Below are 55237 nucleotides of genomic sequence, written 5' to 3' on the forward strand. Positions count from 1 at the left end.
AGCCTTTGCCGGGCAAATTGGCCTCACCGGCGAAGCCGGCGGTATTGAACGGCATTTCCCAACCCAGCAACCGTACCTCGACGCCTTCACGGGCCTTGGCCATGAGCAGTTCGCCAATGCTCGGCGCCATGCCGTCGCGGATGAAATACATCGACGGCTGGAAGCCCCAGCAGATGATGTCGATGCTCTTTTGGGCCTGGGCTATGGCCTGGTGCACGGCGGTGAAGGTTTCCTCGCCATTGACCAGCGCTTGATAGCTGGCGATCACCGGATGGTATTCAGTGAGCTGGACATACCACGGCAGGGAGCAAACGGCTTCGTTGGTGTACTTTAAACAAATGGGCACCACGATCTCTGGCAAATTCATGGGTGGGTTTCTTCCTTGGCTGGGTGAGGGCCATCCATCAGGACGGCGTACAGTGCACGGTGATCCGTGTGCGTAGAAGGCGCGGTCAATTCGGCGTCGGTCTGTGTGCGGTGGTTATGCAAACCACGGTTGGCCAGGTGCGCCTGTTCGGCATTGCGGTACTCGGTGGGTACCGGTAGTTGGTAGGTCATGCCGTTGGCCAATGTCAGTTGGTAGCCGCTGGTGACGACCTGATGGTTGATCTGCACTTCCCCGCTTGCATTGAGCACGCCTCGCTGAAGAGGCACGCCATCGGCCGAAAGTGTGTAAGGCATGCCTGCCGAACCTCGGCCTGACGCATTGGGCGCTTGTGGTATTTGCAGGCGCAGAGGCTGTTTGGATAAGCTCCGGGGGTAGTCCGGGTGTGCGGCCTTCATGCTGGCAGCGCCTTGCACATATTCGAAATTCGCCGACTTCACGACAAAATCCCCCCGCGTCCCCGACTCGATGAGGCCCTCATCCAGCGTGATGTAGCTGCCGCCTGCATTGAGGGTGATTTTCTTTTTCGCGACGATGCGGATTTCGTCCTCGGTGCTGCTGATGTCCAGCCCGTGACGGGCCATCAGTTCCAATCGGTCGTTCTGCGCCTGCACCATCACCGGCCCCTGGTTGACGATCAGCTTGAGGCCCAGCTTGCGCACGAACAGGCTCATCCCCTGGCCCACGCCGATGAACAGGCGCTTGACCACGCTGAGGTCGGCCTGGCCGCCGGCGTTGAGCATCAGGTTGTGTTGCGCGGCAAGTTGCAGGTGCTTGCCGCTGGTCAGCGCGATGCCTTGGGGAGCGCTGAGCAGCAGGACGGAGGTCTTGAGCTGTTCGAGGTCTTGCCTGAGCAACGCCAGTTGCGCTTGCACGTCGGCGGGTTCGGCCTGGCTCGCCTGCGCGTCGCTGGAAAGGCTGTCCAACTGATCGACGGCCTGCTGCAACCGGTCTGTCGCCGCGCTCATTTCCAGCACGTCGCCCTTGGCCTTGGCCTGCTCATCCGCACTGATAAACACCCCCTTGCCACCCCGGATCGCTCCCCAGCCATCGGTGCGCAACTCGAACCCTTCGCCACGCTTGTTCCGCTCGGCATCCACCAGGTGCCCCAGGTTCAGCTGGCTCTTGCCGCTGTGTTCGGTGCTGAGCTTGATGTGCTCCTGCCCGCGGGTGTCGTCCAGGCGCAGTTTGTTGTTGGTCGGGGTGCGCAGGACGTTGCGGCGTTCGTTGCGGGCGGTGACCGGGTCCGGGTGGCGGTCATCGTGCAGGGCGTGGGCGATGTAGGGGCGGTCGGGGTCGCCGTGTTCGAAGGCGATCGCCACTTCGGTGCCGGCCTGCAACGGGAAGTGCAGGCCGTGGGTGTCGCCGCCGTAGGGCCGAGCCAGGCGCAGCCAGGCGCTTTCGCGGCCGGCTTGCCAGGTGTCGCGGTCGAACAGGAAGCGCACTTTGTAGCGGCCTTCGAAGTCGAGGTCGGCGTACGGCGGGTTGATCACCGGGTGGCTGACGCGGGCGGGGATGGTGCCGCTCATGCGCGGCTTGGGCAGCAGCGCCGGGCGAAAGCACACGGTTTCCGAGTAGGGAATGGCCTGGAAGGTGGCGATGAAGCTGCGGTCGCGGGCCGCTTCGGTGCGCAGGCTGACGATCACCGCGCCGGGCTCGAAGGCCTTTGGCGCGCCGCCGTTGATTTCGAGCCGCTGCGCGGTGGCCAGGGTGGCGCTGCTGGTGGTGCCGCTGAGGCGGGTCTGGTCGTTGAGGTAGCGTTCGTGGCGCAGGCGGGCGTAGAAGAAACCGCTTTCGCTTTGCAGGTCTTCGTCCAGGGCATAGCGCTCGCCCAGCACCGTGTAGGGTTCGGCGTAGTGATAGGCCTCGCCGTAGGTGCCCTTGGCGCCTCGGGTGTGGTCGACTTCGCCGTCCAGGAAGGCATGGGCCTCGCGGTGATGGTAGGCGCGAAAGTTGATGTTCTTTTCCACCACCTGATGGGCGGTCTGCAGGTTCCAGACCGCGTCCTGCCCATCGGCGGTCAAGCCGGACGGCGGGCGACACGGCAACTTGACGCCGCGCTGGTAGTGCCGCTGGTCGTCGTGAAACTCCACCACGTCGATGTGCAGGCGATCGTCGCTGGTGACGCGGTACCAGATGCCGACCTCGGCCAGCAGGCGCTCGACAAAGGCCAGGTCGCTCTCGTCGTATTGCATGACCTGTTCACGCCGGGGGTACTGGCGCACCAGGTTGAAATAGAACTCCTCGCCCCGGAAATCATGGCGCGTGCGCAGGATGTGCTCGACGATCTCGGGCACCGACTGCTGCTGGTAGATCCTGAATTGCTTGCCCCGTGCGAGCCGCGCGAAACGCGGTCGCAGGGTGATTTCGTAGCGAGCTTCGTCGTTGGAGCCGGACAGGCGCCTGAAGCCTGAGATCACGCCATGAAACGAGCGCAACGGTTTGATCACCGGCGGTGTGAAGCCCCTGGGCGTCGGCGGTGGCGGCACGGGGTACAGGTTGAAATGTGCCCACCGGTTGAGCACGTCGGTGGCCGCCAGGTCGTGCTCGGTGCAGGTGAACTCGATGCGGTAGAGGTAGGGACGGCTCAGGTGCTCCTCGCCAGTGAAGGCCAGGACGTCGAGGTGGGCGTCGACGCCGGAGACTCGCAGGGTGTGGCGGCTGTGGTCGAAGAAGGTCGGGAGTGGATCGGACATGCTGAAGGTCGCCCCTGGGTAACCCACGCTCATGGCGTGTGGTTTGTATTGTCGAGGGGGACCAGAGTGGCGCAGGGCGAAGGGCAGATACCATAGGTAAACCGCCCGTTCTGAATATTCAGAATCATCCTATTAAGGGGCTTTCCTATTCCTTAGGAAGTTGCCTACATGGAGCCGTTTTTTGGCGGATATAAGCGGGGGGAGGGATGTACTGGCCGTGCTTGTTCGGCTTCAGACAGAGCTGGATCAGGTTCGCTAAAACGCCCTGCATGACCCGCACAACGTGATTTGTGCAGGATTGTGCAGGGCGTTTTGCTTGTTCCTGGGTTAATTTAATTGGCTGACGATGCGAGCATTCGCATCCACAAGGCCCGGTGCAGACGCTTGCTTGCGTGTGCACAAGAGAGCCCGATTAGCCTGAGCCAGTCTGCGATATAGAACCGATAACCCAACGGCAGATGGCTCGACCCTCATAACTCGATAACGATGCGGGCGTGCCCATGATTACCCTGAAACTCAATGGAAAAGATCACCCACTGGATGTGACCGAGGACATGCCCCTGCTGTGGGCGATTCGAGACGTGGCCGGCTACAACGGCACCAAGTTCGGTTGTGGCATGGGCCTGTGCGGCGCCTGCACCGTTCACATCGACGGTGCCCCGGCGCGCAGTTGCATCACGCCGATCGGCTCAGTGAAAGGCCAGAACATCAGCACCATCGACGCGCTTCACGTCGATCCGGTCGGGCAAGTGGTCCAGAAGGCCTGGCTCGACACCGCCGTTGCCCAGTGCGGTTACTGCCAGGGCGGGCAAATCATGTCCGCGACGGCGTTGCTCAAGACCAACCCCAATCCCAGCGACGAGCAGATCGAAGAAGCCATGGCTGGCAACATCTGCCGCTGCGGTACTTATAACCGGATCAAGACCGCGATCCGCCAGGCCTCCACTCACCTGAAGGAGGCCAAGGCATGAGCCGCTTGCCTGATGATTTCGTGCTGAGCAACCTCAGCCGCCGTGGTTTTCTCAAGGGCGCCAGCGCCACCGGCGTGCTGGTGCTGGCTGCCACCTGGGGCCTGCCGGATGCCTTTGCCGAAGAGAAGAGGTTCGGCGCCGAGGGCATGCCCCATGGCGCGGTCGATGATCCGAAGATTTATGTGAGCATTGCCGCCGACGGTAGCGTGACGGTGATCTGCAACCGTTCGGAAATGGGCCAGGGCGTACGCACCAGCCTGAGCATGGTGGTGGCCGACGAACTGGACGCCGACTGGTCGCTCGTCAAGGTCCAGCAGGCGCCGGCGGACGAAGCGCGTTTCGGCAACCAGGACACCGACGGCTCGCGCAGCATGCGTCACTGGTACGAGCCGATGCGCCGTTGCGGTGCCGCTGCCCGGACCATGCTGGAATTGGCGGCCGCCGCACAGTGGAAGGTGCCGGTGAGCGAATGCCGTGCGCAACTGCATAAAGTGGTGCACCAGCCTTCGGGCCGCGAGCTGGGTTATGGCGAATTGGCTGCCGCCGCCAGCACCTTGCCAGTCCCGGGACGCGACAGCCTGCGCCTCAAGCAGCCGTCGGAGTTCCGCTATATCGGCAAGGAAGCGAGCCGCGCCATCGATGGCGCAGACATCGTCAATGGACGTGCGGTTTTCGGCGCTGATGTGCATTTTGACGGCATGCTCTATGCCGTCATCGCGCGTCCGCCGGTCTATGGCGGCAAGGTCAAGTCGGTGGACAGCAGCGCAGCGCTGAAAGTACCGGGCGTGGTCAAGGTGCTGCAGATCGAAGGGCGTCCGTTGCCCTCTGAGTTCCAACCCCTGGGCGGCGTCGCCGTGGTGGCAAAAAACACTTGGGCGGCGATCAAGGGCCGCGAAGCGCTGAAAATCGAATGGGACGATGGCCCGAACGCCCGCTATGACTCCATCGCCTATCGCAAGGAATTGGAAGCGGCCGCTCTAAAACCCGGGAAAGTCCTGCGCAGCACCGGTGATCTCGAAGGTGCGCTGACCAAGGCGAGTTCGACGTTGGAAGCGTCGTATTACCTGCCGCACCTGTCCCAGTCCCCAATGGAACCGATGGTTGCCGTCGCCCGGTTCAAGGATGGCCAATGCGAAGCCTGGGCACCGAGCCAGGCACCACAGGTGACCCGTGAACGCGTGGCCGAGCGCCTGGGCATTCCTTTCGAGAAGGTCACGGTGAACATCACGTTGCTGGGCGGCGGTTTCGGACGCAAGTCCAAACCCGACTTCGTCGTCGAAGCGGCTGTGCTCGCCAAGGAATTCCCCGGCCAGGCAGTGCGGGTACAGTGGACCCGCGAGGACGATATCCATCACTCGTATTTCCACACCGTCTCGGCCGAATACCTGAAGGCCGGCCTGGACAAGGACGGCATGCCTGCCGCTTGGCTGCACCGCACCGTGGCCCCGACCATCACCGCTCTGTTCGCGCCGGGCATGACCCATGAAGCGCCGTTCGAGGTGGGGATGGGCGTGACGAACATGGCCTACGCCATCCCCAACATGCGCCTGGAAAACCCCGAGGCGGTGGCTCACACGCGGGTCGGCTGGTACCGCTCGGTGTCGAACATTCCCCACGGTTTCGCGATCCAGAGCTTCATCGACGAATTGGCCCACAAGGCCGGCCAGGACCCGCTGAAGTACCACCTCAAGTTGTTGGGTCCGGACCGCAAGATCGATCCAAACAGTCTCAACGACAGTTGGAACTACGGCGAATCCCCCGAGCGCTATCCCATCGATACGGCGCGGATCCGCACCGTGCTGGAAACGGCTGCGAAGGCCGCCGGTTGGGGGCGTGAGCTACCCAAGGGGCGAGGGTTGGGATTGGCGGTGCATTACAGCTTCGTCACTTACGTGGCGGCGGCACTCGAAGTCGAGGTCAAGGATGACGGCACGGTGATCGTGCACAAGGCTGATATTGCCGTGGACTGCGGCCCGCAGATCAACCCGGAGCGCATCCGCTCGCAATTCGAAGGCGCCTGCGTCATGGGCCTCGGCAATGCAATGGTTGGCGAGATCAGCTTCAAGGACGGCAAAGTGCAGCAGGACAATTTCCACATGTACGAAGTCGCACGCATGTCCCTGGCGCCCAAGCAAGTGACGGTGCATCTGGTCACTCCGCCGGGCGAGGTGCCGTTGGGCGGTGTCGGTGAGCCGGGCGTACCGCCGATTGCGCCGGCCTTGTGCAACGCGATCTTCGCCGCCACCGGCAAGCGTATCCGCGATTTGCCCGTGCGTTATCAGCTGCAAGGCTGGCAACAGGCCAAAGCCTGATGGACAGCGTCGACCTGAACGTATTGCGCAGCGTGCTGGAGTGGCGTCGCGCCGGGCAGCGGGTGGTGTTGTTCACTGTGGTCCAGACCTGGGGTACCGCGCCACGGCCTCCGGGGGCCATGTTGGCCCTGCGCGAGGACGGCGTGGTGATCGGTTCGGTGTCGGGCGGTTGTGTCGAGGATGACCTGATCGCCCGGCTGCACGACGGCCGTATTCCGGCGGATGGTCCGCCGGTGCAGTTGATCACCTACGGCGTTACCCGTGAAGAGGCGGCGCGCTTCGGCCTGCCCTGTGGCGGCACCCTGCGCCTGACCGAAGAGCGGGTGGGCGATCCTGGCTGGGTCGCCGAACTGCTTGAGCGCTGTGAAGCTCATGAAATCGTTGCCCGGGAGCTGACGGTGGCTAGTGGCAACGTGGCCCTGACGCCGGCCAGCAAGACCGATTCCCTGGTGTTCGATGGGCAGGTGCTGCGGGCCATTTATGGTCCACGTTGGCGGCTGCTGCTGATCGGCGCCGGGCAACTGTCGCGCTACGTGGCGGAAATGGCCCGCTTGCTGGATTTCGAAGTGTTGATCTGCGACCCGCGCAAGGAGTTTGTCTACGGTTGGGAGGAGCAGCATGGCCGCTTCGTTACCGGCATGCCCGACGAAGCGGTGTTGAGCATCCAGACCGACGAGCGCACGGCCATCGTGGCCTTGACCCATGACCCACGCCTGGACGACATGGCGCTGCTGACCGCCCTGGATTCCAGGGCTTTTTATGTCGGTGCCTTGGGCTCGCGGGTCAACAGCCAGAAGCGGCGAGATAACCTGGCTCAGCTAGGCTTGTCCGCAGAGGCGATTGGACGCTTGCATGGACCGATCGGCTTGCACATCGGCAGTCACACTCCTGCTGAAATCGCCTTGTCACTGCTGGCTGAAATCGTGGCCATCAAGAATGGCGTGGAGCTGCGGCAGAAAAAAACGTTGTAGGCCGCGGGCGAGGAGGGCATATGGGAGAGTCGATTGGTGTGATCATCCTGGCTGCGGGATCGGGCAGCCGTTTCCGTCAGGTCGCCGGTGCGGACAAGGATAAGTTGCTGGCCGATTGCACGGGGCGTGATGGCGCCGTCAGGTCGGTGATCGAGCATGTGCTGGTCAACCTGCCGGCTTCACTGGAAAAACGCGTGCTGGTGGCGAGCAAGGACCGGCCGCAAGCCATCCGCATGGCCCAGGCCTACGGGTGCGATTTCGTGGAGCTGGACTCGCCCGGGTTGGGCGACAGCATTGCTGCGGGCGTCCAGGCCTGCCCGGATCTTGATGGGTGGCTGATTATCTTGGGCGATATGCCTTTTATCCTGCCGTCGAGCATCGAGCAGGTAGCGGCGGGGATACGTGAGGATGGCATCAGCGTGCCGGTCCTTGCCGGCGAGTATGGGCATCCGGTCGGATTTGGTGGTGGGTTTGGGTCGAAACTGATGGCGCTGACCGGGGATCGTGGTGCCAAGGTGTTGTTTGCCGGGGCGCAGGTGGTTGAAGTACCGGTGGATGATCCTGGCGTGACGTGGGATGTCGATGTGCCGGAGGCTCTAACCTTCAAATAACAGACGACGCAGAACCACTGTGTAGGGGCGTGCTTGCTCGCGATAGCGATTGGACATTCAACATGGATGCAAACTGGCCCGACGCCTTCGCGAGCAAACTCGCTCCCACACTGGATTCCTAGCGGGTATGAACCCTGTGCCTGGCTCAGCCCTGTGGATAAGGCGTTAGGCATAAAAAAGCCCCACCTGGCGTTACCAGGCGGGGCTTTTTACTGGGCGGTGGAATCAGGCGTGAGGTTTAGGCTCGTGCTCTTTTTCCAGGGCTTCAGTGTGACGCGGTGCGACTTCTTCAGCGGTGTCCTGAGGTTCGTCGAACGCCGGGGCTGGTTCGGCTGGGGTTTCAGCGACCGGGGCAGGGGCTGCCTCGGTGACTTCTTCCACGACCGGAGCCGGTTCGGCAGCAGGCGCTTGAGCGGCGGCAGCGGCAGCTTGTTCGGCTTCCTTCTGCAGGCGCTCGGCTTCACGCTTGCGACGACGTACTTCACGCGGATCGTTTGGAGCGCGACCATTCGGGGTCAAGGCGCTGACAGGTGCAGGCTCTTCAACCGGGGCAGGTGCCTCGGCGACCACCGGGGCTTCGACCACCGGAGCAGGCTCGACCACTTCTGGCTCGACTGCTTTCACAGGCTCTGGCGTTGGCTCGGGCTCGACAACTGGGGCTGGTGCGGCTGGCTCAGCTGTCCAATTGAATGCAGTCTGCTCTTCGCGGACAGGCTCTGGTGCCTTTTCCTCAGCCGGAGCTTCGACAACCGGTTCGGCAGCAACCACTGGCGCTTCGACGACCGATGCAGGCTCGGCAGCGATTTCAGCGTCAGGTTGGGCTTCACGTGCCGGTGCCAGTTCCACTTCTGGCGAAGCGGTGGCTTCTACCGGCGCAGTGGATTCGACGACAGGCGCTTCAACCGGCGCGCTTTCCACCGCGGCGGTAGCGCGTTCGGCTTGTTCGTGAGCCTGGGCTTCGGCCGGGGCGCTGATCGCGCTGCTGGCAACGGCTGCGGTCACGGCCAGGCCGGCGGCGAGGTCGGCAGCGCTTGGCGCTTCGGCGTTTTCGGTGGACTCGGATTCTTCCGAGCCTTCGATCACGTTGCCGTTGGCATCGCGCTGACGCTCACGACGGTTGCTGCGACGACGCTGGCCACGGGAGCGGCGACGTGGACGATCGCCTTCGGCGGTGTCCTGGCCGTCTTCCTGCAGCTGCTCTTCGGTGTTCAGCACTTCTTCTTCGCTGGCAGCGGCAGCTGCCTGCTCGGCGCGTGGCTGGCGCTCTTCACGTGGCGGACGCGGTGCGCGCTCTTCGCGAGGCTGGCGGGCCGGACGCTCTTCAGCGGTGGCGGCAGCCACGGCCGGGGCGGCATCCAATGGCTCGCGCAGTTCACGAACACGTTCTTCACGCTCGCCACGCGGCTTGCGATCTTCACGTGGTGCGCGCGGCTGGCGCTCTTCACGCGGCGGACGCGGTGCGCGCTCTTCGCGAGCTACGGCTGGCACTTCCTCACGGGATTCGCGAGGCTGGCGTTCTTCACGCGGCTCGCGTGGTGCGCGTTCTTCACGCGGTGCACGTTCTTCGCGAGGCTTGCGTTCCTCGTCGCGACGACCATTGCGGTTGCGGGTCTGCTGGCGACCGTTGCGGCGTTCTTCGTTGCGGGCCGGACGCTCGGACGCGGCTGGCTTGGCGACGACGGTCGGGGCAGCCGGTTCTTCCTTGGTGGCGAACAGGCTGACCAGCGATTTCACCAGGCCCTTGAACAGGCTCGGTTCCGGGGCTGCGGCCGGGGCGGCAACCGGAGCGGCCACTTCGGTCGGGACCGGAGCGTTGGCGCGGGCCGGAGCGGTCTTGACCGCTGCTTCCTGGCGAACCAGTGTACGGGTGGCGGCGGCCGGCTGGACGTCTTCGACTTCAGCAGCGGCAGCAGCGATTTCGTAGCTGGACTGGTTGGTGTGGGCTTCAGGGCTGTCATCGCGCAGGCGCTGCACTTCGAAGTGCGGTGTCTCGAGATGATCGTTCGGCAGGATAACGATGCGGGCGCGGGTACGCAGTTCGATCTTGGTGATCGAGTTGCGTTTTTCGTTGAGCAGGAACGCGGCAACCGGAATCGGCACTTGGGCGCGAACTTCGGCGGTGCGGTCCTTCAGGGCTTCTTCTTCGATCAGGCGCAGGATAGCCAGGGACAGCGATTCAACGTCACGGATGATGCCGGTGCCGCTGCAACGTGGGCACACGATGCCGCTGCTTTCGCCCAGGGATGGGCGCAGGCGCTGACGGGACATTTCCAGCAGGCCGAAGCGCGAGATACGGCCAACCTGAACGCGGGCGCGGTCGGCTTCCAGGCATTCACGGACTTTCTCTTCCACGGCGCGCTGGTTCTTGGCCGGGGTCATGTCGATGAAGTCGATGACGATCAGGCCGCCGATGTCGCGCAGGCGCAACTGACGGGCGATTTCTTCGGCGGCTTCAAGGTTGGTCTGCAGGGCGGTTTCTTCGATGTCGCTGCCTTTGGTGGCGCGCGCCGAGTTGATGTCGATGGACACCAGGGCTTCGGTCGGATCGATGACGATGGAACCGCCGGACGGCAGCTCGACGACGCGCTGGAAGGCGGTCTCGATCTGGCTTTCGATCTGGAAGCGGTTGAACAGCGGAACGCTGTCTTCGTAGAGCTTGATCTTGCTGGCGTACTGCGGCATCACCTGGCGGATGAAGGTCAGGGCTTCGTCCTGGGCTTCGACGCTGTCGATCAGCACTTCGCCGATGTCCTGGCGCAGATAGTCGCGGATGGCGCGGATGATCACGTTGCTTTCCTGGTAGATCAGGAAAGGCGCGGAACGATCCAGCGAGGCTTCTTTGATGGCAGTCCACAGTTGCAGCAGGTAGTCGAGGTCCCACTGCATCTCTTCGCTGCTGCGGCCCAGGCCGGCAGTGCGCACGATCAGGCCCATGTCGGCAGGTGCGACCAGGCCGTTGAGGGCTTCACGCAGTTCGTTGCGCTCTTCGCCTTCGATGCGACGGGAAATGCCGCCAGCACGTGGGTTGTTCGGCATCAGGACCAGGTAACGGCCGGCGAGGCTGATGAAGGTGGTGAGGGCTGCGCCCTTGTTGCCACGTTCTTCTTTTTCGACCTGGACGATGACTTCCTGGCCTTCGCTCAGGACGTCCTTGATGTTGACGCGACCTTCAGGGGCTTTCTTGAAGTATTCGCGGGAGATTTCTTTGAGGGGCAGGAAGCCGTGGCGCTCGGAGCCGAAATCGACAAAGGCAGCCTCAAGGCTTGGTTCGATGCGAGTAATCCGGCCTTTATAGATGTTGGCCTTCTTCTGCTCGCGTGCACCGGATTCGATATCCAGGTCGTAGAGGCGCTGGCCGTCTACCAGTGCAACACGCAACTCTTCGGGTTGAGTTGCGTTAATCAGCATTCTTTTCATGTAGTACCGTCGGTTTCCGGGCTGCCGGAAACGGCGTTCGGCACACACGACTTCTCACGGTCGGTGTCAGGTGCGTCCTGGCGATGGCAGTGCCAGTCCAGTGTCTAGCGAGTTCGGCCCAATGATGGCGAAGTCGCGACGGACGCGTCCTGCTTGCTGGTACTCAAGCACTCAGTCAGGAGGAGGAATCAACCGGCGCCTGTGGACGAGATGAAGCGTCTAAATATAAGCCTAGTGCTACACAGTCCGACGGTTGTACATCTCCACCCTACACGTATCCCTGATAATTCGGGTGCTGCCGCGCGCAGAATCCGCAGCGGGTTGGCATTTACCGTGAGCTCCGAAAGGGGAGGTCACGCATCATGGCTAATTTAGGCGTTGTTTCCGAAGCTCTCGCTCGGGGTCGTTCCCGGGTGACTGCACTTTGTGAACTGGCCATGAATGTGGCGCGCAAGGCGAGTCAGAACTCTGCTTTGCGGCGTATTTCAGGCCTCATGTCACCTGCGCTCGTTACACCTGCAAACTCTACCGTTACGTAGCGAAAGCCCCGTAGGACGGCCTCTCGTCCTCGTGAATTGCGTTGGTCAGGGCCGGTTTTTGACCGCTGGTCCACTGTCCAGCCACTTTTGGCGGCGTTCGCGACTATAGCAGCAATGATTAAGTGCTTCAATTCCATAAAAAATTGTTATGATCGCCGCCATGACGACTACTGCCCCTTCGACCCCTGGCGTTCAACTGCTCGAGGTCTCGCCGGAATATGCCGGCCAACGAATCGATAATTTTCTTCTTGCCCGGCTCAAAGGCGTGCCCAAGACCTTGATTTATCGCATTTTACGCAAAGGCGAAGTGCGAGTGAACAAAGGTCGGATCAAGCCCGAATACAAGCTCCAGGCCGGTGATGTGGTGCGCGTGCCACCGGTTCGCGTGCCGGAACGTGATGAGCCGGTGCCCCTGGCCCAGGGCCTGTTACAACGCCTGGAAGCCGCCATTGTCTTCGAAGACAAAGCGCTGATCGTGGTCAACAAGCCTGCGGGTATTGCGGTCCATGGCGGCAGCGGCCTGAGTTTCGGTGTGATCGAAGCCTTTCGTCAGTTGCGCCCGGACGCCAAGGAACTGGAACTGGTTCATCGCCTCGACCGTGACACCTCCGGCCTGCTGATGATCGCCAAGAAACGCAGCATGTTGCGCCACCTGCACGAGCAATTGCGCGGCGATGGCGTCGACAAGCGCTACATGGCGCTGGTGCGTGGGCGTTGGGAGACCTCCGTCAAGCAGGTCCGGGCGCCGCTGCTCAAGAGTAACCTGCGTTCAGGCGAGCGCATGGTTGAGGTCAACGAAGAAGGCAAGGAGGCGTTGACCGTCTTCAAGGTGCTTCGGCGTTTCGGCGACTTTGCCACCATGATCGAGGCCAAGCCGGTCACCGGGCGTACCCACCAGATTCGCGTCCACACCCTGCATGCCGGGCACTGCATCGCTGGCGACAGCAAGTACGGCGACGACGATTTCACCAAGGAAATCCGTGACTTGGGTGGCAAACGCCTGTTTCTCCATGCCTATATGTTGACGGTGCCGTTGCCTGACGGCGGCGAGCTGAAATTGCAGGCTCCCGTGGATGACATGTGGGCCAAGACCGTGGAGCGGTTGAGTGCATCCTGATTACAAGCTGCTCATCTTCGATTGGGACGGCACTCTGGCGAACTCCATCGGTCGGATCGTGGAGGCGATGCACGTTGCATCGGACCGTACGGGTTTTCCCCAGCGCGACGACTTGGCGGTGAAGGGGATCATCGGGCTGGGCTTGCCGGAAGCTATCCGCAGCCTGTACCCGGAAATCGACGATGATGAACTGATCGTTTTTCGCCAGCATTACGCTGATCATTACATCGCGCTGGAAGCCGAGCCTTCCCCATTGTTCGACGGAGTGGTCGATACTCTCCAGGCCCTGCGGGGCGAGGGTTATCGGCTGGCGGTGGCGACCGGCAAGGCGCGGCGAGGATTGGATCGGGTGCTCAAGGCCCATGGCTGGGACGACTATTTCGATATAACCCGCGCCGCGGATGAAACCGCGAGCAAGCCCCATCCTCTGATGCTTGAGCAGATCCTGGCTCATTGCGACATGCAGCCAGGACAGGCGCTGATGGTGGGTGATTCGTCGTTCGACCTGCAAATGGCCCGTAACGCAGGCATGGGGTCGGTGGCCGTCAGTTACGGCGCGCAGACAATCGAGGCGCTGAAGGCCTTCGAGCCGTGCCTGGCGATTGACCATTTTCCTGAGTTGCACGCCTGGTTGAGCCGGCGTGCCGATTAAGTTTTGTTGGAGATGCATGCATGACGGACGAATGGAAAGCGCCGGCCAAGGCGAGCGCCGAGAGCGGTGACGAAAAAAGCTGGAAACTGCTGGAGAAAACGCTGCTGGCCAGTGTCCAGGAGCAGCGTCGTTCCCGTCGCTGGGGGATTTTCTTCAAGCTGCTGACGTTCATCTATCTTTTTGCCGCGTTGATGCTGTTCACGCCGCTGATGAGCATAGAGAAAGGTGCCGTGAGCGGTTCGGCCTACACTGCGCTGATCGACATCGAAGGCATGATCGCCGACAAGGAGCCTGCCAGCGCGGACAACATCGTCGGCAGCCTGCGGGCGGCGTTCGAGGATCCGAAGGTCAAGGGTGTGGTGCTGCGCATCAACAGCCCGGGCGGCAGTCCGGTGCAGTCGGGTTACGTCTATGACGAGATCGTCCGGTTGCGTGGATTGCACCCGGATAAAAAGGTTTATGCGGTGATCGCCGATCTCGGCGCTTCCGGTGCCTATTACATCGCCAGCGCGGCGGACCAGATCTACGCCGACAAGGCCAGCCTGGTCGGCTCCATTGGCGTGACGGCTGCCGGTTACGGTTTTGTCGGAACCATGGAAAAGCTGGGTGTTGAGCGTCGGGTCTACACCTCGGGCGAGCACAAATCGTTTCTTGATCCGTTCCAGCCGCAAAAGCCTGAGGAAACCGCGTTCTGGCAAGGCGTGCTGGACACAACCCACAAGCAATTCATCGCCAGTGTCAAGAAAGGGCGGGGCGAGCGCTTGAAGGATAAGGAGCATCCGGAGCTGTTTTCCGGGCTGGTCTGGTCTGGTGAGCAGGCGTTACCCCTGGGCTTGATCGATGGCCTGGGCAGTGCCAGCTCCGTGGCGCGGGATGTGATTGGTCAGAAGGACCTGGTGGATTTCACCATCGAAGAGTCACCGTTTGACCGGTTCTCGAAGAAGCTGGGGGCGAGCATTGCCGAGCACCTGGCGATGTGGATGGGCTTCCAGGGGCCGGCGTTGCGCTGATTTTTGAAAGGCTGCGCACCTGAAGGGTGATGCGGTCCCTGTGGCGAGGGAGCTTGCTCCCGCTGGGCTGCGCAGCGGCCCCCAAATTTCTGCGGTCGCTGCGCAACCGAGCGGGAGCAAGCTCCCTCGCCACGGAGGCGGTTCAGGGAACCTGCGCGCCCTCAGCCAGCAACATATCCACAAGGCGAATCAGTGGCAGGCCGATCAGGCTCGTCGCGTCAGGCCCTTCGGTGCTCTGGAACAGGCTTACGCCCAGGCCTTCGGCCTTGAAGCTGCCGGCGCAGTCGTACGGCTGCTCGGCACGCAGGTAACGCTCCACGCGAGCCCGCTCCAATACCCGCATATTCACAGTGAACGGTACGCAGTCGACCTGGCATTTGCCGGTCTGGCTATTGAGCAATGCCAGGCCGGTCAGGAAGGTCACTCTGGCGCCACTGGCGGCCATCAGTTGCTCGCGGGCGTTTTCGAAGGTGTGGGGCTTGCCCAGGATGCGTTCGCCGAGCACGGCGACCTGATCCGAGCCGATGATCAGGTGGCCTGGGTGGCTATCGGCCAGTGCCTGGGCCTTTTCCCGGGCCAGGCGCTTTACCAGCTCGACCGCGGGTTCGTCGGGGTGACGGCCTTCGTCGATGTCCGGCGAGCTGCAGGCGAATGGCAGCCCCAGGCGGGCAAGCAGTTCCCGGCGGTAAATCGAGCTTGAGGCTAGTAATAAAGGCAGCATGGCTATCTCCGATGGGCAGGGGAAGATTCTAGCCAGGCATGCAAGTGACGGACAGGGCTGAATTTCCTTTGACATGGCCCGGTGCATCCCTATAATGCTGCGCCTATGTTGAATGACCCGATTCCACCTCACGTTGACCCGCGCAAATTGGCTGACCGTGGCACCACCCTCCAAGGTGAACTGCTGCTGGCCGATTTGAAGAGACTCTGCGACCCGCTTTCCGACGATGTCGGTACGGTCCAGGCCAAATTCGTTTTTGAACGAGATGAACGTAAATCTGTGGTGATCCACAGCTTTATCGACACTGAAGTCAAAATGGTTTGCCAGCGTTGTCTTGAGCTGGTCACCCTGCCGATCCACAGCGAATGCAGTTACGCCGTGGTGAAGGAGGGTGCGAATACCCAGTCGTTGCCGAAAGGTTATGACGTGCTGGAACTGGGCGAAGATCCATTGGATCTGCAGTCACTGATCGAGGAGGAGCTTCTGCTCGCCTTGCCCATTGTGCCTGCTCATCATCCGGAAGAATGCCAGCAGCCGGCGGGAGCAGATGAGCCCGAACCGAGCGAGGACGAGGTAACGCGGTCCAACCCGTTCAGTGTATTGGCGCAGTTAAAGCGTGACCCAAACGTTTAGGAGTTAATCAATTATGGCTGTTCAGCAGAACAAAAAATCCCGCTCTGCCCGTGACATGCGCCGTTCGCACGACGCTCTCGAGGCTAGCACCCTGTCTGTAGAAAAAACCACTGGTGAAGTTCACCTGCGTCACCACGTATCGCCAGAAGGCGTATACCGTGGCCGTAAAGTGATCGACAAGGGCGCCGACGAGTAATCACTTGTCCGCTCAAGTCATCGCGATTGACGCAATGGGCGGGGACTTCGGTCCCCGCAGCATTGTCCAGGCCAGCCTTGCTTGTCTGAATGCCACGCCCTCGCTGCACCTGACCCTCGTCGGTCAACCCTCCCTTCTAGAAGAAATGCTCAGCGGCCAATCGGCTGCGGATCGCGCGCGCCTGTCGATCGTGCCAGCGTCCGAGGTTATCGCCATGGACGAAAAGCCGGCCCAGGCCCTGCGCGGCAAGCCCGAAGCATCGATGCGGGTGGCCCTTGAGTTGTTGCGCGATGGCAGGGTCCAGGCGTGTGTCAGTGCAGGCAACACCGGGGCGCTGATGGCGCTGTCGCGCTATGTGCTCAAGACCTTGCCAGGGATCGATCGTCCGGCGATGGTGGCGGCGATTCCGACCCAGCGCGGGTTCTGCCAGTTGCTTGACCTGGGCGCCAACGTCGATTGCAGCGCCGAACACCTGTTGCAATTCGCCGTGATGGGCTCGGTCGCAGCGCAAACCCTGGGCATTGCGCGACCCCGCGTAGCGCTGCTCAACATTGGCACCGAAGACATCAAGGGAAACCAGCAGGTCAAGCTGGCGGCGACGTTGTTGCAAAATGCCCGGGGCATCAATTACATCGGATTCGTCGAAGGCGATGGTTTGTACCGTGGTGAGGCCGATGTGGTGGTCTGTGATGGCTTCGTTGGCAATATCTTGCTCAAATCCAGCGAGGGCCTTGCGACTATGATTGGCCAGCGTATCGAGACGTTGTTCAAGCAGAGCCTGGCCTCACGGGTGGTGGGCGCCCTTGCGCTGCCGTTGATGCGTCGCCTGCAGGCGGACCTTGCGCCGGCTCGGCACAATGGCGCGAGTTTCCTCGGATTGCAGGGGATCGTGATCAAGAGTCATGGTTCGGCAGGGGTGCAGGGGTTTCAAAGCGCCATCAATCGGGCTGTTATCGAGATCCAGGAGAACCTGCCGGAACGCCTGCATGGGCGCCTCGAAGATTTGTTAACTTAGGCGTTTTCGTCCGACAATGCTTAAATGTGACCGGTCGGTTCAAGCCGCCATCCAACTGTCAGTTTCCTAGCGCCCCCAGGGGCGTCAATTTTTGACGACAAGATCATTAGGGGCTTTGTTTTCATGTCTGCTTCCCTCGCATTCGTCTTTCCTGGACAGGGCTCGCAGTCCCTCGGCATGTTGGCCGAGCTGGGCGCGCAATACCCGCTGATCCTCGAAACATTCAAAGAAGCATCCGACGCGCTCGGCTACGACTTGTGGGCATTGACCCAGCAAGGGCCGGAAGAGCAACTCAATCAAACCGATAAAACCCAGCCGGCCATCTTGACCGCCTCCGTTGCGCTGTGGCGCTTGTGGTTGGCTGAAGGCGGTGCACGCCCGGCGTTCGTTGCCGGTCATAGCCTGGGCGAATACAGCGCCCTGGTCGCAGCCGGCAGCCTGGGCCTGGGTGACGCGGTGAAGTTGGTGGAGCGTCGTGGTCAATTGATGCAAGAAGCCGTTCCGGCCGGGCAGGGCGGCATGGCCGCGATCCTCGGCCTGGATGACGCCGATGTGCTGGCCGCCTGCGCCGAAGCGGCACAAGGCGATGTAGTCAGCGCGGTGAACTTCAACTCCCCGGGCCAAGTGGTTATCGCCGGCGCCAAGGCCGCCGTCGAGCGCGCCATCGAGGGCTGCAAGGCCCGTGGCGCCAAGCGTGCCATGCCGTTGCCGGTCAGCGTGCCGTCGCACTGTGAGCTGATGCGTCCGGCTGCGGAGCGCTTTGCCGAATCCATCGCCGCCATCGACTGGCAGGCTCCGCAGATTCCCGTGGTGCAGAACGTCAGCGCCAACGTGGCAGCGGACCTGGATACCCTCAAGCGCGACCTGCTGGAGCAGCTCTACAAGCCGGTTCGTTGGGTTGAATCGGTGCAGGCACTGGCAGCCAAAGGCGCGACCGAGCTGGTCGAATGCGGTCCTGGCAAGGTGCTGACAGGGCTGAACAAGCGCTGCGCCGAAGGCGTGTCCACTTCCAATCTCAACACCCCAGACGCTTTCGCTGCCGCTCGCGCAGCGCAAGCCTGAACAGGAGAAGCTTGCATGAGTCTGCAAGGTAAAGTTGCACTGGTGACCGGTGCAAGCCGCGGCATCGGCCAGGCCATTGCCCTGGAATTGGGTCGCCAAGGCGCCATTGTCATCGGCACCGCGACTTCCGCTTCGGGCGCCGAGCGTATCGCCGCGACCTTGAAGGAAAACGGCATCCAGGGCACCGGTCTTGAACTCAACGTGACCAGCGACGAGTCCGTTTCGGCGGTGCTGGCGAGTATCCAGGAGCAGTTCGGTGCGCCGGCGATCCTGGTCAATAATGCCGGTATCACCCGCGATAACCTGATGATGCGCATGAAAGATGACGAGTGGTTCGACGTTGTCGACACTAACCTGAACAGCCTGTACCGGCTGTCCAAGGGCGTCCTGCGTGGCATGACCAAGGCTCGTTGGGGCCGAATTATCAGTATCGGCTCGGTTGTGGGTGCCATGGGCAACGCAGGCCAAGTAAACTATGCTGCGGCGAAAGCCGGTCTGGAAGGTTTCAGCCGTGCCCTGGCACGAGAAGTCGGTTCGCGCTCGATTACGGTGAACTCGGTTGCACCGGGTTTCATCGACACCGACATGACCCGTGAGCTGCCGGAAGCACAGCGTGAAGCCTTGTTGACCCAGATTCCGCTGGGTCGTCTGGGGCAAGCTCAAGAAATCGCGTCCGTGGTCGCTTTTCTTGCGTCGGACGGTGCGGCATACGTCACTGGGGCTACAATCCCGGTGAACGGCGGGATGTACATGAGTTAAATGTGACGGATTGCTTCAAAAAAATGTCATACGAGCTGTCTAAAATCCGTTATAAAGCTGCAATCTATTTATAGGCGGCGGGCCCCAGGGTTCGAGGAGTGAAGCTTTCGGTTGAAAAACCGAAAAGTCTTTCTATACACTTACCCACCGGCCAGCTGCCTGAATTTGTCCATTAGGAGTGAAAACAAGGTATGAGCACCATCGAAGAGCGCGTCAAGAAAATCGTTGCCGAGCAACTGGGCGTTAAAGAAGAAGAAGTTGTGAACACCGCTTCCTTCGTTGAAGACCTGGGTGCCGACTCCCTTGACACCGTTGAGCTGGTGATGGCTCTGGAAGAGGAATTCGAAACCGAGATTCCTGACGAAGAAGCTGAAAAGATCACTACTGTACAAGCTGCTATCGACTACGTTACCAGCCACCAGGCGTAATCGTTTTTAGTCGTCGCTAGCTGTCATGGAAAAACCGCACTGCCATCACGGCGTGCGGTTTTTTCTTTAGGCCTGATGCAAAGTCGTCATTTGAAAAAGGAGAGTGCTGTGTCGCGTAGACGCGTCGTAGTCACCGGTATGGGTATGTTGTCGCCACTGGGCACGGATGTGCCGAGCAGCTGGCAGGGCATTCTGGCTGGCCGTAGTGGCATTGGTCTGATCGAACACACCGACCTTTCTGCCTATTCCACCCGTTTTGGCGGCTCGGTAAAGGGCTTCAATGTCGAGGAATACCTGTCGGTCAAGGAAGCTCGCAAGCTTGACCTGTTCATCCAATACGGCTTGGCAGCTGGATTCCAGGCGGTGCGCAATGCCGGGCTGGAAGTCACCGACGCCAACCGTGAGCGCATCGGCGTGGCCATGGGGTCGGGTATTGGCGGCTTGACCAATATCGAAGAAACCAGCCGCACGCTGCATGATTCCGGACCGCGACGGATTTCTCCGTTCTTCGTGCCCGGCTCGATCATCAATATGATTTCCGGTTTCCTGTCCATCCACCTGGGTGCACAGGGGCCCAACTACGCTATCGCCACGGCGTGCACCACCGGCACCCACTGCATCGGCATGGCCGCGCGCAACATCATGTACGACGAAGCCGACGTGATGATTGCCGGTGGCGCCGAAATGGCGGCCTGCGGCCTTGGCATGGGCGGTTTCGGCGCGTCTCGTGCGCTGTCGACCCGCAACGATGAGCCCGCACGGGCCAGCCGGCCGTGGGACAAGGGCCGCGACGGTTTCGTCCTGTCCGACGGCGCCGGTGCGCTGGTGCTCGAAGAGCTGGAACACGCCAAGGCACGCGGCGCGACCATTTACGCTGAACTGATCGGCTTCGGCACCAGCGGCGACGCATACCACATGACGTCGCCACCGGCCGATGGCGCCGGTGCGGCACGTTGCATCGCCAACGCCTTGCGTGACGCGAAGCTCAACGGCGAGCAGGTGCAGTACATCAACGCCCACGGCACTTCGACTCCAGCGGGTGACCTGGCTGAAGCCCAGGCGATCAAGACAGTGTTCGGCGAGCACGCCTATAAACTGGCAGTCAGCTCCACCAAGTCCATGACTGGTCACCTGTTGGGTGCGGCAGGGGCGGTGGAAGCCATTTTCAGTGTACTGGCAATCAACAGTCAGACAGCGCCGCCGACCATCAACCTCGATGAGCCGGACGAAGGCTGCGACCTCGACTTCGTGCCGCACACGGCCCGCAGCATGGACATCGATGTCGTGTTGTCCAACTCCTTCGGCTTTGGCGGCACCAACGGCTCGCTGGTGTTCCGCCGGTTCGCCGGCTGATGGAAAGTTGGGTCGACGGTCAGCCGGCCGACGTCCTGTCGCTGAAAGATCGCGGCCTGGCTTATGGCGATGGGTTGTTCGAGACCATCGCCGTGCTCGCCGGCACTCCTGTGCTGCTGGAGCGTCACCTGCAGCGCCTGGAAGCGGGTTGTCGGCGGCTGGCGTTCATCGTCGATATGAGCGTATTGAGCGCTGAGCTGATTGCCTATGCCCAGAACCTGGGCAATGGCGTATTGAAGCTGATCGTGACCCGTGGCGACAGCCTGCGCGGTTACGCCGCCGATCCCCTGACCCCGGCCAGGCGCATCCTGCAAGGAAGCCCGCCGGCCGCTTATCCCGCCATTCATGCCGAACAAGGCGTCCGCCTGTTTCCCTGCACGGTGCGTTTGTCCGAGCAGCCCTTGCTCGCCGGTCTCAAGCACCTCAATCGCCTGGAGCAAGTGCTGGCTCGCGCCGAGTGGAGCGGCATCGAGTATGCCGAAGGATTAATGCAGGACACGTCCGGGCGGGTGATCGAAGGCGTATTCAGCAATCTGTTCCTGGTGCGCGACGGTGTTCTGTTCACAGCGGACCTGAGCCGTTGTGGCGTAGCCGGTGTGATGCGCGCCGAATTATTGTTTCAAGCCAAGTCCCATGGCATTGCCACTCAAATCACCGATATCAGCCTCGAACAGCTGCACCAGGCCGATGAGGTCTTTGTCTGCAACAGTGTGTATGGCGTGTGGCCGGTACTCGGATACGGTTCGGCACGCTGGTCGGTTGGCCCACTCACCCGTAAACTGCAGACCCTTGCCCGTGCGCTATTGGATGCTTGATTCGTGAGACGTAAATTCTTGCTGCTGCTGGAGACCGGACTGGTTCTGGCAGGGCTGTTGTTGGGCGCTTCTGCCTGGAAAATTCATTCGGCGCTGCAACAGCCGCTGAACATCACCCAGGAAGAGTTGCTGGACGTACCCAACGGGACCACCCCGACCGGAACCCTTAATCGTCTCGAAGCCGACGGGCTGATCCAGGATGCGTTCTGGCTGCGGGTCTACTGGCGCTTCAATCTTGCTGGCCAGCCGTTGCACTCCGGTGAGTATCGGATGGTGCCAGGCATGACCATGGAAGGCCTGATCGGTGTCTGGAAACGCGGCGAAGTGGTGCAGTACAGCGTGACGTTGGTGGAGGGCTGGAACTTCCGTCAGGTTCGCGCGGCGTTGGCCAAGGATGAAAAGCTCCAGCAGACGCTCACGGGTTTGAGCGACAGCCAGGTCATGGATCGTCTTGGTCATTCCGGGGTGTTTCCGGAGGGGCGCTTCTTCCCGGATACCTACCGTTTCGTGCGGGGTACGACGGATGCCGATCTGTTGAGAAAAGCCTACGATCGGCTGGACGATGTGCTTGCCAAGGAGTGGGCCCAACGTGCTGCCGACGTCCCGTATAACCAGCCGTATCAGGCGCTGATCATGGCTTCGCTGATCGAAAAGGAGACCGGTGTTCCTCGCGAGCGGGGCGAGATTGCCGGCGTGTTCGTACGGCGCCTGCGCCTGGGCATGCTGCTGCAGACCGATCCTACCGTCATCTATGGCCTGGGCGAGCGCTACACCGGCAAGCTCACCCGCGCCCATCTGAAAGAGCCTAATCCCTACAACACCTACCTGGTACCGGGCCTGCCGCCAACGCCCATCGCGATGGTCGGGCGCGAGGCGATTCACGCTGCATTGAACCCCGCCGACGGCAACAGCCTTTACTTTGTCGCGCGTGGCGACGGCAGCCATGTGTTTTCCGATGATCTGGAGACGCACAACAATGCAGTGCGCGAATACCAGCTCAAGCGCCGCGCCGACTACCGCTCCAGCCCGGCCCCGGCCAAGCCGGAGGATTCGGCACCGATTCCCGCCGCTTCCCCTGATACCGCGCCGGAAGCCGTGCCCCAGGTGCCACCCCAGGACCTGGCCCCCGAACCGGATGCCAGCGAGCCGCCGGACCCGCAATGACTTTGACTAAGGATCGCCCGTGACTGGTTTGTTTATCACGCTGGAAGGCCCGGAAGGCGCCGGCAAGAGCACCAACCGCGAATACCTGGCTGAACGCCTGCGGACCGCCGGCATCGAGGTGGTACTGACCCGCGAGCCGGGCGGTACGCCCCTGGCCGAGCGGATTCGCGAGGTGTTGCTGGCGCCTATCGAAGAAGTCATGAACCCTGACACTGAGCTATTGCTGGTGTTCGCCGCCAGGGCGCAGCACCTGGCCGAAGTGATTCGGCCGGCACTTGTCCGGGGAGCCGTGGTGCTTTGTGACCGCTTTACCGATTCGACATACGCTTACCAGGGCGGTGGCCGAGGCTTGTCCGTCGAGCGTATCGCTGCGCTGGAAACCTTTGTCCAGGGTGACCTGAGGCCGGACCTGACCCTGGTTTTCGACCTGCCAGTGGAAGTAGGTCTGGCTCGTGCCAGCGCGCGTGGCAGGCTTGATCGCTTCGAGCTGGAGGGAGCGACTTTCTTCAATGCCGTGCGCAACGCTTTCCTCGAGCGCGCCAAGGCTGATCCGACACGGTACCTGTTGATCGATGCCGCGCAGCCACTGACCCAGGTCCAGCAATCGCTGGATGCGGTGTTGCCGCGTTTGCTGGAGCTTGCCCGTGGCTGAAGCCTATCCTTGGCAGGACGCTCTCTGGCAGCAGCTGGCCGGCCGCACGCAGCACGCCCATGCGTACCTGCTGCACGGCCCGGCCGGTATCGGCAAGCGGGCCTTGGCCGAACGCCTGATGGCGAGCCTGCTATGCCTGGCCCCGACGCCGGCCAATGCCTGCGGTGAGTGCAAGTCTTGCCTGCTGCTCAAGGCTGGCAGTCATCCGGACAACTACATACTGGAGCCTGAAGAGGCCGACAAAGCGATCAAGGTTGATCAGGTCCGTGATTTGGTCAGCTTCGTGGTCCAGACCTCCCAGATGGGCGGGCGCAAGGTTGTACTGATCGAGCCGGTGGAGTCGATGAACATCAACGCCGCCAACGCCTTGCTCAAGAGCCTCGAAGAGCCTTCCGGCGATACCGTGCTGTTGCTGGTCAGTCACCAGCCGAGCCGTTTGCTGCCAACCATCAAGAGCCGTTGCGTGCAGCAGGGCTGCCCGTTGCCCAGCGAGGCGATGAGCTTGCAGTGGCTGGCCCAGGCCTTGCCTGACAGCACCGATGAAGAACGTGGCGAGCTGCTGACCCTGGCCGCCGGCTCGCCGTTGGCGGCCGTCAGCCTCCAGGCCCAAGGTGTGCGCGAGCAGCGCGCGCTAGTGGTGGACGGTGTGAAGAAGCTGCTCAAGCAGCAGCAATCGCCGACGCAATTGGCCGAAGGCTGGAACGCCATTCCCCTGTTGCTCCTGTTTGACTGGTTCTGCGATTGGTCGAGCTTGATCCTGCGTTACCAGCTCACCGAGGACGAAGCCGGCCTCGGCTTGGCCGACATGCGAAAAGTGATCCAGTACCTGGCGCAAAAAAGCAGCCAGGACAAAATCTTGAACATTCAGGACTGGATCCTTGCCCAACGTCAGAAGGTGCTGAGCAAGGCGAACCTCAATCGCGTGTTGTTGCTCGAGGCGTTGTTGGTGCAATGGGCGAGTTTGCCTGGTCGAAACTGATAGACACGACCTAGACTGAGCTCAATCGCAGCGGAGATCAGCATGAACGAACCTGTCAGTCCTGGGCCACGCAACGGCATCCTGTCCCTGACCATCAAGGACAAGTCGGTGCTCTACGCGGCCTACATGCCGTTTATCAAGAACGGCGGCCTGTTCATTCCCACCAACAAGAATTATCGCCTGGGCGATGAAGTGTTCATGCTGTTGAGCCTGATGGATGAACCGGAAAAGATCCCGGTCGCCGGCAAGGTGATCTGGATGACGCCCAAAGGCGCCCAAGGCAACCGGGCTGCCGGCGTTGGCGTGCAGTTCAACGAAGGTGATAACTCGGCCCGCAACCAGATCGAAACCCACTTGGCCGGAGCCCTCAAGTCCGACCGTCCCACCCATACGATGTAGCCTGGCCCTTTATGCTCGTAGATTCTCATTGCCACCTCGATCGCCTCGACCTTGCCGCCCATGGTGGCTCCCTTGACGCAGCTTTGGATGCCGCCCGCCAGCGGGGGGTAGGACATTTCCTCTGCATAGGCGTCAGTGCCGACAACGCCGCCGACGTCAAACGCCTGGCCGAACGCTATGAAGACGTTGATTGTTCGGTGGGCATCCACCCGCTGGATGTGCAACCCGATGCCACGCCCGCCCTGGATTGGCTGTTGCAGGAGCTTGACCACCCGCGCGTGGTCGCCATTGGCGAAACCGGCCTCGACTATCACTACGAGCCGGAGGCTGCCGAAGTCCAGCAAGCGTCGTTCCGCTTGCATCTGGAAGCGTCCAGGCAGACCGGCAAGCCAGTGATTATCCACACCCGTGGCGCCCGGGCCGACACCTTGGCATTGCTGCGAGACGCGGCGCTGCCCCACGCCGGCGTCCTGCATTGTTTTACCGAGGATTGGGACATGGCCAAGGCTGCCCTGGACATGGGCTATTACATTTCCCTGTCGGGCATCGTCACATTCCGCAACGCCGACGCCCTGCGTGACGTCGCGAGCAAGGTGCCGGCCGATCGTTTGTTGGTGGAAACCGACTCGCCTTACCTGGCGCCCATCCCCTATCGCGGCAAGCCAAACCTTCCACAGTATGTACGGGAGGTCGCGGAATACCTGGCGATGCTGCGCGGGGAGTCCTATGACCGGTTCGCGGAGCAGACGACGGAGAACTTCAAGCGGCTGTTCCCATTGGCTCGGGTCCGTTGCGCAAGGGCCTGAAACCGGGGCAAAAAAAACCCGGGTTCTGGGGGGGGAATCCGGGTTAAGACCATTAGGAGTAAAACAAAGGCACGCGGTCCGTTGGTACCTTTATCAGCGCGTCACTTGGGGGAGATGTCGCGCCGACAGTTCAAGTATTGATCACTATGGCAACGCGTCCAGTTTGACCTGGGTGGTTTTTAAACAGATTTGGAATAGTTTGGCTTCGGATAAGTTCTCACTGCCAGCAAACCCTGCCCGGGCGGCTCGCTGGCGTGAAGCGGAGAAGTCGGGGGCGCACGGTTTTCTGAAGAACTATGGCCCTGCGCGGATGATCCGTGCATTTTTGCGTAATTTAGGCATAATACCGGGCTTCGAATTTTGACCCTTCAGACCTTTTTCTTATGCATAAAGAACCCCGTAAGGTCCGCGAGTTTCGTCGCCGCGAGCAGGAAATCCTCGACACCGCGCTCAAGTTGTTCCTCGACCAGGGTGAAGACAGCGTCACCGTCGAGATGATTGCGGATGCCGTGGGTATCGGCAAAGGCACGATCTACAAACATTTCAAGTCCAAGGCCGAGATCTATCTGCGGCTGATGCTCGATTACGAGCGGGATCTGAACGAGTTGTTGCATTCGGCCGATGTCGACAAGGACAAGGAAGCACTGTCCCGGGCGTACTTCGAGTTCCGCATGCGCGACCCGCAGCGTTACCGCTTGTTCGACCGCCTCGAAGAAAAGGTGGTCAAGGGCAACCAGGTTCCGGAGATGGTCGAGGAGCTGCACAAGATCCGTGCCTCGAACTTCGATCGCCTGACCTTGTTGATCAAGGGCCGGATCAGCGAAGGCAAGCTCGAAGACGTTCCACCTTATTTCCACTATTGCGCCGCCTGGGCACTGGTTCACGGCGCTGTGGCACTGTACCACTCGCCGTTCTGGAGCAATGTGCTGGAAGACCAGGAAGGCTTTTTCCAGTTCCTGATGGACATCGGGGTGCGCATGGGCAACAAGCGCAAGCGCGATACCGATACCCCGAGCAGTTGAGGCATTCAGCTGCTTAATTGCGCCATGTCCGCTTACGTGGCGCAGTGCCCCAGGAATATACTCAGGCTTGGGTCTTGCGAAAACCTGATTTCTAGGTCAGTTTTTACGGGCTCGATTTTTCTTTCGCCGGAGTGATCCATGATCGTTGACCGTCAAGGCAGGCGTTTTCGCAATTTGCGGATCAGCCTGACCTCCGCCTGCAATTACGCTTGTACCTACTGCGTGCCTGATGGCAAGCGGCTGGTGGCTGCGCAGGATGAACTGTCGGCCGAGGCCATGGCACGTGGCGTGGCCTACCTGATCGAAGCGGCCGGAATAGAGCGGTTGCGCATCACCGGTGGTGAGCCGCTGGTCAGCCCCAAGCTCGAGCGTTTCATGACGGCGGTAGGGCAGATGGGCCTCGAGGACATCAGCCTGACCACCAATGGACAATTGCTGGCCAAGAAGCTGCCCTTGCTGGTAAACGCCGGTATCCGCCGCATCAACGTTTCCCTCGACACCCTGGACCCCGCCGCATTTCGCAGCATAGCCCGTGGAGGCGACCTGGCGACGGTGCTTGATGGCATGGAGCAGGCCCGGGCGGCGGGCATGAAGATCAAAGTCAACATGGTGCCGCTGCGCGGGCAGAACCTCGATCAGGTCATGCCGTTGCTCGAGTACTGCCTTGAGCGTGGCTACGAGTTGCGCTTCATCGAGTTGATGCGCATGGGTCACCTGGCCAAGGACTCCAATGCGTTTCTTCAGCAGTTCGTCAGCCTCCAGCAACTGCTGGGCCTGATTGGCGACCAATACGAATATCTGCAAGCCGATGCGCCCGTCGATGCCACGGCGGTGCGCTACGAAATTCCCGGGCTGGGGCACTTCGGCGTGATCGCCAACGAAAGCGTGCCGTTTTGCCGGACCTGTTCGCGACTGCGCTTGTCTTCCACCGGTTGGTTGCACGGCTGTCTGTCGTCGAGCAACCGGCATTACGTCGGCGATCTGTTGGACAAGCCCCGTCACCAGGCGCTGCCGGCGCTCCAGCGCCTGCTGGTCAAGGCGCTCGGGGACAAGCAAGAAGTGGCGTTCTCCGGTGGCGCAACGATCATGAAGATCATTGGCGGTTAAGCGGGCTTTGCACGTCGGAAATCCAATCAGCCCAAGGACTGGCGCAAAAGCTGCATCCCATGGCCATTCGCCGGTTTTCCGTCACCGGTTTTTGGAGGATAGGATGCGTAGCCTGTTTTTGCTGCTGACCGTTTTGACGCTTGGTGGCTGCATGAATGTTAGCGACATGGGGGAGGGCGTTCGTTATCACATGAGCGATGCCGGCCTGCTGGACCATAGCGACAGCCGCCGTGTGAACAACCTGCGCATTCAGCCGGATTCCTTCATCTACATTGCCCAGGGAGCTTTCGCTCCGCCAGGCAGCGCCTATCCGCGGCCCAATGTCGTGGCTGAAGAAGCCTTCAATGGTTTCATCGAATATTTCCCCATGGTTCGTCGCGCCCGGGTCCCGGAAGGCCTCGATCAGGCCATGGGCGAGGCGCGGGCCGCTGGTGCCCATTACCTGCTTTACACCCGTTTCGCCAAGGCAGACAACCGCATCGGCAATACCGATGAATGGCTGGATGAGGAGGCGGTGGATCGTCTTGGCGTCGACACCAGTGTGATTCAAATCATGTTGATCGAGACCAGCACCCAGTATTTGATTGATACTGCACGCATCAAGAGCCGTGGCGGTTTGCTGACGTTGCACGACAAGCAGCCACAGGATCTCATTGCCGCGCCGTTGCGTGAGTACGCCCGCAGCTTATTGGGAATGAGCAACGAATAAACAGAAGGAGGCACCATGAGCGGACCGCAAAAAGCCAATGACCTGCTGGGGCAGATCCCCAAGAGCAAAGGCCTGCCACCGGTCCACTTATGGAACCCTGACTTCTGCGGCGACATCGACATGCGCATCGCCCGGGATGGCACTTGGTATTACCTGGGGACTCCCATCGGGCGCAAGCCGATGGTCAAGCTGTTCTCCACCATCATTCGCCGCGACGGCAATGATTACTTCCTGATTACCCCTGTGGAAAAGGTCGGCATCAAGGTCGATGACGCGCCGTTTGTGGCCGTTACCCTGGAGGTCGAAGGGAAGGGCGAAGGGCAGTTGTTGCGCTTCACCACCAATGTCGATGAAACCACCGAGGCCGGCCCCGAACATCCAATGCGGGTAATGATCGATCCGCAGACCCAGGAGCCGGCGCCCTATGTTCATGTGCGCAGCAATCTGGAAGCACTGATCCATCGCAATGTGTTCTATCAACTGGTGGAACTGGCCGTCAGCCGCGAGATCGATGGGCAACGCTGGCTGGGCGTCTGGAGTGGCGGCGAGTTTTTCCCCATCGGCCTCGAACCCTGATCCTCTGGGCACCGAGGCGCCGCTTTTCGCGAGCCGGCTCGCTCCTAAAGCTCAGAAGCATAAATTCAAATTGACACCCAATCATATGATGATTAGCGTGGGCGCCTAACAAAAAAACGCCCACGGGGTATTCATGTCCAGCAGTTTTCACGCATCGACCGTCGATTGGCTCGGGGGCTGGATCGCCGCGGGCCAGGTCAAGCCTGGGCAAACCATCAAGGTCGAAGCAGACTTGGGCGAGCAACTGGGCGTCAGCCGCACGGTCATTCGCGAAGCCATCAAGACTTTGGTCGCCAAAGGCATGCTGGAAGTCGGGCCGAAGGTCGGTACACGGGTATTGCCGGTGCGGCGCTGGAACCTCTTTGATCCACAAGTCGTGGGCTGGCTGTCACGCAGCGGGTTGCCGGAGAATTTTGTCGACGATTTGCTGGATCTGCGCCGTACCATCGAGCCCATGGCGGTGCGCTGGGCCTGTGAACGGGCGACGGCGGACCAGGTGCAGGCGATCCGCCTGGCCTATCATGCGCTGGAGCGAGCGGTGGACAGTGGTGCGGATTACAACCGCGCCGACCAGTTCTTCCACGAATGCATTCTCGCGGCCAGCCATAATCAATTCATCGAACAAATGGTCCCGGCCCTCGGCGCGTTGTTGGCGGTTTCGTTCGAGGTGTCCGCCGCTGATCCTGACGAATTGCGTCGCACCTTGCCGATCCACAAGGACATTGCCGAAGCCATCGCGGCTCGGGACGCGACGCGAGGCGTCTGGGCTTGCATGACGCTGATCGATAACGCAGACCTGGCCATCAAACGTTTTTACCCCGATGTAATGGCCGGTCGAACAGACAATGCCGGGAAAGCCGGGAACAGGAGGTTTTGATGAAGTGGACGGCGGTGACGGAGCATCGGGCAAAACTCGGCGAGGGGCCGTTCTGGGATGAGCTGACCCAGGCGCTGTATTGGGTCGATATCGCCGGCAAGCAGGCGCTGCGGCTGATCGGCAAGAATGTGCAGATCTGGCAGATGCCTGAACACGTCTCCGCATTCATTCCGACCCAGAGCGGCGATGCCCTGGTGACGCTGAGCAGTGGCGTTTACCGGTTGGACCTGGATTCGCCAGGCCTGGAACCGCGTCTGAAGTTGCTGTGCATGGCCGACCCCCAGCCAGGCAATCGCGCCAACGAAGCTCGCTGCGATGCCTTGGGCCAACTCTGGCTGGGCACCATGCAGAACAACATCGGTGAGGATGGCGAAGACTTGCCCATCGAGCGACGCTCCGGCGGGCTGTTCCGTGTCGGCGGCGACGGTCGTGTGATGCCGTTGCTGCGTGGCCTGGGCATTCCTAATACTTTGTTGTGGAGCCCCGATGGCACGACGGTCTATTTTGGCGAAAGCCTGGACGGAACGCTGTATCGGCATTTTATCTACCCCGATGGAAAACTGGCGCCCGCTGAAGTCTGGTTCGGACCCCATTCCCGTGGCGGACCGGATGGTTCGGCGATGGATGCGCGGGGCTATATCTGGAACGCCCGGTGGGACGGCAGTTGCCTGTTGCGCCTGACCCCGGACGGGCAGGTCGATCGGGTGATCGAACTGCCGGTCAGTCGCCCGACCAGTTGTGTGTTCGGTGGCGAAGACCTGAAGACGCTGTACATCACCAGCGCGGCGAGCCCACTGGGCCATCCGCTGGACGGTGCGGTGTTGTCGATGCGCGTTGATGTACCGGGCATGGCTTGCACCCGATTTGCGGGGTGAGTCCCAAAATATGGGATGTAAATATATATATTGAGATTATTTGGCGGTCGGGTTTATAGTCGGCTCCATCAGCAATACGCACTCACACTTAAAAAAACAAAACAGGTGAAGTGATGCATCGTTTTTCTCCCGCACGCCCCAGCGGTGTTCGCAAATCAGTGTTGACTCGACAGCTTTTGGACCGGCCATCGGTAGATGGCCGGTTTTTGTCGTGTTTTCATACAGGAGGCGCGGTCCATGGCTGAAGCGCTTCGCTTGCCGCCCGTGCCTGAACCTGTGAAGGGCGAGCGGCTGAAAAACAAGGTCGTGCTGTTGACTGGCGCGGCCCAAGGCATCGGCGAGGCCATTGTCGCCGCGTTCGCTTCGCAACAGGCCCGGCTGGTGATAAGCGATATCCAGGCTGACAAGGTCGAAGCCGTCGCCGCTCATTGGCGCGGACAGGGCGCGGATGTGCAGGCGCTCAGAGCCGACGTTTCGAACCAGCAGGATTTGCACGCCATGGCCCGCCGGGCTGTCGAGCTACACGGTCGCATCGACGTGCTGGTTAATTGCGCCGGCGTCAATGTGTTCCGCGATCCGCTGGAAATGACCGAGGATGACTGGCGCCGTTGCTTCGCCATCGACCTGGATGGCGCCTGGTACGGTTGCAAGGCCGTGTTGCCGCAAATGATCGAGCAGGGCACGGGCAGCATTATCAACATCGCGTCGACCCATTCGTCCCACATCATTCCCGGTTGTTTCCCATATCCCGTCGCCAAGCATGGCCTGCTGGGCCTGACCCGCGCCTTGGGCATCGAGTACGCACCCAAGGGCGTGCGCGTGAATGCCATTGCGCCGGGCTACATCGAGACGCAACTGAACATCGATTACTGGAACGGTTTCGCCGATCCCCAGGCCGAACGCCAGCGCGCACTGGACCTGCATCCGCCGCGGCGCATCGGGCAGCCGATCGAAGTGGCGATGACGGCCGTGTTCCTGGCCAGCGATGAAGCACCGTTTATCAATGCCTCATGCATCACCATCGATGGTGGACGTTCGGTCATGTACCACGACTGAATATTCTTGGATTGCGGTAGGAAACTTCGCCTGTAATCCAATCATCATACGATATGACTATTTAAACCTATGCTGTGCAGTACCACGTTTTGACCGGCCAGCCTGCGCAATTCCACCAACGTGGAGCAGATCCCTGGACGTTTGGCTTTCAATAAAAAAAACAAGGAGTCAGCTATGAAACATCGTCGTGGGATCCGTTCCCTGTGTCGCGCCGCCCTGGCGGTGACCGCATTCAGCCTCAGCAGCCACTTGCTCGCGGCCGATGCGGTAAAAATCGGTTTTCTGGTCAAGCAGGCCGAGGAGCCCTGGTTCCAGACCGAGTGGGCGTTCGCCGAGAAGGCGGCCAAGGATAAAGGCTTCGAATTGATCAAGATCGCCGTGCCCGACGGCGAGAAGACCCTATCGGCCATCGACAGCCTGGCCGCCAACGGTGCCAAGGGCTTCGTGATTTGCCCGCCAGACGTGTCCCTTGGCCCGGCCATCATGGCCAAGGCCAAACTCAACGACCTCAAGGTGATTGCCGTCGACGACCGGTTCGTCGATGCCAAAGGCAAGTTCATGGAAGACGTGCCGTATCTGGGCATGGCGGCGTTCGAGGTTGGGCAGAAGCAAGGCGCCGCGATGGCAGCCGAAGCGAAAAAACGCGGCTGGGACTGGAAAGACACCTACGCGGTAGTCAATACCTTCAACGAGCTGGACACCGGCAAGAAGCGCACCGATGGTTCGGTCGATGCCCTGAAAAAAGCCGGGATGCCGGAAGACCATATCCTGTTTGCCGCGCTCAAGACCCTCGACGTTCCCGGCAGCATGGACTCCACCAACTCGGCGCTGGTGAAGCTGCCAAGTGGCGCGAAAAACCTGATCATTGGTGGCATGAACGACAACACCGTGCTGGGCGGCGTACGCGCCACCGAAGCCGCTGGCTTCAATGCCAAAAACGTAATCGGTATCGGCATCAACGGCACCGACGCCATCGGCGAGCTGAAGAAACCGAACAGCGGCTTCTTCGGTTCGATGCTGCCAAGCCCGCACATCGAAGGCTACAAGACTGCCGAAATGATGTACGAGTGGATCACCACCGGCAAGGAACCGCCGAAGTACACCGCCATGGACGAGGTGACGCTGATCACCCGGGAGAACTTCAAGCAAGAGCTGGAAAAGATCGGCCTGTGGAATTGATGGCCGGTTGATTCAAAAGCGGCCCCGTCGCATGAGCGGCGGGGTCGCTTGATCTCTGTGAGTTCGAGGTGGTTATGCAAGCGCAAACAGCGACACGGCAGCACAACACGGGCGGCAGCTTGCGGTTCAATGGGATTGGCAAGACCTTTCCCGGCGTGCAAGCGTTGGCCAACATCAGTTTCGTTGCTCTCCCTGGGCAGGTTCATGCCTTGATGGGCGAGAACGGCGCCGGCAAGTCCACGCTGCTGAAGATATTGGGCGGCGCCTACATTCCGAGCAGCGGTGACTTGCAGATCGGCGAGCAGACGATGGCTTTCAAAGGCACCGCCGACAGCATCGCCAGCGGTGTGGCGGTGATTCACCAGGAACTGCACCTGGTGCCGGAAATGACCGTCGCGGAAAACCTGTTCCTCGGCCATTTGCCGGCGCGGTTCGGCCTGGTCAATCGTGGCGTGCTGCGCCAGCAGGCGTTGACGCTGCTCAAAGGCCTGGCGGACGAAATCGACCCGCAGGAAAAAGTCGGTCGCCTGTCCCTTGGCCAACGCCAACTGGTGGAAATCGCCAAGGCCTTGTCCCGTGGCGCCCATGTCATTGCCTTCGACGAACCGACCAGCAGTCTGTCGGCCCGGGAAATCGATCGTTTGATGGCAATCATCGCCCGCCTGCGGGACGAGGGCAAAGTGGTGCTGTACGTCAGCCACCGCATGGAAGAGGTGTTCCGCATCTGTGATGCGGTGACCGTGTTCAAGGACGGCCGTTATGTCCGGACCTTCGAAAACATGAGCGAGCTGACCCACGATCAGTTGGTCACCTGCATGGTCGGTCGCGATATCCAGGACATCTATGACTACCGCGCTCGGGAGCGCGGCGATGTGGCGCTGCAAGTGAAGGGCCTGCTGGGGCCGGGCCTGCGCGAGCCGGTGAGTTTCCAGGTGCACAAGGGCGAGATCCTCGGCTTGTTCGGGCTCGTCGGCGCCGGTCGTACCGAGTTGCTGCGTTTGCTCAGTGGCCTGGAGCGTCAAAGCGAGGGCAGCCTGGTGCTGCATGGCAAGGAATTGAAACTGCGTTCTCCGCGGGATGCCATCGCCGCTGGCGTGCTGCTCTGCCCGGAAGATCGCAAGAAGGAAGGCATCATCCCGTTGGGCAGCGTGGGCGAAAACATCAACATCAGCGCTCGTCCGGCGCATTCCGCGCTTGGCTGCCTGTTGCGTGGCGACTGGGAGCGGGGCAATGCGGACAAGCAGATCAAGTCCTTGAAAGTGAAGACCCCAGCGGCCAGCCAGAAAATCATGTACCTGTCCGGTGGCAATCAGCAAAAAGCGATTCTAGGTCGCTGGCTGTCGATGCCGATGAAAGTCCTGCTGCTGGACGAACCGACCCGTGGCATCGACATCGGCGCCAAGGCCGAGATCTACCAGATCATCCACAACCTGGCGGCCGATGGCATCGCGGTGATTGTGGTGTCCAGCGACCTGATGGAAGTGATGGGCATTTCCGACCGGATCCTGGTGCTCTGTGAAGGGGCCATGCGCGGCGAGTTGCCACGTGACCAGGCCGACGAATCCAACCTGCTGCAACTGGCGCTGCCGCGCCAACGCGTTGCCGGCGCGGCGAACTGAGAGGTAAATCATGACCATTCAAAACAATGCACTGCCAACGGCACGCAAGCCCCTCGACCTGCGCCGTTTCCTCGATGACTGGGTCATGCTGCTGGCGGCCATCGGCATCTTCGTGCTCTGCACCCTGATGATCGACAACTTCCTGTCGCCGCTGAACATGCGCGGCCTGGGCCTGGCGATTTCCACCACCGGCATTGCGGCCTGCACCATGCTTTATTGCTTGGCTTCCGGGCACTTCGACTTGTCGGTGGGTTCGGTGATTGCCTGTGCCGGCGTGGTCGCGGCTGTGGTGATGCGCGATACCGACAGCATGCTTCTGGGCGTGAGCGCGGCGTTGGTGATGGGGCTGATCGTCGGCCTGATCAACGGCATCGTGATTGCAAAGCTGCGGGTCAATGCGCTGATCACCACCCTGGCGACGATGCAGATCGTCCGCGGCCTGGCCTACATCTTTGCCGATGGCAAAGCCGTGGGCGTGTCCCAGGAATCGTTCTTCGTCTTCGGCAACGGCCAGATGTTCGGAGTGCCGGTGCCGATCCTGATCACCATCGCCTGCTTCCTGTTTTTCGGCTGGCTGCTGAACTACACCACCTATGGGCGCAACACCATGGCCATCGGTGGCAATCAGGAAGCCGCACTGCTTGCGGGGGTCAATGTTGATCGCACCAAGATCATCATCTTCGCCGTGCATGGCGTGATCGGTGCGCTGGCAGGGGTAATCCTGGCTTCGCGCATGACCTCAGGCCAACCGATGATCGGCCAAGGCTTCGAGCTGACCGTGATTTCGGCCTGTGTACTGGGCGGTGTTTCGCTGAGCGGCGGCATCGGCATGATTCGCCATGTCATCGCCGGCGTGCTGATCCTGGCGATCATCGAAAACGCGATGAACCTGAAGAACATCGACACGTTCTACCAGTACGTCATCCGCGGCTCGATCCTGTTGCTGGCTGTGGTAATTGACCGGTTGAAGCAGCGCTAGACAGTAGGGATGGCGTCCTCCCTGACGCCAACCATCACCCAGCCTTGCGCAACGCCTCGACCAGTTCCTGCTTGCGCATCTTCGAACGTCCCGGGATGTTTTTCGCCCGGGCTTCCTTCATCAAGCTGTCCACCGTCTGGGCCTCGTGGGAGGCTTTGCTGGTGCGTGGATGGCCTTCGCGAGTCTTGGCGGCGCGGCGGGCTGATTCCTTGCGATCGGATTGCTTGGCCTCGGCGGGTTTTTTCTTGCCGGATCCGCCAGAGCGTTCGCCTCCTCCCGACTGCTTGTTCACCGTGGCCCAGGCACGAGCTTCAGCCTTGCCCTCAGGCACACCTTTTTGTTCGTAGCTTTCTTCGATGTGCTCGGCCTTGCGCTTTTGCTTGTCGGTGTATTTGTCTTTGCTTCCACGAGGCATGGGATGTCTCCTCCTCAGTGTCCGAATAGAACCTACTGGCTGGAGGCGCCACCTTCTGAACCCGAACCTCCGGTGGTCGTTTTCGAGCCCACGCCGGTATCGGCATTGTCGGGCGCGGTGGAGTCCGGTGTGTTCATCCCGCCTTGGCGGCCGGTGTCGTTGCCTTGGACCCGTGGGTCGGTGCCCGTGGCAGGCGGCTGGCCATTGTTCAGGCTACCGCCGCCCGTGCCATCGGTGTTCAATTTGGGCAAACCTTGTGTGGCGGGCGAGTTGGGTGCCTGAACCGGGTCGGTAGGCCCGGTGCCACTGGTCGTGGCCGCGAAAGCCGCCGACGATATCAATGCTGCGAAGGTGAATGCAGTCAGCCTTGAATTGATCATGGTGTCGCCTCCATTTTTTGGAATGCTTGCCAGATTTTTGGCCGCGCTGCTGCGAGGTTGGTGCCAAAGGGGCGACGAACGGCGCTGTGGAAGTTGTCTGCAGAAGATGTGACGAGCGCCGCCTGGCGGCTTAGTATGGCGCTTTCAATTGGCGACAAGGCCCGTACATGTCCATCGAGATCCGTCCTGCGCAACCCAGCGATGCGCCGCAAATCCTTGCTTTCATCACTGAGCTTGCCGATTACGAAAAGGCCCGCCACGAAGTTATCGCCAGTGTTGCCGACATCGAGCGGAGCCTGTTCAGCGAAGGCGCCACCGCCCACGGCTTGATCTGCCTGCGCGATGGCGTACCGATTGGTTTTGCGGTGTTTTTCTTCAGCTATTCAACTTGGCTGGGCAGCAATTGCCTGTACCTTGAAGACTTGTACATCACGCCGGAACAACGCGGTGGCGGGGCGGGCAAGACACTCTTGCGCCACTTGGCAAAGATCGCCTGCGACAACGATTGCGGTCGCTTCGAGTGGAGCGTGCTGGACTGGAACACCCCGGCCATCGAGTTCTACAAATCCCTCGGCGCGCAACCGCAGGAAGAGTGGGTGCGCTATCGGATGGATGGCAAGGTGCTGCGGGATTTTGCCAACGGCAATTGATCATGCGTATGAGTCGGACGCGTACTCGATAAATCCGGGGCGCTGTTCGAGTCGTTTGCAATAAGCGGCTACCGCTGGATAGTCAGGGCGCTCCATGGGCGTCTGGCGCCAGCGGTGCGCGGACAGGCCGATGAGCACGTCGGCTAAGGAAAAGTCCGCGCCAGCCACGTACGCGCCAGTGTGGTTCAGCTGTTGTTCCAGCAACCCCATTTTTTCGTTCCAGCCTTTGACCCCGGCAGCGATGAGTTGTGGGTCCTGGAAGTCCGGGTGCTTGCGCACCAGTCCGTAAAACGCATCGCCCCACGACGGATTGAGCTCTGTGGCTTGCCAGTCCATCCACTGCTCGATGCGCGCCCGGGCGGCAGGTTCGATGGGAAGTAGATCGGTGCGCCCGTGCTTGCCCACCAGATAGCGGCAAATGGTGTTCGACTCCCAGAGCACGCCGTTCTCGTCGATGATCACCGGCACTTGGGCGTTGGGATTCAACGCCAGGAACACTGGATCATGGGTCGAGGCAAAGCCGATGCCCCAGTCTTCGCGCTCGTAGGCTATTTCCAATTCCTGGCAGGTCCACAACACTTTTCTGACGTTGATCGAGGAAGTGCGGCCGAGGATCTTCAGCGTTTGTCCCATCACTTTTTTTCCCTGAGTTGTCTGGCTTCCGGTTAGAAACGTAGCAGGGTCTCGGGCGGATGGCGATGGTTTCCGGTTAGTCGATTTATCCCAATATATGGGAGTGATATTTATATATTGAGATTTTGTGGCGCCCGGGTTTATAGTCCGCCTCACTCACTGCCCAATAAACAAAACAGGTGAAGCGGATGCAGGCGCAATTGATCGCGCTCGATTGGGGGACCACCTCATTACGGGCTTACAAACTTGCCGCTGGAGGCGAGGTGCTCGAACAGCGTTCGCTGTCGTCGGGGATCATGCAGTTGCCGTCCGGCCCACGAACCGTGGCGGGCCAAGTCTGCACCGACGGTTTTGAATTGGCCTTCGATGAAGCCTGCGGCGACTGGCTCGATGCGCAGCCAGGCTTGCCCGTCATCGCTTGCGGCATGGTCGGCAGCGCCCAAGGTTGGCGAGAAGCGCCTTACTGCGACACGCCGGCAAACGTCGCCAATCTCGGACATTCCCTACAAGTCATTCGGAGCCTTCGTGGTGTCGATGTTCACATCGTGCCTGGGGTGATCCAACGTTCACGGCTGCCCAATGTGATGCGCGGCGAAGAAACCCAGGTACTCGGTGCGTTGCACAGCCTGCCGAACGAAGCGGTGCTGATAGGCTTGCCGGGCAGCCATTCGAAATGGGTGGAAGTGACCGACGGCTGCATCGTCCATTTCGACACCTTCATGACCGGCGAGATCTTCGCCGTGCTCAGTGACCACAGCATTCTCGGGCGCACCCAGCAGCGTGGCGTGGCGTTCGATGGCGTGGCTTTCGATCGTGGCGTACAGGTCGCGCTGTCGGCGGAGGGTGAAATCGGTCCATTGTCCACCGTGTTCAGCGCCCGCAGCCTGGGCCTGACCGGCGAACTCGGCGCGAGCGCCCAGGCCGACTATCTGTCGGGTGTGCTGATCGGTCATGAGCTGACGGCCCTGGCCGCCGTGCAACGTCACCGACGCAACAGCGTTCACCTGCCGACGGTGGTGCTGATCGGCAACTCTCAACTGTGTGCCCGTTACCAGCGGGCCCTCGACGCCTGCGGTTTCGCCCGGGTGACCTTGGCCGAACAGGCCACCGAGCGTGGTTTGTGGCAGCTGGCCGTGGCGGCCGGGCTGCTCGAATCCACCGCATCGCGTTAAACCTGACTGGAGACCTGACATGCTCACACAAGCATTGGCGCAAAACGGGCTGATCGCGATCCTGCGCGGCTTGCGCCCCGAGGAAGCGGCATCTATTGGCGAAGTCCTTTATGGCGCTGGATTTCGCGTCATCGAAGTGCCGCTCAATTCCCCCGAGCCGTACGAAAGTATCCGCATCCTGCGCGGTACCTTGCCCGCCGATTGCCTGATCGGCGCCGGTACCGTGCTCACGCCGGAACAGGTGGAGCAGGTCAAGGCCGTCTGCGGACAAGTGATCGTCATGCCTCATAGCGATCCGAAGGTCTTGCGGGCGGCGAAAGCGGCGGGGCTGTACCTTTCGCCGGGCGTCGCCACGCCCACGGAAGCTTTCGCCGCACTGGCCGAGGGCGCTCACGTGTTGAAAATGTTTCCCGCCGAGCAAATGGGCCCGGCGGTGGTCAAGGCCTGGCTTGCGGTGTTGCCGGCCGGAACCGTACTGGTGCCGGTGGGCGGGATTACCCCGGACAACATGGCCGAGTTCGTCGAAGCTGGCGTCAAGGGGTTCGGCCTCGGTTCCGGGTTGTTCAAGCCGGGCCTGACAGCGGATGAAGTGGCGGTGCGCGCCAAGGCCTACGTGGCCGCATGGAATGCCTTGAACTGAAGACTTTTCCAGCGCCCCCGCGCGCTGCATCTGACAAGAGAGACAAAAAGATGAAAATCACCAAACTGACCACGTTTATCGTTCCGCCACGCTGGTGCTTCCTCAAGGTTGAAACCGACGAGGGCGTGACCGGTTGGGGTGAACCCGTGGTCGAGGGTCGTGCCCACACCGTGGCGGCTGCCGTCGAGGAGCTGTCCGACTACCTGATCGGCAAAGACCCACGCAACATCGAAGACATCTGGACCGTGCTCTATCGCGGCGGCTTCTACCGTGGCGGCGCCGTGCACATGAGCGCCCTGGCCGGTATCGACCAGGCCTTGTGGGACATCAAGGGCAAGGCCCTGGGCGTGTCTGTCAGCGATTTGTTGGGCGGCCAGGTGCGCGACAAGATCCGTGTGTACTCCTGGATCGGCGGTGATCGTCCGGCGGACACCGCCCGGGCGGCGAAAGAGGCGGTAGGGCGGGGCTTCACCGCGGTGAAAATGAACGGCACCGAGGAGCTGCAGTTTCTCGACACCTTCGAAAAAGTCGACCTGGCCTTGGCGAACGTGGCGGCAGTGCGCGACGCGGTCGGGCCGAACGTCGGCATCGGCGTGGACTTCCACGGCCGGGTGCACAAGCCAATGGCCAAGGTGCTGATGAAGGAACTCGACCCCTACAAGTTGATGTTCATCGAAGAGCCGGTGCTCAGCGAAAACTACGAAGCCCTCAAGGAATTGGCGCCGCTGACCAGCACCCCGATTGCCCTGGGCGAGCGGTTGTTCTCGCGTTGGGATTTCAAGCGGGTGCTCAGCGAAGGCTACGTGGACATCATCCAGCCGGATGCGTCCCACGCCGGCGGCATCACCGAAACCCGCAAGATCGCCAACATGGCCGAGGCCTACGATGTGGCGCTGGCGCTGCATTGCCCGCTGGGCCCGATAGCCCTGGCGGCTTGCCTGCAACTGGACGCGGCTTGCTACAACGCGTTTATCCAGGAGCAGAGCCTGGGTATCCACTACAACGAGAGCAACGACTTGCTGGACTACATCAAGGATCCGCGAGTGTTCGACTACGACCAGGGCTTCGTGAAAATTCCGAACGGTCCTGGCCTGGGCATCGAGATCAACGAGGAATACGTCATCGAACGCGCAGCCATCGGCCACCGCTGGCGCAACCCGATCTGGCGCCATGCCGATGGCAGTTTTGCCGAGTGGTGAGTCACGGCTGACCCACACAAGATCCCTGTGGGCCTGTGGTGAATGCAAGCTCATGTGCGCCCCAGACCCCCTGTGGGAGCGAGCTTGATCTTCGCAGGCAGGGAGATCTTCTTCGGTAAGCCCGTTCCTCAATAAACATAAAAAGAGGCACCTCACATGCAAGCGCACACCCTGAGCGCGCAGGCGTCGTTGGTGACGCCCAGCCGCAAGCGTTTTTTCATCATGGTCCTGCTGTTCATCACCGTGGTGATCAACTACCTGGACCGTAGCAACCTCTCGATCGCCGCCCCGGCACTGACCAGCGACCTGGGCATCGACCCGATCCACGTCGGGCTGATTTTCTCCGCGTTCGGCTGGACTTACGCCGCCATGCAGATCCCCGGTGGCTGGCTGGTGGATCGCGTTCCACCGCGCATCCTTTATAGCGTGGCGCTGTTGCTGTGGTCGGTGGCCACGGTGATGCTCGGCTTCGCCGCCAGTTTCATCGCGTTGTTCGTGCTGCGCATGGCCGTTGGCGCCCTGGAGGCGCCGGCCTATCCAATTAACAGCCGCGTGGTCACCACTTGGTTTCCCGAGCGCGAGCGGGCCACAGCCATTGGTTTCTACACCTCCGGACAGTTCGTCGGCCTGGCATTCCTGACCCCGGTACTGGCGTGGCTGCAGCACGCGTTTGGTTGGCACATGGTGTTCGTCGCCACGGGCGCGGTGGGCATTCTCTGGGCAGTGATCTGGTACGCCGTGTATCGCGAGCCGCGGGATTTCAAAGGCGTCAACGCCGCCGAAATCGAGCTTATCCGCGAAGGCGGCGGGCTGGTGGATATCCAGGCTGAGACCGCCAAGGTCAAGGCCAAATTCAGCTGGACCGACTTGGGTATCGTTCTGACCCAACGCAAGCTCTGGGGCATCTACCTGGGCCAGTTCTGCCTGAACTCCACGCTGTGGTTTTTCCTGACATGGTTCCCGACCTACCTGGTGAAATATCGCGGCATGGACTTCATCAAGTCCGGATTGCTGGCGTCGTTGCCGTTCCTCGCGGCGTTTGTCGGCGTGCTGTGTTCCGGGTTCTTCTCCGACTGGCTGATTCGCCGCGGCGCCACGGTGGGGTTCGCGCGCAAACTGCCAATCATTGGCGGGTTGTTGATCTCCACGGCGATCATCGGTGCCAACTACGTCGAATCGACGCCGCTGGTCATCGCATTCCTGGCCTTGGCTTTCTTCGGCAACGGCCTGGCGTCGATCACCTGGTCGCTGGTGTCGACCCTGGCGCCGGCAAGGTTGCTCGGATTGACCGGCGGGGTGTTCAACTTCATCGGTAACCTGGCGGCCATTGCTACGCCGATTGTCATTGGCTTCCTCGCCAGCGGCGATTCGTTTGCCCCGGCCATCACCTATATCGCCGTGCTCGCACTGGCCGGCGCGCTGTCCTACATCCTGCTGGTCGGGAAGGTCGAGCGCATCGAGTTGTAGTCCGACGGGACGGGCGACCATAATGCCGCCCGTTCCCCGCTCACTGTTGAAGGCCGGCCATGCAGCAAGACGATCCAAAAACTATCAAGGATGCCGCCCCTACTGGCACGCAGACATTGCTGCGCGGCCTGGGCGTGGTCCAGGCGGTTGCCAGTGGCGCCCGCGACTTGAAGGAAATCGCCCGGCTGATCGGCACCACCCGCAGCACCACCCATCGCCTGGCCAGTTGCCTGGTGGACGAACGTTACCTGCGCGTGGTGCCGCAAGTGGGATACCTGCTGGGGCCGAAGTTGATCGAGCTGGGTTTCCAGGCCCGGGAAGAGTTGCCGCTGGTGAGCCTGGCGGGGCCTTACCTGGACGAGTTGTCGGCGCTCACGGGGGACACCGTTCACTTGGCGATTCGCGAGGGCGACGAAGTCTTGTACTTGCTGAAGAATCCGGGGCGCAACGGCCCGGAAATGCGCTCGCGTGTGGGCCACCGCATGCCGTTGGCGCGGACCGGGATCGGCAAGGCGCTGATGCTCGATGACTCCCAGGAACAATGGAAGCGGCTGTATGAAATCAGCCTGCCGGCGGGTGGGAAAAATCAGTTCTGGCCACAGCACCAGGAGCAATCCTGGGAACAGTTCCAGCAACGGATGGTGGAGTATGTGGCGGGGGGCTATGCCTTCGACCTGGAGGATAACGAACCGTCGATCCGCTGTGTGGCGGCACCGATCCGTGACGCCGGCAAGCGCATCGTCGCCGGTATCAGCATCGCCAGCACCGTGCCTTACATGCCGCTGGAAAAAATGGCCGAGCTGATCCCCCTGGTCAAAGGGGTCACAGCCCGGCTGTCGGCGGAGCTGGGTGCCAAGGTCTGACGAACGTCAGGCTTTGAGCGTCGCCATGTCGATAACGAAGCGGTATTTCACATCCCCCGCGATCATGCGGCTGTAGGCTTCGTTGATCTGGCGGATGTCGAGCATTTCAATGTCGCAGCTGATGTTGTGCTCAGCACAGAAATCCAGCATTTCCTGGGTTTCTGCGATACCGCCGATCAGCGAGCCGGCCAGCACTCGGCGACCCATGATCAGCTTTGCCGCGTGTACTGGTGGGTCGACCGGCTCGACCAGGCCTACGATGATGTGCACGCCGTCGAAATGCAGCGTGTCGAGGTAGGGGTTGAGGTCGTGCTGTACCGGAATGGTGTCTAGCAGGAAGTTGAAACGTCCGGCAGCGGCCGCCATCTGTTCGGCGTCGGTGGACACGATCACATGGTCTGCGCCCTGACGACGGGCCTCTTCGGCCTTGCTCGCCGAGCGGGTGAACAACGTCACTTCTGCGCCCATGGCCTTGGCGAACTTGATGCCCATGTGGCCCAGGCCGCCCATGCCCAGCACGCCGACCTTGTCACCGGCCTTCACACCATAGTGCTTGAGGGGCGAGTAGGTGGTGATGCCTGCGCAGAGCAGCGGCGCGGCGCTGGCTGGGTCGAGTGTCTGCGGGATACGCAGTACAAAGTGCTCGCTGACCACGATGCTGTCGGAATAGCCGCCCATGGTGTGGCCGCCACTTATGCGGTCCGGGCTGGCGTAGGTCTGGGTCATCCCTTCCAGGCAGTATTGCTCCAGGTCGGCCCGGCAAGCTTCGCATTCACGGCAGGAGTCGACCATGCAGCCCACGCCTACCAGATCTCCGACTTTGTGGCCGGTGACATTCGCACCGACGGCGGTGATTTTTCCGATGATTTCATGGCCGGGCATCAGTGGGTAAACGGCGATGCCCCATTCATTGCGGGCCTGGTGGATGTCGGAGTGGCAGACCCCGCAGTAGAGAATGTCGATCGCCACATCGTCGGCGCGCGGGCTGCGGCGCTCGAACTTCATGGGGGCGAGGGGTGTGGTGGCCGATTGGGCGGCATATCCGATGGCTGTGTACATGATGGACCTCGCTAAGCAGTGAACGGTGAGGGGTTCATTCTGGGAGGCATGGCGGCAGGCGGCGATGGTGAATCCTACGCCTGTCATGCCTAATCCTCCGGCGTTGGCCAGGATTTGATTCCATGTGACGCCAGACCTGCGATGATGGTTTCATCCCATTTTTCGTGAAGTTTTCGCCCATGTTGTTGACCCGCCATCTCGATGCCAATGCCACGCTGGTTTCGCTGATAAAACCCTTGGCGACCCGCGACGGTTTCGTCCCTACGCGACTGCCTGGCGTGCACGCGCTGCGCGCCAGCCAGGACGTGGCTCGTGGCCCGCAGCTCTACGAGCCGAGCCTGGTGATCATTGCCCAAGGCAGCAAACTGGCGTACCTGGGGCCACGCACAATGGAATATGGCGCGGGGCATTATTTGATCCAGGCCCTGCCGGTGCCGTTCGAATGCGAAACCTACGCCATGCCCAATGCTCCGCTGTATGGAATTTCCGTAGCGATCGACCGGGCGATGTTGGGGGAATTGGTGCTGGCCATGGGGTTGATGCCTGGTCGGAATTTACCGCCACAGACGCCGGAATCCATGACCTGCGCAGTGCTCGATGACGCCATGCGTGGGTGTGTCGAACGCTTGTTGCGCTGCCTGCACGATCCGCTGGAATGCCAAGTCATGGGGCAGGCGCGGCTACGGGAGTTGCTGTTCGTCGTGTTGCGTGGGCCCCAGGCCGATGTGCTGCGGGCACTGGTGGAGCAGCAGGGCCAGTTCGCCCGGATTGCCGCAGCGCTGAGCCATTTGCATGCACACTTCACCGAGCCGCTGAACGTCGAGACCCTGGCCAGTCGCGCGAACATGAGCGCGTCGACCTTCCACGAGCATTTCAAGCGCAGCACGTTGCTGTCGCCGGTGCAGTACCTCAAGCGGTTGCGCCTGCTCAAGGCCCAGCGCCTGCTGCTCTGTGAGGGCATGAGCGTGGCCCAGGTCGCGCATCAGGTGGGGTATCAAAGCCCGTCGCAGTTCAGTCGGGAGTACAAGCGTTACTTCGAGCGCAATCCTGGGGAAGAGCGCGCCGCCTGAGTCTTTGAAAATCCCTTGTGGGAGCGGTGTTTGTTGGATTGCAGGTAATAAAAAGGCCCCCATTGCGGGAGCCTCGATGTTCAGCGTGTCGGCTTACATGTTCGGGTAAGTCGGACCGCCGGCGCCTTCCGGGGTGACCCAGGTGATGTTCTGTGCAGGGTCCTTGATGTCGCAGGTCTTGCAGTGAACGCAGTTCTGGGCGTTGATCTGGAAGCGCTTCTCACCGTCTTCCTTGGTGATCACTTCGTACACGCCGGCCGGGCAGTAGCGCTGGGCCGGTTCGTCGTAGAGCGGCAGGTTCTTGCTGATCGGGATGCTCGGGTCGGTCAGCTTCAGGTGGCAGGGTTGTTCTTCTTCGTGGTTGGTACCGGAGATGAACACCGAGCTGAGTTTGTCGAAGCTGATCTTGCCGTCCGGTTTCGGGTAGTCGATTTTCTTGCATTCGGCTGCCGGTTTCAGGCAGGCGTAATCCGGCTTGGTGTCGCGCAGGGTGAGCGGGATCTTGCCACCGAAAATGTTCTGGTCGAGCCAGTTGAAACCGCCACCGACGATCGCGCCGTACTTGTGGATCGCCGCGCCGAAGTTACGGCTGGCGAACAATTCTTCATACAGCCAGCTGCTCTTGAAGCTGTCTACGTAGGTGGTCAGTTCATCACCGCCTTCGGACTCGGCGAACAGGCGATCGGCCACGGCTTCGGCCGCGAGCATGCCGGATTTCATGGCCGTGTGACTGCCCTTGATCTTGGCGAAGTTCAGGGTGCCGAGGTCGCAACCGATCAGCGCGCCGCCCTTGAAGACCATCTTCGGCAGTGAGTTCAGGCCGCCCTTGGCGATGGCGCGAGCGCCATAGCTGACACGCTTGCCACCTTCCAGGTATTGCTTGAGCACCGGGTGGTGCTTGAGGCGTTGGAACTCGTCGAACGGCGACAGGAACGTGTTGCTGTAGGACAGGTCGACGATCAGGCCGACCACCACCTGGTTGTTTTCCAGGTGATAGAGGAAGGAACCGCCGGTGTTCTCGGTGCCCATGATGTCCAGCGGCCAGCCGGCGGTGTGCACCACCAGGCCTGGTTGATGCTTGGCCGGATCGATCTCCCAGATTTCCTTCAGACCGATGCCGTAGTGCTGGGTGTCGGCTTCGCTGTCCAAGTTGAAGCGCTTGATCAGTTGCTTGCCGATGTGGCCACGGCAGCCTTCGGCGAACAGCGTGTATTTGCCACGCAATTCCATGCCGGGGGTGTAGAGGCCTTCCTTTGGGTTGCCTTCGCGGTCGACACCCAGGTCACCGGTAATGATGCCGCGAACCACGCCGTTTTCGTCGAACAGCGCTTCCTGGGCGGCGAAGCCCGGGTAGATTTCCACGCCCAGGTTCTCGGCCTGCTGGGCCAGCCAGCGGCACAGGTTGCCCAGGGAAATAATATAGTTGCCTTCGTTGTGCATGGTCTTGGGCACAAAGAAGTCAGGGATTTTGCTCGCAGCCTCGGCGTTTCTCAGGACATAAATGTCATCGCGTACGACCGGCGTATTCAGTGGCGCGCCGAGCTCTTTCCAGTCGGGGAACAGTTCGTTCAACGCGCGGGGTTCGAACACCGCGCCGGAGAGGATGTGCGCACCGACTTCGGAACCTTTTTCGACCACGCAAACGCTGATTTCCTTACCGGCTTCGGCGGCCTTCTGTTTCAGTCGGCAAGCGGCAGACAGGCCAGCGGGGCCGGCACCGACGATGACCACGTCGAATTCCATGTATTCGCGTTCCACAGGCTATCTCCTACTCAAGGCTCACAGTTTCTTCTAATTGGAGGTTTGGCGTTGCATCCGTTGTTTCCTTCGCGAAGCGACGAAAGCGACAATGGATGAGACGCGGCTCTCTCTCTAAGCGGCGCATTATATCTACACCACTCTCAGGGTCCAATACAAACGTTTGTTTGAAATTGCCGCAGCCCAGATAAATCACTGACGTACGGCTTATGACTGACCATTTTGCCGTATTGACCGGAATAGGCGTTCCGGTCAAGATACGGGCGGTTTTGCGCTCGCCGTAGGCTGACTGTTGGTTCCAAGAGCACCTCTAAAGACAGGGCGAAGGCAGCACGAAGTGACGTATTGCGTGGTTGCGACGCGCAGTTTACACGCCGCGATAATGAATGACTCATCGGTCATCACTGACGAATGGTCTTCACTCCCGTGAGCAAAGGTCATGTGTGGTTCATGCCGGCGTTTTTAGAGGTGCCCTTGCGCCCATGATCATCAACCGCCAGGTTCGCCCAGGCGACTTTCTTTTCACCGGAGAGTAACGAGGAATCCATGAAGGTTCTTGTAGCTGTCAAACGAGTGGTCGACTATAACGTCAAGGTTCGCGTCAAGGCGGACAACTCCGGCGTCGACCTCGCCAACGTCAAGATGTCGATGAACCCTTTCTGCGAAATCGCCGTAGAAGAAGCCGTACGCCTGAAAGAAAAAGGCGTGGCGACTGAGATCGTCGTCGTTTCCATCGGCCCGACCACCGCCCAGGAACAACTGCGCACCGCGCTGGCACTGGGTGCCGATCGCGCCATCCTCGTCGAATCCGCCGAAGACCTGACTTCCCTGGCTGTTGCCAAGCTGCTCAAAGCCGTTGTCGACAAGGAACAGCCACAGCTGGTGATCCTCGGCAAACAGGCCATCGACAGCGACAACAACCAGACCGGCCAGATGCTCGCGGCATTGAGCGGCTACGGTCAGGGCACCTTCGCGTCCAAAGTCGAAGTGTCCGGCGACAGCGTTGCCGTGACCCGCGAAATCGACGGCGGCGCGCAGACGGTTTCCCTGAAATTGCCGGCCATCGTCACCACCGACCTGCGTTTGAACGAGCCGCGCTATGCGTCCCTGCCAAACATCATGAAAGCCAAGAAGAAGCCGCTTGAAGTGCTGACGCCTGACGCTTTGGGCGTTTCCACCGCCTCCACCAACAAGACCCTGAAAGTCGAAGCGCCGGCCGCACGCAGCGCGGGCATCAAGGTCAAGTCGGTGGCTGAACTGGTCGAGAAACTGAAAAACGAAGCGAAGGTAATCTGACTATGACTATCTTGGTAATCGCCGAACACGATAACAAGGCGCTGGCTCCGGCCACGCTGAACACTGTTGCTGCCGCTGCCAAAATCGGTGGCGATGTCCACGTGCTGGTGGCCGGGCAGGGCGCTGGTGCCGTTGCCGAAGCCGCTGCGAAAATCGCTGGCGTGGCAAAAGTGCTGTCGGCCGACAACGCCGCCTACGCGCATCAGTTGCCAGAAAACGTTGCTCCGTTGGTGGCTGAGCTGGGCAAGGGCTATAGCCACATCCTGGCTGCCGCGACCTCCAACGGTAAAAACATCCTGCCTCGCGTCGCCGCTGCACTGGATGTCGACCAGATTTCCGAGATCATCTCGGTAGAAAGCGCCGACACCTTCAAGCGTCCGATCTACGCCGGTAACGCCATTGCCACCGTGCAATCGACCGCTTCGGTCAAGGTCATCACTGTCCGCGCCACCGGTTTCGACCCGGTTGCCGCCGAAGGTGGCTCGGCTGCCGTTGAAGCCGTAGGCGCTGCCCACGACGCCGGCATCTCCAGCTTCGTCAACGAGGAACTGGCCAAGTCCGATCGTCCTGAGCTGACCGCTGCCAAGATCGTCGTTTCCGGCGGCCGCGGTATGCAGAACGGTGACAACTTCAAACACCTGTACGCCCTGGCCGACAAGCTGGGCGCCGCCGTCGGTGCTTCCCGCGCCGCGGTCGACGCCGGTTTCGTACCCAACGATATGCAGGTCGGCCAGACCGGCAAGATCGTTGCGCCACAGCTGTACATCGCCGTCGGTATCTCCGGCGCGATCCAGCACTTGGCCGGTATGAAGGACTCCAAAGTGATCGTTGCGATCAACAAGGACGAAGAAGCGCCGATTTTCCAAGTGGCCGACTACGGCTTGGTGGCGGACCTGTTCGAAGCCATCCCTGAGCTGGAGAAGCTGGTCTAATCCGGCGTCTTCACTTATAAAGAGCCCGGCCCTTTGGCCGGGTTTTTTATTTTTGCTTCCGGGAGCTCAGTGCCATGGATCTTCGCCGTTTGGCTGGCTATTCGTTGTTGTGGACGGTGGCCTGCTTGCCAAGCCTGTCTGTCGCCGCTGGCAAATGCGAGCGCCTGATCGCCACGGGCAGCCCTGACGCGCCGCCTTATCTTTGGCAAGACCCCCAGGATCCCAAGCACCTGATCGGTGCGGGTGCCGACCTGCTGGAGCAGGTGGCGCAGTCGCTGGGGATAAAGATCGAATTGCTTTACGCCGGCAAGCGCGCCCAGGCGTTGGACGAAGTGCGCAGCGGACGCATGGACCTGCTCGCCGATGCCCCATTGACCACGACCGGGCTGCAAGCCCTGGACTACGTGCATCCGCCGCTGCTGGAGAACGATTACCTGGTGTGGACTCGCAAGGATTCGACACTGGTCATCGAGCAAGTGGGGAATCTTCACGGGCATCCCGGCGCCTTGTCGGAAAAGGCCCGCATGTCACAGGGATTTGCCGTCTTCGCTGAGCAGAATCTAACCCTGAGCCGTACACCCAACCTGACCCAGGCCTTTCAGAAATTGCTGCTGGGTGAAGTGGAATATGTACTGGCGGGGCGCTATTCGGGCCTGGCGATGGCGCAGACCCTGGGGATGGCGAACGACCTGCAAGCTGCGCCGCAACCGGTGGACAAGCCAGGCTTGTTCCTTGCGCTTTCCCATAACTCCGCCTGCAATGACCCATGGTTACGCGGACAGCTGGCGCAAAAGATGACAGAATTGGCCGCGTCCGGCCTGACGGAGGCTGTGTTGCAGCGCAATCTGGAGCGTTGGAGAACACAGTTGAAGCCGCCCGTCATCGCCCCAAAACAGTAGGGAATATTAGTGACTATTCGACCTTTTTTCGCTGCCCTGGCCGTTCTGGCTCTGGCGGGTTGCGCAGCCGATCCAGCGCCGAATGAACAGATCCGCCTGACTGAACAGGCCATTGAACAGGCCCGTGCAGTGGGTGCAACGACCGATGAAGTGCCTGAATTGAAACTGGCTGAAGACAAATTCGCGCGCGCCAAGTCCAACATGGCGGATGAATCCTTCAAAAAGGCGCGTATGCGCGCCGAGCAAGCCGAACTGGATGCGCGCCTGGCCGAAGCGAAGGTGCTGACCCTCAAGAGCCAGGAGCAACTGAACCTGCTCGATACGCGCATCAAGCGTTTGCGCAAACAGTTGCGGGAGGATGCCCAATGAAGCACTCCCACGTATTGGGCGGCCTGGTCCTTGCGGGCCTGACCAGTTTGTATGGTTGCGCCGGGCAGCGCAGCGAAGTGGCGCTCGAACAGGCCAGCGCCGACTTCCAGAAGGTCAAGGAAGACGCCAACGTACTGCGCGCCGCGCCCAGGGACGTGATCCGCGCCGGCGAATCCCTGGCCCGCGCCGATCGCTTGTCCAGCTATTGGGGCAGCGGTGAGGACGTGCAGCACTACGCCTACCTGAGCCAGCGCTACAGCCAGATCGCTCGTGAGCACAGCAACCAGGTACTCAATGAGGAGCGCGCGACAAAGCTGGAACTGGAACGCCAGCGCCTGCAATTGGCCCTGCGAGAATCCAAACTGTTGAGCGTCCAGCAACAGGGCAAATGGCTGGAAGAACAGATCATGGCGATGGCGACCACCCAGACCGATCGCGGCCTGGTGATGACACTCGGGGATGTCCTGTTCGACACCGGCGAAGCCGAGCTGAAGAATTCGGCCAATCGCGTGGTGCTCAAGATCGTGCAGTTCCTGCAACTCAATCCCAAGCGCGTGGTGCGCATCGAAGGCTACACCGACAGCACTGGCGGCAAGCAGGAAAACCTCAAGCTGTCCCGCGACCGTGCGCAGGCCGTAGCTGACGTGCTGGTGGACCTGGGCATCGACGAGAAGCGCATCCAGGTCGAAGGCTACGGCGATCAATACCCGGTGGACGTCAACGCGAGCGAGCGTGGCCGGGCGCAGAACCGCCGCGTTGAAATTGTGTTTTCCGATGAAAAGGGCCAGCTCGGCGCCGCCCGCTGAGGGCGGCGTTACTGGAAAACCCGGCTCCGCAGAGGCGCCGGGTTTTTTTTCGGCTGACGCATGAGATGAGTACAGTTGGGGCTGTCAACTCACTGTACTGTCGAGTAATCTGGCAACTGTCCCAGTACACTTCTAAACTGTGCCGGTAAAATTCCGACAAGAATAAAATGGCTGCGAAATCGAGTACTGCGTCATGACCAACCTCCTGCTCTATCAACGTATTGCGCAACAGTTGGCTGAAGACATCCGGCGCGGGGTGTATCAGCCCGGTGAACGCGTGCCGTCGGTGCGCAAGATGAGCTCGCAGCTCAACGTCAGCCACGCCACGGTGCTGCAGGCCTACGCCAATCTCGAAGACCAGGGGCTGATTCGCGCTCGGCCGCAATCGGGCTATTACGTCCACCAGACGCCGGCCTTGACCGCGCCGACGCCGGACATCGCCCGGGTCGAACGTCCTGGGTTGGTCACACGCAGCAGTATCATCCAGCAGGTGTTGGTCGAGTCGCGCCGCGAAGGCGTGTTTCCGTTGGGCGCGGCGGTGCCGAGCGTTGATTATCTGCCTGTCCGGGCATTGCATCAGCAATTGGCCAAGGTTACGCGCTTCCACAGCCCCCGGGCTTTCAGCTACATGTTCAGCCCCGGCTTCGAGCCGTTGCGCCGTCAAGTCGCGATCCGTATGCGTGATGCCGGAGTCGTGGTGGATCCTTCCGAGGTGGTGATTACACACGGCTGCGTCGACGCCCTGCAGATGTCCCTGCGGGTGCTGACGCGTCCCGGGGACCTGATCGCCGCCGAGTCGCCCACTTACTACGGGTTGCTGCAACTGGCGGATCTGTTGGGCCTGAAGGTGATCGAGATTCCCAGCGACCCGGTCACTGGCATGAGCCTTGAAGCCCTGCAACTGGCGGCTAACCAATGGTCGATCAAGGCGTTGGTGCTGACCACGCGCCTGAGCAATCCCCTCGGCGGCACAATGCCCGAAGAGCGGCAAAAGCAACTGCTGCGCCTGGCATCGGACTTCGACATCCAGATCGTCGAAGACGACATCTATGGCGAACTGATGTTCGAACAGGGCCGGACCAAGGCACTGAAGGCCTACGATCGCTTGGATCGGGTGATCTACTGCTCGAGTTTTTCCAAGACCCTGTCACCTGGCGTTCGGATTGGCTGGATGATCGCCGGCAAGTTCCAGCAAGAGATCCAGCGACTCCAGACGTTCAGCACCCATTCGGCATGCAGTGTGACGCAGATGGGCATCGCAGCTTATCTGGAGAACGGCGGTTACGACCGGCACCTGCGCTACATTCGCCAGGAGTACCGCAAGAATCTCAGTGCCTTCCAGTTGGCGGTGCAGCAGTACTTTCCGGAAGGCACGCAAATGAGTCGTCCCACCGGAGGTTTCATCCTTTGGGTCAGCCTGCCGGGGCGGGTCAACACCCAGGAGCTGCATGTCCGTGCTCTGCAACAAGGCATCAGCATCGCGCCTGGGCTGATTTTCAGTAACACCGAGCAATTCAACCACTGCATCCGCCTGAACTGCGGCACGCCCTGGAATCGCGAGGCAGAGCGGGCCTTGATGACGCTGGGATTGCTGGCCACTCAACTGTGTCAAGAGACCGCCAGCGGGTTATTTTAGAAATCAAAGGGTTAGCCCGGTGCGCTTGTCAGCGCCTCGATATCGGGCGAGCATGGACGTCTCTGCCGTAGGTGTCGTCGTGTCTATGAAAGCCATTGTTCCTGCTGCCTGGGTTTTGATCGGCCTGTTGAGTGCCTTCCAGATGGGAGGTGCGGTGGCAGCTCCGGCGCAGGAGAAGCCTGCCGCCAGCGCCGCCAAGGACACCCCGAAGAAAACGGCCGAGGTCAAAAAGACGGTCAGGAAGGCAGCCGCCAAAACGGCCCCAGCGAAGAAAAAACGCGCGCCCATTGCCTCCAAGAGTAAGTCGGCCCGTGAGGTCGCCAAGACCCCGTTGCCGCCGGCCAAGCTGGACTTGAGCCTGCCACATGAAATGGTTGACGAGTTGCAGCCACCCGGCAAGGCGCCCCTGCCCAAGCGTGAGCCGCTGTTGCCGTCCATGTTCGGCGACAAACCAGGCCCGTTCCAACTCAACGGCCGTCTGTTGAGCAACGAGATGCAACTGCCGCTGCGCAATCAAGAGCGCAACGAAGTGGAAGGCGCGGCCCTGGAGTTCGAATTCAAGCAATGAACCCGCGGCATGCTGCTGTTCGTCGCTGACTATCGAGTCATCCTGCCCACAACGAAAAAAACACCTGCACGGCAATTTAAAACGAGTGTTTTAGCCGTTACCCTGTGTCCTGTTACCCAACGTTAGCTGTCGTGAGGATCCCGTCGTCATGAAGTGCCGAGAAGGCTGTGGCGCCTGTTGCATCGCCCCTTCCATCAGTTCTCCCATCCCTGGCTTGCCCCAAGGCAAGCCGGCGGGGGAGCGTTGCGTGCAGTTATCGGCCAACAATCTCTGCCAGATTTTCGGCCAGCCGGAACGCCCGGCGGTGTGCTCGGCGTTTGAAGCGGACCCTGAGGTCTGCGGCAACAGCAGCGAAGAAGCCATTCGATTGATTGGGTGGTGGGAGCAGGTCACGGCAGCGTAGTGGGACCACGATCGAAAATGATCTGAACGAACTTGGACGATAAGGAAAACAATTATGGGTTCGCTGCATCGTATGGCTGTGTTGTGTGGTTTGACCGTCCTGTTGGCAACGGCTACCGCCCAGGCAGAAGACTGGCAGGTCGCCAAGGATAAGGAAGGTATCCAGGTTTCGCTGAGCCAGGTACCTGGCTCGAAGTACAAGGCCTATCGCGGCGTCACCGTGATGAAAACCACCATGGCCAAACTGCGGGCCCTGCAAGAAGATGTCACAGGCGCATGCGCATGGATCCATGAATGCAAGAGCCAGAAGCTGCTCAAGCATGAGGGCGACAAGAGTTGGACGTATACCCAATTCAATACGCCATGGCCGGTCACGTCCCGTGACTCCGTGCTGGAAGTTACGACCGTTGAGGGTGCTGATGGTAGCTTGACGCGCAACCTCAAGGGTGTGCCCACCTATGCCCCGCAAGAAAAAGGCTTCGTGCGCGTGACGCAAGTCGATGGCTTCTGGAAGTTCACGCCCAAGGGCGCGAACCAGATCGAAGTGATTTATCAGGTGCACACCGAGCCGGGTGGCGATGTTCCGTCCTGGCTGGCCAACAAGTTCGTGGTAGACGCGCCGTTCAATACGCTGAAAGCCCTGAAAGAACGCGCCGAAAAATAAACAGCAGCTTCATTGAAGAAACCGCCCTTGAGGCGGTTTTTCATTGGAACCATCAGCGAACTCAGCGGAACGATCGTTTCGTCCCTAATGTCGAGATAGAGGTAAGCCAGGCCACTCCATCGATCAAGGAGACACTGATGCAAAAGTGGGAAATCACCTTCGTTGACGATCACGGCGAAACGACCGCCGAGCAGTTTGATTACGCCCAGGAGCCCACTATGGAACAAGCTGCACAATTGATCCGTGAAAGGCTTGTGCCGCTCTCGAAAGCGCTTGACCTCAACGACCTGGAAGGTCGCACCGACGATCCCACAGTCAAGAGCCTGAAAAGCCAAAACAGCATTGAAATCATCAGCATTAAACCGATTTCATGAAGTTCATTGTCTGGTCCCGCTTGGCAGCGGCGGTGACTTGAAGCTACTCTGCAATCGAGATCAGCGAAAGGATCGCCAAGGTCCGGTCTTGTCAGCTACATGCTTGTGTCCCGACGGCCAGTTGATGCCGTATTGCTTGTAACCGCAGGTTGCACGCACGGGAAGACGGAAAGTCTATCCATCGGTCTGAGGAGGACGTTTCATGAGCACAGCCTATCAAGAAGACATCAGCACCAGCGTGCTGCGCCGCATGAAAGAAGGCGGTTTCGATTTCTCCCAATTCCATCCCATCGAGTTCTACGCCATCTTCCCCGACGAGGAGC

General features: G+C 60.8%; 57 protein-coding genes (2 of these 57 only partly in view). 48 read left to right on the top strand and 9 right to left on the bottom strand.

The genetic code is table 11. The features are described from left to right. Both J3P79_RS08240 and J3P79_RS08245 read right to left on the bottom strand, forming a co-directional pair. A protein-coding gene (locus J3P79_RS08240) for a phospholipase D-like domain-containing protein (RefSeq protein WP_434609582.1) crosses the window boundary here: on the bottom strand, nucleotides 1-367 show its beginning. The gene continues 1445 nt to the left of window position 1, outside the view; 367 of the gene's 1812 nt are visible here — the first part of the coding sequence; the start codon lies at nucleotides 365-367; its stop codon lies off the left edge, out of view. Beyond that, on the bottom strand, nucleotides 364-3081 hold the full coding sequence (locus J3P79_RS08245; protein WP_434609584.1) for a type VI secretion system Vgr family protein: 2718 nt from the start codon (nucleotides 3079-3081) through the stop codon (nucleotides 364-366). Before J3P79_RS08245 ends, J3P79_RS08240 begins: the two co-directional genes overlap by 4 nt. Before the next feature lie 500 nt (nucleotides 3082-3581). Here J3P79_RS08245 and J3P79_RS08250 point away from each other — a divergent pair, with 500 nt between their 5' ends. From J3P79_RS08250 to J3P79_RS08265, 4 genes are read left to right on the top strand one after another with little or no spacing between them, the layout of a single operon-like run. Further along, a complete protein-coding gene (locus J3P79_RS08250; RefSeq protein WP_434611403.1) occupies nucleotides 3582-4052 on the top strand; it encodes a (2Fe-2S)-binding protein in 471 nt (156 codons plus the stop codon). Continuing rightward, nucleotides 4049-6364 (top strand): molybdopterin cofactor-binding domain-containing protein, encoded by a 2316-nt coding sequence (locus tag J3P79_RS08255; RefSeq protein ID WP_434609585.1) that lies wholly within the window; start codon nucleotides 4049-4051, stop codon nucleotides 6362-6364. The genes J3P79_RS08250 and J3P79_RS08255 overlap by 4 nt, the downstream gene beginning before the upstream one ends. Continuing rightward, entirely contained in the window at nucleotides 6364-7335 is a 972-nt protein-coding gene (locus J3P79_RS08260; RefSeq protein ID WP_434609587.1) for an XdhC family protein, read from the top strand. The genes J3P79_RS08255 and J3P79_RS08260 overlap by 1 nt, the downstream gene beginning before the upstream one ends. 20 nt (nucleotides 7336-7355) lie before the next feature. Further along, nucleotides 7356-7946 (top strand): nucleotidyltransferase family protein, encoded by a 591-nt coding sequence (locus tag J3P79_RS08265; RefSeq protein ID WP_434609589.1) that lies wholly within the window; start codon nucleotides 7356-7358, stop codon nucleotides 7944-7946. Nucleotides 7947-8171: 225 nt separating this feature from the next. Here J3P79_RS08265 and rne read toward each other — a convergent pair whose 3' ends face one another. Further along, nucleotides 8172-11363 carry a ribonuclease E gene (rne, locus tag J3P79_RS08270; RefSeq protein ID WP_434609591.1) on the bottom strand — a complete coding sequence of 1064 codons (3192 nt, stop codon included), beginning with the start codon at nucleotides 11361-11363 and terminating at the stop codon, nucleotides 8172-8174. Between the two features lie 699 nt (nucleotides 11364-12062). Here rne and rluC point away from each other — a divergent pair. From rluC to J3P79_RS08285, 3 genes are read left to right on the top strand one after another with little or no spacing between them, the layout of a single operon-like run. Further along, on the top strand, nucleotides 12063-13019 hold the full coding sequence (gene rluC, locus J3P79_RS08275) for a 23S rRNA pseudouridine(955/2504/2580) synthase RluC (protein ID WP_434609592.1): 957 nt from the start codon (nucleotides 12063-12065) through the stop codon (nucleotides 13017-13019). Further along, nucleotides 13009-13671: an HAD-IIIA family hydrolase gene (locus tag J3P79_RS08280; protein WP_434609595.1), complete on the top strand. Its 663-nt coding sequence runs from the start codon at nucleotides 13009-13011 to the stop codon at nucleotides 13669-13671. Before rluC ends, J3P79_RS08280 begins: the two co-directional genes overlap by 11 nt. Nucleotides 13672-13691: 20 nt before the next feature. After that, complete coding sequence (locus J3P79_RS08285; protein ID WP_434609596.1) at nucleotides 13692-14681, top strand: S49 family peptidase; 990 nt, start codon at nucleotides 13692-13694, stop codon at nucleotides 14679-14681. Between the two features lie 142 nt (nucleotides 14682-14823). Here the strand turns inward: J3P79_RS08285 and J3P79_RS08290 are convergent, their stop codons facing one another. Beyond that, nucleotides 14824-15402 carry a Maf family protein gene (locus J3P79_RS08290; RefSeq protein ID WP_434609597.1) on the bottom strand — a complete coding sequence of 193 codons (579 nt, stop codon included), beginning with the start codon at nucleotides 15400-15402 and terminating at the stop codon, nucleotides 14824-14826. A 105-nt stretch (nucleotides 15403-15507) separates the two neighbouring features. On the opposite strand from J3P79_RS08290, the gene J3P79_RS08295 reads away from it, so the two are divergent. The 23 genes from J3P79_RS08295 to araH all read left to right on the top strand — a co-directional run bounded on the left by J3P79_RS08295 (nucleotide 15508) and on the right by araH (nucleotide 35662). Next, nucleotides 15508-16035, top strand: a complete 528-nt coding sequence (locus J3P79_RS08295; protein ID WP_003204262.1) for a YceD family protein — start codon at nucleotides 15508-15510, stop codon at nucleotides 16033-16035. 13 nt (nucleotides 16036-16048) lie between these two features. Further along, nucleotides 16049-16231 carry a 50S ribosomal protein L32 gene (gene rpmF / locus J3P79_RS08300; protein WP_003179396.1) on the top strand — a complete coding sequence of 61 codons (183 nt, stop codon included), beginning with the start codon at nucleotides 16049-16051 and terminating at the stop codon, nucleotides 16229-16231. A gap of 4 nt (nucleotides 16232-16235) precedes the next feature. Next, the gene (gene plsX / locus J3P79_RS08305) at nucleotides 16236-17246 is read left to right on the top strand and encodes a phosphate acyltransferase PlsX (RefSeq protein ID WP_434609599.1); all 1011 of its coding nucleotides are present in this window, start codon (nucleotides 16236-16238) and stop codon (nucleotides 17244-17246) included. 123 nt (nucleotides 17247-17369) lie between these two features. Continuing rightward, nucleotides 17370-18308, top strand: a complete 939-nt coding sequence (gene fabD / locus J3P79_RS08310) for an ACP S-malonyltransferase (RefSeq protein ID WP_434609601.1) — start codon at nucleotides 17370-17372, stop codon at nucleotides 18306-18308. A 15-nt stretch (nucleotides 18309-18323) separates the two neighbouring features. Then, a complete protein-coding gene (gene fabG, locus J3P79_RS08315) occupies nucleotides 18324-19067 on the top strand; it encodes a 3-oxoacyl-ACP reductase FabG (protein WP_434609603.1) in 744 nt (247 codons plus the stop codon). Between the two features lie 191 nt (nucleotides 19068-19258). Then, nucleotides 19259-19495, top strand: a complete 237-nt coding sequence (gene acpP / locus J3P79_RS08320) for an acyl carrier protein (RefSeq protein ID WP_003175607.1) — start codon at nucleotides 19259-19261, stop codon at nucleotides 19493-19495. Between the two features lie 108 nt (nucleotides 19496-19603). Next, complete coding sequence (fabF, locus tag J3P79_RS08325; protein ID WP_039593652.1) at nucleotides 19604-20848, top strand: beta-ketoacyl-ACP synthase II; 1245 nt, start codon at nucleotides 19604-19606, stop codon at nucleotides 20846-20848. Further along, nucleotides 20848-21663 (top strand): aminodeoxychorismate lyase, encoded by an 816-nt coding sequence (pabC, locus tag J3P79_RS08330; RefSeq protein WP_434609606.1) that lies wholly within the window; start codon nucleotides 20848-20850, stop codon nucleotides 21661-21663. The genes fabF and pabC overlap by 1 nt, the downstream gene beginning before the upstream one ends. Nucleotides 21664-21666: 3 nt before the next feature. Continuing rightward, nucleotides 21667-22827, top strand: a complete 1161-nt coding sequence (gene mltG / locus J3P79_RS08335; RefSeq protein WP_434609608.1) for an endolytic transglycosylase MltG — start codon at nucleotides 21667-21669, stop codon at nucleotides 22825-22827. Nucleotides 22828-22846: 19 nt separating this feature from the next. Then, nucleotides 22847-23479, top strand: a complete 633-nt coding sequence (gene tmk / locus J3P79_RS08340) for a dTMP kinase (protein WP_434609610.1) — start codon at nucleotides 22847-22849, stop codon at nucleotides 23477-23479. Further along, entirely contained in the window at nucleotides 23472-24458 is a 987-nt protein-coding gene (locus J3P79_RS08345; RefSeq protein ID WP_434609612.1) for a DNA polymerase III subunit delta', read from the top strand. Before tmk ends, J3P79_RS08345 begins: the two co-directional genes overlap by 8 nt. 42 nt (nucleotides 24459-24500) lie before the next feature. Next, the gene (locus J3P79_RS08350; protein WP_039593657.1) at nucleotides 24501-24857 is read left to right on the top strand and encodes a PilZ domain-containing protein; all 357 of its coding nucleotides are present in this window, start codon (nucleotides 24501-24503) and stop codon (nucleotides 24855-24857) included. An 11-nt stretch (nucleotides 24858-24868) separates the two neighbouring features. Then, nucleotides 24869-25663, top strand: coding sequence for a TatD family hydrolase (locus J3P79_RS08355; protein WP_434609614.1), 795 nt, complete (start codon nucleotides 24869-24871; stop codon nucleotides 25661-25663). A gap of 383 nt (nucleotides 25664-26046) precedes the next feature. Then, on the top strand, nucleotides 26047-26685 hold the full coding sequence (locus tag J3P79_RS08360; protein ID WP_039593659.1) for a TetR/AcrR family transcriptional regulator: 639 nt from the start codon (nucleotides 26047-26049) through the stop codon (nucleotides 26683-26685). Between the two features lie 138 nt (nucleotides 26686-26823). Next, nucleotides 26824-27792, top strand: coding sequence for a GTP 3',8-cyclase MoaA (locus J3P79_RS08365; RefSeq protein ID WP_434609616.1), 969 nt, complete (start codon nucleotides 26824-26826; stop codon nucleotides 27790-27792). Between the two features lie 103 nt (nucleotides 27793-27895). Continuing rightward, a complete protein-coding gene (locus J3P79_RS08370; RefSeq protein ID WP_039593661.1) occupies nucleotides 27896-28501 on the top strand; it encodes a DUF4823 domain-containing protein in 606 nt (201 codons plus the stop codon). 15 nt (nucleotides 28502-28516) lie between these two features. Then, nucleotides 28517-29077 carry a DUF1285 domain-containing protein gene (locus tag J3P79_RS08375; protein ID WP_434609618.1) on the top strand — a complete coding sequence of 187 codons (561 nt, stop codon included), beginning with the start codon at nucleotides 28517-28519 and terminating at the stop codon, nucleotides 29075-29077. Nucleotides 29078-29210: 133 nt separating this feature from the next. Next, the gene (locus J3P79_RS08380; RefSeq protein ID WP_039593663.1) at nucleotides 29211-29954 is read left to right on the top strand and encodes a FadR/GntR family transcriptional regulator; all 744 of its coding nucleotides are present in this window, start codon (nucleotides 29211-29213) and stop codon (nucleotides 29952-29954) included. Next, nucleotides 29954-30829, top strand: a complete 876-nt coding sequence (locus J3P79_RS08385) for an SMP-30/gluconolactonase/LRE family protein (RefSeq protein ID WP_434609620.1) — start codon at nucleotides 29954-29956, stop codon at nucleotides 30827-30829. The genes J3P79_RS08380 and J3P79_RS08385 overlap by 1 nt, the downstream gene beginning before the upstream one ends. 237 nt (nucleotides 30830-31066) lie before the next feature. Continuing rightward, nucleotides 31067-31885, top strand: a complete 819-nt coding sequence (locus J3P79_RS08390) for an SDR family oxidoreductase (protein WP_434609622.1) — start codon at nucleotides 31067-31069, stop codon at nucleotides 31883-31885. Nucleotides 31886-32059: 174 nt separating this feature from the next. Next, nucleotides 32060-33064: a substrate-binding domain-containing protein gene (locus J3P79_RS08395; protein WP_434609624.1), complete on the top strand. Its 1005-nt coding sequence runs from the start codon at nucleotides 32060-32062 to the stop codon at nucleotides 33062-33064. A 74-nt stretch (nucleotides 33065-33138) separates the two neighbouring features. After that, entirely contained in the window at nucleotides 33139-34683 is a 1545-nt protein-coding gene (gene araG / locus J3P79_RS08400; protein ID WP_434609625.1) for an L-arabinose ABC transporter ATP-binding protein AraG, read from the top strand. A gap of 10 nt (nucleotides 34684-34693) precedes the next feature. Beyond that, nucleotides 34694-35662: an L-arabinose ABC transporter permease AraH gene (gene araH / locus J3P79_RS08405; protein WP_434609628.1), complete on the top strand. Its 969-nt coding sequence runs from the start codon at nucleotides 34694-34696 to the stop codon at nucleotides 35660-35662. Between the two features lie 34 nt (nucleotides 35663-35696). Here araH and J3P79_RS08410 read toward each other — a convergent pair whose 3' ends face one another. Then, entirely contained in the window at nucleotides 35697-36077 is a 381-nt protein-coding gene (locus tag J3P79_RS08410) for a Rho termination factor N-terminal domain-containing protein (protein WP_434609630.1), read from the bottom strand. A 32-nt stretch (nucleotides 36078-36109) separates the two neighbouring features. Then, the gene (locus J3P79_RS08415; RefSeq protein ID WP_434609631.1) at nucleotides 36110-36457 is read right to left on the bottom strand and encodes a hypothetical protein; all 348 of its coding nucleotides are present in this window, start codon (nucleotides 36455-36457) and stop codon (nucleotides 36110-36112) included. A gap of 167 nt (nucleotides 36458-36624) precedes the next feature. On the opposite strand from J3P79_RS08415, the gene J3P79_RS08420 reads away from it, so the two are divergent. Next, nucleotides 36625-37107 carry a GNAT family N-acetyltransferase gene (locus J3P79_RS08420; protein ID WP_014339485.1) on the top strand — a complete coding sequence of 161 codons (483 nt, stop codon included), beginning with the start codon at nucleotides 36625-36627 and terminating at the stop codon, nucleotides 37105-37107. On the opposite strand, the gene J3P79_RS08425 is transcribed toward J3P79_RS08420, so the two are convergent. After that, entirely contained in the window at nucleotides 37108-37740 is a 633-nt protein-coding gene (locus J3P79_RS08425) for a glutathione S-transferase family protein (RefSeq protein WP_434609633.1), read from the bottom strand. A gap of 188 nt (nucleotides 37741-37928) precedes the next feature. Between J3P79_RS08425 and J3P79_RS08430 the strand changes: the two genes are divergently transcribed. The 5 genes from J3P79_RS08430 to J3P79_RS08450 all read left to right on the top strand — a co-directional run bounded on the left by J3P79_RS08430 (nucleotide 37929) and on the right by J3P79_RS08450 (nucleotide 43081). Next, nucleotides 37929-38912, top strand: a complete 984-nt coding sequence (locus tag J3P79_RS08430) for a 2-dehydro-3-deoxygalactonokinase (protein WP_434609635.1) — start codon at nucleotides 37929-37931, stop codon at nucleotides 38910-38912. A 19-nt stretch (nucleotides 38913-38931) separates the two neighbouring features. Next, nucleotides 38932-39552 carry a 2-dehydro-3-deoxy-6-phosphogalactonate aldolase gene (locus tag J3P79_RS08435; protein WP_434609637.1) on the top strand — a complete coding sequence of 207 codons (621 nt, stop codon included), beginning with the start codon at nucleotides 38932-38934 and terminating at the stop codon, nucleotides 39550-39552. A 50-nt stretch (nucleotides 39553-39602) separates the two neighbouring features. Beyond that, the gene (gene dgoD, locus J3P79_RS08440) at nucleotides 39603-40751 is read left to right on the top strand and encodes a galactonate dehydratase (RefSeq protein WP_434609639.1); all 1149 of its coding nucleotides are present in this window, start codon (nucleotides 39603-39605) and stop codon (nucleotides 40749-40751) included. 156 nt (nucleotides 40752-40907) lie between these two features. Continuing rightward, a complete protein-coding gene (locus J3P79_RS08445) occupies nucleotides 40908-42218 on the top strand; it encodes an MFS transporter (protein WP_434609641.1) in 1311 nt (436 codons plus the stop codon). Nucleotides 42219-42277: 59 nt separating this feature from the next. After that, complete coding sequence (locus J3P79_RS08450; RefSeq protein WP_039593676.1) at nucleotides 42278-43081, top strand: IclR family transcriptional regulator; 804 nt, start codon at nucleotides 42278-42280, stop codon at nucleotides 43079-43081. A gap of 6 nt (nucleotides 43082-43087) precedes the next feature. On the opposite strand, the gene J3P79_RS08455 is transcribed toward J3P79_RS08450, so the two are convergent. Then, nucleotides 43088-44140: an NAD(P)-dependent alcohol dehydrogenase gene (locus tag J3P79_RS08455; RefSeq protein WP_434609643.1), complete on the bottom strand. Its 1053-nt coding sequence runs from the start codon at nucleotides 44138-44140 to the stop codon at nucleotides 43088-43090. 179 nt (nucleotides 44141-44319) lie between these two features. Between J3P79_RS08455 and J3P79_RS08460 the strand changes: the two genes are divergently transcribed. Beyond that, entirely contained in the window at nucleotides 44320-45210 is an 891-nt protein-coding gene (locus J3P79_RS08460; RefSeq protein ID WP_434609646.1) for an AraC family transcriptional regulator N-terminal domain-containing protein, read from the top strand. Nucleotides 45211-45303: 93 nt separating this feature from the next. On the opposite strand, the gene J3P79_RS08465 is transcribed toward J3P79_RS08460, so the two are convergent. Next, nucleotides 45304-46968 carry an electron transfer flavoprotein-ubiquinone oxidoreductase gene (locus J3P79_RS08465; protein WP_434609648.1) on the bottom strand — a complete coding sequence of 555 codons (1665 nt, stop codon included), beginning with the start codon at nucleotides 46966-46968 and terminating at the stop codon, nucleotides 45304-45306. Between the two features lie 546 nt (nucleotides 46969-47514). Between J3P79_RS08465 and J3P79_RS08470 the strand changes: the two genes are divergently transcribed. The 11 genes from J3P79_RS08470 to J3P79_RS08520 form a co-directional block, all read left to right on the top strand. Next, nucleotides 47515-48264 carry an electron transfer flavoprotein subunit beta/FixA family protein gene (locus tag J3P79_RS08470; protein WP_007908338.1) on the top strand — a complete coding sequence of 250 codons (750 nt, stop codon included), beginning with the start codon at nucleotides 47515-47517 and terminating at the stop codon, nucleotides 48262-48264. 2 nt (nucleotides 48265-48266) lie between these two features. Continuing rightward, nucleotides 48267-49196 (top strand): electron transfer flavoprotein subunit alpha/FixB family protein, encoded by a 930-nt coding sequence (locus J3P79_RS08475; RefSeq protein ID WP_434609650.1) that lies wholly within the window; start codon nucleotides 48267-48269, stop codon nucleotides 49194-49196. A 74-nt stretch (nucleotides 49197-49270) separates the two neighbouring features. Further along, a complete protein-coding gene (locus tag J3P79_RS08480; protein ID WP_434609652.1) occupies nucleotides 49271-50095 on the top strand; it encodes a substrate-binding periplasmic protein in 825 nt (274 codons plus the stop codon). Between the two features lie 9 nt (nucleotides 50096-50104). Beyond that, entirely contained in the window at nucleotides 50105-50464 is a 360-nt protein-coding gene (locus J3P79_RS08485) for a DUF4398 domain-containing protein (RefSeq protein ID WP_434609654.1), read from the top strand. Beyond that, a complete protein-coding gene (locus tag J3P79_RS08490; protein ID WP_434609656.1) occupies nucleotides 50461-51270 on the top strand; it encodes an OmpA family protein in 810 nt (269 codons plus the stop codon). Before J3P79_RS08485 ends, J3P79_RS08490 begins: the two co-directional genes overlap by 4 nt. 193 nt (nucleotides 51271-51463) lie before the next feature. Further along, on the top strand, nucleotides 51464-52906 hold the full coding sequence (locus J3P79_RS08495; RefSeq protein WP_039593684.1) for a PLP-dependent aminotransferase family protein: 1443 nt from the start codon (nucleotides 51464-51466) through the stop codon (nucleotides 52904-52906). Nucleotides 52907-52991: 85 nt separating this feature from the next. Further along, on the top strand, nucleotides 52992-53474 hold the full coding sequence (locus tag J3P79_RS08500) for a translation initiation factor 2 (RefSeq protein WP_434609658.1): 483 nt from the start codon (nucleotides 52992-52994) through the stop codon (nucleotides 53472-53474). Between the two features lie 148 nt (nucleotides 53475-53622). Continuing rightward, nucleotides 53623-53877, top strand: coding sequence for a YkgJ family cysteine cluster protein (locus J3P79_RS08505; protein WP_434609661.1), 255 nt, complete (start codon nucleotides 53623-53625; stop codon nucleotides 53875-53877). Between the two features lie 54 nt (nucleotides 53878-53931). Beyond that, nucleotides 53932-54540, top strand: a complete 609-nt coding sequence (locus J3P79_RS08510) for an START domain-containing protein (protein ID WP_434609663.1) — start codon at nucleotides 53932-53934, stop codon at nucleotides 54538-54540. A 137-nt stretch (nucleotides 54541-54677) separates the two neighbouring features. Then, a complete protein-coding gene (locus J3P79_RS08515) occupies nucleotides 54678-54914 on the top strand; it encodes a hypothetical protein (protein WP_434609665.1) in 237 nt (78 codons plus the stop codon). Nucleotides 54915-55116: 202 nt separating this feature from the next. Then, on the top strand, nucleotides 55117-55237 hold the start of the coding sequence (locus tag J3P79_RS08520) for a ribonuclease E inhibitor RraB (RefSeq protein WP_039593689.1). The gene runs 221 nt beyond the window's last position; the window shows 121 of its 342 coding nt (coding positions 1-121); the start codon lies at nucleotides 55117-55119; its stop codon lies off the right edge, out of view.

It is taken from the genome of Pseudomonas sp. R1-7 (assembly GCF_051132105.1).
GTDB lineage: Bacteria > Pseudomonadota > Gammaproteobacteria > Pseudomonadales > Pseudomonadaceae > Aquipseudomonas.

Bases quoted from the DNA above. Each gene is read 5' to 3' on its own strand.
- J3P79_RS08415 (WP_434609631.1), bottom strand. From the start codon at position 36,457: ATGATCAATTCAAGGCTGACTGCATTCACCTTCGCAGCATTGATATCG.
- rpmF (WP_003179396.1), top strand. From the start codon at position 16,049: ATGGCTGTTCAGCAGAACAAAAAATCCCGCTCTGCCCGTGACATGCGC.
- J3P79_RS08390 (WP_434609622.1), top strand. From the start codon at position 31,067: ATGGCTGAAGCGCTTCGCTTGCCGCCCGTGCCTGAACCTGTGAAGGGC.
- J3P79_RS08395 (WP_434609624.1), top strand. From the start codon at position 32,060: ATGAAACATCGTCGTGGGATCCGTTCCCTGTGTCGCGCCGCCCTGGCG.
- rluC (WP_434609592.1), top strand. From the start codon at position 12,063: ATGACGACTACTGCCCCTTCGACCCCTGGCGTTCAACTGCTCGAGGTC.
- J3P79_RS08380 (WP_039593663.1), top strand. From the start codon at position 29,211: ATGTCCAGCAGTTTTCACGCATCGACCGTCGATTGGCTCGGGGGCTGG.
- J3P79_RS08435 (WP_434609637.1), top strand. From the start codon at position 38,932: ATGCTCACACAAGCATTGGCGCAAAACGGGCTGATCGCGATCCTGCGC.
- J3P79_RS08370 (WP_039593661.1), top strand. From the start codon at position 27,896: ATGCGTAGCCTGTTTTTGCTGCTGACCGTTTTGACGCTTGGTGGCTGC.
- J3P79_RS08375 (WP_434609618.1), top strand. From the start codon at position 28,517: ATGAGCGGACCGCAAAAAGCCAATGACCTGCTGGGGCAGATCCCCAAG.
- J3P79_RS08410 (WP_434609630.1), bottom strand. From the start codon at position 36,077: ATGCCTCGTGGAAGCAAAGACAAATACACCGACAAGCAAAAGCGCAAG.
- J3P79_RS08490 (WP_434609656.1), top strand. From the start codon at position 50,461: ATGAAGCACTCCCACGTATTGGGCGGCCTGGTCCTTGCGGGCCTGACC.
- fabG (WP_434609603.1), top strand. From the start codon at position 18,324: ATGAGTCTGCAAGGTAAAGTTGCACTGGTGACCGGTGCAAGCCGCGGC.
- J3P79_RS08385 (WP_434609620.1), top strand. From the start codon at position 29,954: ATGAAGTGGACGGCGGTGACGGAGCATCGGGCAAAACTCGGCGAGGGG.
- J3P79_RS08250 (WP_434611403.1), top strand. From the start codon at position 3,582: ATGATTACCCTGAAACTCAATGGAAAAGATCACCCACTGGATGTGACC.
- pabC (WP_434609606.1), top strand. From the start codon at position 20,848: ATGGAAAGTTGGGTCGACGGTCAGCCGGCCGACGTCCTGTCGCTGAAA.
- J3P79_RS08425 (WP_434609633.1), bottom strand. From the start codon at position 37,740: ATGGGACAAACGCTGAAGATCCTCGGCCGCACTTCCTCGATCAACGTC.
- araG (WP_434609625.1), top strand. From the start codon at position 33,139: ATGCAAGCGCAAACAGCGACACGGCAGCACAACACGGGCGGCAGCTTG.
- J3P79_RS08510 (WP_434609663.1), top strand. From the start codon at position 53,932: ATGGGTTCGCTGCATCGTATGGCTGTGTTGTGTGGTTTGACCGTCCTG.
- J3P79_RS08475 (WP_434609650.1), top strand. From the start codon at position 48,267: ATGACTATCTTGGTAATCGCCGAACACGATAACAAGGCGCTGGCTCCG.
- J3P79_RS08450 (WP_039593676.1), top strand. From the start codon at position 42,278: ATGCAGCAAGACGATCCAAAAACTATCAAGGATGCCGCCCCTACTGGC.
- rne (WP_434609591.1), bottom strand. From the start codon at position 11,363: ATGAAAAGAATGCTGATTAACGCAACTCAACCCGAAGAGTTGCGTGTT.
- acpP (WP_003175607.1), top strand. From the start codon at position 19,259: ATGAGCACCATCGAAGAGCGCGTCAAGAAAATCGTTGCCGAGCAACTG.
- J3P79_RS08285 (WP_434609596.1), top strand. From the start codon at position 13,692: ATGACGGACGAATGGAAAGCGCCGGCCAAGGCGAGCGCCGAGAGCGGT.
- J3P79_RS08505 (WP_434609661.1), top strand. From the start codon at position 53,623: ATGAAGTGCCGAGAAGGCTGTGGCGCCTGTTGCATCGCCCCTTCCATC.
- J3P79_RS08515 (WP_434609665.1), top strand. From the start codon at position 54,678: ATGCAAAAGTGGGAAATCACCTTCGTTGACGATCACGGCGAAACGACC.
- J3P79_RS08500 (WP_434609658.1), top strand. From the start codon at position 52,992: ATGAAAGCCATTGTTCCTGCTGCCTGGGTTTTGATCGGCCTGTTGAGT.
- J3P79_RS08445 (WP_434609641.1), top strand. From the start codon at position 40,908: ATGCAAGCGCACACCCTGAGCGCGCAGGCGTCGTTGGTGACGCCCAGC.
- J3P79_RS08470 (WP_007908338.1), top strand. From the start codon at position 47,515: ATGAAGGTTCTTGTAGCTGTCAAACGAGTGGTCGACTATAACGTCAAG.
- J3P79_RS08290 (WP_434609597.1), bottom strand. From the start codon at position 15,402: ATGCTGCCTTTATTACTAGCCTCAAGCTCGATTTACCGCCGGGAACTG.
- J3P79_RS08455 (WP_434609643.1), bottom strand. From the start codon at position 44,140: ATGTACACAGCCATCGGATATGCCGCCCAATCGGCCACCACACCCCTC.
- J3P79_RS08255 (WP_434609585.1), top strand. From the start codon at position 4,049: ATGAGCCGCTTGCCTGATGATTTCGTGCTGAGCAACCTCAGCCGCCGT.
- J3P79_RS08355 (WP_434609614.1), top strand. From the start codon at position 24,869: ATGCTCGTAGATTCTCATTGCCACCTCGATCGCCTCGACCTTGCCGCC.
- araH (WP_434609628.1), top strand. From the start codon at position 34,694: ATGACCATTCAAAACAATGCACTGCCAACGGCACGCAAGCCCCTCGAC.
- J3P79_RS08480 (WP_434609652.1), top strand. From the start codon at position 49,271: ATGGATCTTCGCCGTTTGGCTGGCTATTCGTTGTTGTGGACGGTGGCC.
- fabD (WP_434609601.1), top strand. From the start codon at position 17,370: ATGTCTGCTTCCCTCGCATTCGTCTTTCCTGGACAGGGCTCGCAGTCC.
- J3P79_RS08260 (WP_434609587.1), top strand. From the start codon at position 6,364: ATGGACAGCGTCGACCTGAACGTATTGCGCAGCGTGCTGGAGTGGCGT.
- J3P79_RS08360 (WP_039593659.1), top strand. From the start codon at position 26,047: ATGCATAAAGAACCCCGTAAGGTCCGCGAGTTTCGTCGCCGCGAGCAG.
- J3P79_RS08365 (WP_434609616.1), top strand. From the start codon at position 26,824: ATGATCGTTGACCGTCAAGGCAGGCGTTTTCGCAATTTGCGGATCAGC.
- J3P79_RS08430 (WP_434609635.1), top strand. From the start codon at position 37,929: ATGCAGGCGCAATTGATCGCGCTCGATTGGGGGACCACCTCATTACGG.
- J3P79_RS08265 (WP_434609589.1), top strand. From the start codon at position 7,356: ATGGGAGAGTCGATTGGTGTGATCATCCTGGCTGCGGGATCGGGCAGC.
- J3P79_RS08350 (WP_039593657.1), top strand. From the start codon at position 24,501: ATGAACGAACCTGTCAGTCCTGGGCCACGCAACGGCATCCTGTCCCTG.
- J3P79_RS08245 (WP_434609584.1), bottom strand. From the start codon at position 3,081: ATGTCCGATCCACTCCCGACCTTCTTCGACCACAGCCGCCACACCCTG.
- J3P79_RS08460 (WP_434609646.1), top strand. From the start codon at position 44,320: ATGTTGTTGACCCGCCATCTCGATGCCAATGCCACGCTGGTTTCGCTG.
- J3P79_RS08495 (WP_039593684.1), top strand. From the start codon at position 51,464: ATGACCAACCTCCTGCTCTATCAACGTATTGCGCAACAGTTGGCTGAA.
- J3P79_RS08420 (WP_014339485.1), top strand. From the start codon at position 36,625: ATGTCCATCGAGATCCGTCCTGCGCAACCCAGCGATGCGCCGCAAATC.
- J3P79_RS08295 (WP_003204262.1), top strand. From the start codon at position 15,508: ATGTTGAATGACCCGATTCCACCTCACGTTGACCCGCGCAAATTGGCT.
- dgoD (WP_434609639.1), top strand. From the start codon at position 39,603: ATGAAAATCACCAAACTGACCACGTTTATCGTTCCGCCACGCTGGTGC.